Annotated in this window: 65 protein-coding genes, 1 tRNA gene and 1 pseudogene (2 of these 67 running past the window's edge); 36 read left to right on the top strand and 31 right to left on the bottom strand. The window is 67.6% G+C overall.

The window, feature by feature from the left end:
• Positions 1–139, top strand: partial view of a dolichyl-phosphate-mannose--protein mannosyltransferase gene (locus GSI01S_RS02485; RefSeq protein WP_006894771.1) — the 3' portion only. It extends 1,436 nt beyond the left edge of the window; the window shows 139 of its 1,575 coding nt (coding positions 1,437–1,575); the start codon falls outside the window, past its left edge; it ends in the stop codon at positions 137–139.
• Here the strand turns inward: GSI01S_RS02485 and GSI01S_RS02480 are convergent.
• Both GSI01S_RS02480 and GSI01S_RS02475 read right to left on the bottom strand, forming a co-directional pair.
• Positions 93–1,307, bottom strand: coding sequence for an MFS transporter (locus GSI01S_RS02480; protein WP_006894770.1), 1,215 nt, complete (start codon positions 1,305–1,307; stop codon positions 93–95). The genes GSI01S_RS02485 and GSI01S_RS02480 overlap by 47 nt on opposite strands.
• A 140-nt stretch (positions 1,308–1,447) precedes the next feature.
• A complete protein-coding gene (locus GSI01S_RS02475) occupies positions 1,448–2,314 on the bottom strand; it encodes a universal stress protein (RefSeq protein ID WP_006894768.1) in 867 nt (288 codons plus the stop codon).
• 176 nt (positions 2,315–2,490) lie between these two features.
• Between GSI01S_RS02475 and GSI01S_RS02470 the strand changes: the two genes are divergently transcribed.
• Positions 2,491–2,790 carry a hypothetical protein gene (locus GSI01S_RS02470; RefSeq protein WP_006894767.1) on the top strand — a complete coding sequence of 100 codons (300 nt, stop codon included), beginning with the start codon at positions 2,491–2,493 and terminating at the stop codon, positions 2,788–2,790.
• 15 nt (positions 2,791–2,805) lie between these two features.
• Here GSI01S_RS02470 and GSI01S_RS02465 read toward each other — a convergent pair whose 3' ends face one another.
• Positions 2,806–4,494 carry a cation:proton antiporter gene (locus tag GSI01S_RS02465; RefSeq protein ID WP_006894765.1) on the bottom strand — a complete coding sequence of 563 codons (1,689 nt, stop codon included), beginning with the start codon at positions 4,492–4,494 and terminating at the stop codon, positions 2,806–2,808.
• Positions 4,495–4,655: 161 nt separating this feature from the next.
• Between GSI01S_RS02465 and GSI01S_RS02460 the strand changes: the two genes are divergently transcribed.
• The 4 genes from GSI01S_RS02460 to GSI01S_RS02445 all read left to right on the top strand — a co-directional run bounded on the left by GSI01S_RS02460 (position 4,656) and on the right by GSI01S_RS02445 (position 9,199).
• Positions 4,656–5,666: an AurF N-oxygenase family protein gene (locus GSI01S_RS02460; protein ID WP_006894764.1), complete on the top strand. Its 1,011-nt coding sequence runs from the start codon at positions 4,656–4,658 to the stop codon at positions 5,664–5,666.
• A 10-nt stretch (positions 5,667–5,676) separates the two neighbouring features.
• Entirely contained in the window at positions 5,677–7,170 is a 1,494-nt protein-coding gene (locus GSI01S_RS02455; RefSeq protein WP_006894763.1) for an FAD-dependent oxidoreductase, read from the top strand.
• A gap of 107 nt (positions 7,171–7,277) precedes the next feature.
• A complete protein-coding gene (locus GSI01S_RS02450; RefSeq protein ID WP_006894762.1) occupies positions 7,278–7,565 on the top strand; it encodes a hypothetical protein in 288 nt (95 codons plus the stop codon).
• Positions 7,562–9,199, top strand: a complete 1,638-nt coding sequence (locus tag GSI01S_RS02445) for an alpha/beta hydrolase (RefSeq protein WP_006894761.1) — start codon at positions 7,562–7,564, stop codon at positions 9,197–9,199. Before GSI01S_RS02450 ends, GSI01S_RS02445 begins: the two co-directional genes overlap by 4 nt.
• Before the next feature lie 33 nt (positions 9,200–9,232).
• On the opposite strand, the gene GSI01S_RS02440 is transcribed toward GSI01S_RS02445, so the two are convergent.
• Positions 9,233–10,693: a carboxylesterase/lipase family protein gene (locus GSI01S_RS02440; protein ID WP_051999585.1), complete on the bottom strand. Its 1,461-nt coding sequence runs from the start codon at positions 10,691–10,693 to the stop codon at positions 9,233–9,235.
• A 137-nt stretch (positions 10,694–10,830) separates the two neighbouring features.
• On the opposite strand from GSI01S_RS02440, the gene GSI01S_RS02435 reads away from it, so the two are divergent.
• Complete coding sequence (locus GSI01S_RS02435; protein WP_006894759.1) at positions 10,831–11,274, top strand: FluC/FEX family fluoride channel; 444 nt, start codon at positions 10,831–10,833, stop codon at positions 11,272–11,274.
• Positions 11,271–11,624: a fluoride efflux transporter FluC gene (locus GSI01S_RS02430; RefSeq protein WP_006894758.1), complete on the top strand. Its 354-nt coding sequence runs from the start codon at positions 11,271–11,273 to the stop codon at positions 11,622–11,624. Before GSI01S_RS02435 ends, GSI01S_RS02430 begins: the two co-directional genes overlap by 4 nt.
• Here GSI01S_RS02430 and GSI01S_RS02425 read toward each other — a convergent pair.
• Positions 11,561–12,019: an ArsR/SmtB family transcription factor gene (locus GSI01S_RS02425; RefSeq protein ID WP_006894757.1), complete on the bottom strand. Its 459-nt coding sequence runs from the start codon at positions 12,017–12,019 to the stop codon at positions 11,561–11,563. The two genes, GSI01S_RS02430 and GSI01S_RS02425, sit on opposite strands and share 64 nt — an antisense overlap.
• Before the next feature lie 178 nt (positions 12,020–12,197).
• Between GSI01S_RS02425 and GSI01S_RS02420 the strand changes: the two genes are divergently transcribed.
• The 5 genes and pseudogenes from GSI01S_RS02420 (at position 12,198) to GSI01S_RS02400 (ending at position 17,171) form a co-directional block, all read left to right on the top strand.
• Positions 12,198–13,787, top strand: coding sequence for an ABC transporter substrate-binding protein (locus GSI01S_RS02420; protein ID WP_039866726.1), 1,590 nt, complete (start codon positions 12,198–12,200; stop codon positions 13,785–13,787).
• A gap of 4 nt (positions 13,788–13,791) precedes the next feature.
• A pseudogene (locus GSI01S_RS02415) lies at positions 13,792–14,846 on the top strand (ABC transporter permease).
• Positions 14,843–15,667, top strand: a complete 825-nt coding sequence (locus tag GSI01S_RS02410; protein ID WP_006894754.1) for an ABC transporter permease — start codon at positions 14,843–14,845, stop codon at positions 15,665–15,667. Before GSI01S_RS02415 ends, GSI01S_RS02410 begins: the two are co-directional and overlap by 4 nt.
• Entirely contained in the window at positions 15,664–16,494 is an 831-nt protein-coding gene (locus GSI01S_RS02405) for an ATP-binding cassette domain-containing protein (protein ID WP_006894753.1), read from the top strand. The genes GSI01S_RS02410 and GSI01S_RS02405 overlap by 4 nt, the downstream gene beginning before the upstream one ends.
• Entirely contained in the window at positions 16,491–17,171 is a 681-nt protein-coding gene (locus GSI01S_RS02400; RefSeq protein WP_006894752.1) for an ABC transporter ATP-binding protein, read from the top strand. The genes GSI01S_RS02405 and GSI01S_RS02400 overlap by 4 nt, the downstream gene beginning before the upstream one ends.
• On the opposite strand, the gene GSI01S_RS02395 is transcribed toward GSI01S_RS02400, so the two are convergent.
• The 10 genes from GSI01S_RS02395 to GSI01S_RS02355 all read right to left on the bottom strand — a co-directional run bounded on the left by GSI01S_RS02395 (position 17,111) and on the right by GSI01S_RS02355 (position 25,071).
• A complete protein-coding gene (locus GSI01S_RS02395; RefSeq protein WP_006894751.1) occupies positions 17,111–18,448 on the bottom strand; it encodes an ammonium transporter in 1,338 nt (445 codons plus the stop codon). The two genes, GSI01S_RS02400 and GSI01S_RS02395, sit on opposite strands and share 61 nt — an antisense overlap.
• An 87-nt stretch (positions 18,449–18,535) precedes the next feature.
• Complete coding sequence (locus GSI01S_RS02390; RefSeq protein WP_006894750.1) at positions 18,536–19,450, bottom strand: urease accessory protein UreD; 915 nt, start codon at positions 19,448–19,450, stop codon at positions 18,536–18,538.
• 8 nt (positions 19,451–19,458) lie between these two features.
• Complete coding sequence (ureG, locus tag GSI01S_RS02385) at positions 19,459–20,085, bottom strand: urease accessory protein UreG (protein WP_006894749.1); 627 nt, start codon at positions 20,083–20,085, stop codon at positions 19,459–19,461.
• 7 nt (positions 20,086–20,092) lie between these two features.
• A complete protein-coding gene (locus tag GSI01S_RS02380) occupies positions 20,093–20,818 on the bottom strand; it encodes an urease accessory protein UreF (protein WP_233500102.1) in 726 nt (241 codons plus the stop codon).
• The gene (locus tag GSI01S_RS02375; RefSeq protein ID WP_006894747.1) at positions 20,805–21,413 is read right to left on the bottom strand and encodes an urease accessory protein UreE; all 609 of its coding nucleotides are present in this window, start codon (positions 21,411–21,413) and stop codon (positions 20,805–20,807) included. The genes GSI01S_RS02380 and GSI01S_RS02375 overlap by 14 nt, the downstream gene beginning before the upstream one ends.
• A 53-nt stretch (positions 21,414–21,466) precedes the next feature.
• Complete coding sequence (locus tag GSI01S_RS20755; RefSeq protein ID WP_006894746.1) at positions 21,467–22,312, bottom strand: urease subunit alpha; 846 nt, start codon at positions 22,310–22,312, stop codon at positions 21,467–21,469.
• Positions 22,309–23,187, bottom strand: a complete 879-nt coding sequence (locus GSI01S_RS20750; protein ID WP_006894745.1) for an urease subunit alpha — start codon at positions 23,185–23,187, stop codon at positions 22,309–22,311. The genes GSI01S_RS20755 and GSI01S_RS20750 overlap by 4 nt, the downstream gene beginning before the upstream one ends.
• A complete protein-coding gene (locus GSI01S_RS02365; protein ID WP_006894744.1) occupies positions 23,187–23,654 on the bottom strand; it encodes an urease subunit beta in 468 nt (155 codons plus the stop codon). Before GSI01S_RS02365 ends, GSI01S_RS20750 begins: the two co-directional genes overlap by 1 nt.
• 35 nt (positions 23,655–23,689) lie before the next feature.
• On the bottom strand, positions 23,690–23,992 hold the full coding sequence (locus tag GSI01S_RS02360) for an urease subunit gamma (protein ID WP_006894743.1): 303 nt from the start codon (positions 23,990–23,992) through the stop codon (positions 23,690–23,692).
• A 251-nt stretch (positions 23,993–24,243) separates the two neighbouring features.
• Positions 24,244–25,071, bottom strand: a complete 828-nt coding sequence (locus GSI01S_RS02355; RefSeq protein WP_081598052.1) for an HNH endonuclease family protein — start codon at positions 25,069–25,071, stop codon at positions 24,244–24,246.
• A 528-nt stretch (positions 25,072–25,599) separates the two neighbouring features.
• Between GSI01S_RS02355 and GSI01S_RS02350 the strand changes: the two genes are divergently transcribed.
• Positions 25,600–25,672: transfer RNA gene (locus tag GSI01S_RS02350), tRNA-Ala, on the top strand.
• Positions 25,673–25,741: 69 nt separating this feature from the next.
• On the opposite strand, the gene GSI01S_RS02345 is transcribed toward GSI01S_RS02350, so the two are convergent.
• Positions 25,742–26,881 carry a tyrosine-type recombinase/integrase gene (locus tag GSI01S_RS02345; protein ID WP_006894741.1) on the bottom strand — a complete coding sequence of 380 codons (1,140 nt, stop codon included), beginning with the start codon at positions 26,879–26,881 and terminating at the stop codon, positions 25,742–25,744.
• A complete protein-coding gene (locus tag GSI01S_RS02340; protein ID WP_006894740.1) occupies positions 26,865–27,476 on the bottom strand; it encodes a helix-turn-helix domain-containing protein in 612 nt (203 codons plus the stop codon). Before GSI01S_RS02340 ends, GSI01S_RS02345 begins: the two co-directional genes overlap by 17 nt.
• A gap of 103 nt (positions 27,477–27,579) precedes the next feature.
• Between GSI01S_RS02340 and GSI01S_RS02335 the strand changes: the two genes are divergently transcribed.
• From GSI01S_RS02335 to GSI01S_RS20020, 4 genes are read left to right on the top strand one after another with little or no spacing between them, the layout of a single operon-like run.
• The gene (locus tag GSI01S_RS02335; protein WP_006894739.1) at positions 27,580–27,780 is read left to right on the top strand and encodes a helix-turn-helix transcriptional regulator; all 201 of its coding nucleotides are present in this window, start codon (positions 27,580–27,582) and stop codon (positions 27,778–27,780) included.
• Positions 27,781–27,782: 2 nt separating this feature from the next.
• On the top strand, positions 27,783–27,935 hold the full coding sequence (locus GSI01S_RS20030) for a hypothetical protein (RefSeq protein WP_006894738.1): 153 nt from the start codon (positions 27,783–27,785) through the stop codon (positions 27,933–27,935).
• Positions 27,928–28,218, top strand: a complete 291-nt coding sequence (locus tag GSI01S_RS20025; RefSeq protein ID WP_006894737.1) for a hypothetical protein — start codon at positions 27,928–27,930, stop codon at positions 28,216–28,218. Before GSI01S_RS20030 ends, GSI01S_RS20025 begins: the two co-directional genes overlap by 8 nt.
• Positions 28,215–28,541 carry a DUF2742 domain-containing protein gene (locus GSI01S_RS20020; protein WP_006894735.1) on the top strand — a complete coding sequence of 109 codons (327 nt, stop codon included), beginning with the start codon at positions 28,215–28,217 and terminating at the stop codon, positions 28,539–28,541. Before GSI01S_RS20025 ends, GSI01S_RS20020 begins: the two co-directional genes overlap by 4 nt.
• A 20-nt stretch (positions 28,542–28,561) precedes the next feature.
• Here the strand turns inward: GSI01S_RS20020 and GSI01S_RS20745 are convergent, their stop codons facing one another.
• Entirely contained in the window at positions 28,562–28,972 is a 411-nt protein-coding gene (locus tag GSI01S_RS20745; RefSeq protein ID WP_439644228.1) for a hypothetical protein, read from the bottom strand.
• On the opposite strand from GSI01S_RS20745, the gene GSI01S_RS20740 reads away from it, so the two are divergent.
• From GSI01S_RS20740 to GSI01S_RS02275, 11 genes are all read left to right on the top strand, one after another.
• Entirely contained in the window at positions 28,973–29,551 is a 579-nt protein-coding gene (locus GSI01S_RS20740; protein WP_439644227.1) for an AAA family ATPase, read from the top strand.
• On the top strand, positions 29,551–29,796 hold the full coding sequence (locus GSI01S_RS02320; RefSeq protein ID WP_006894733.1) for a hypothetical protein: 246 nt from the start codon (positions 29,551–29,553) through the stop codon (positions 29,794–29,796). Before GSI01S_RS20740 ends, GSI01S_RS02320 begins: the two co-directional genes overlap by 1 nt.
• Entirely contained in the window at positions 29,793–30,008 is a 216-nt protein-coding gene (locus GSI01S_RS02315) for a hypothetical protein (RefSeq protein ID WP_006894732.1), read from the top strand. The genes GSI01S_RS02320 and GSI01S_RS02315 overlap by 4 nt, the downstream gene beginning before the upstream one ends.
• Positions 30,005–30,241 (top strand): hypothetical protein, encoded by a 237-nt coding sequence (locus tag GSI01S_RS02310; RefSeq protein WP_006894730.1) that lies wholly within the window; start codon positions 30,005–30,007, stop codon positions 30,239–30,241. Before GSI01S_RS02315 ends, GSI01S_RS02310 begins: the two co-directional genes overlap by 4 nt.
• A 400-nt stretch (positions 30,242–30,641) precedes the next feature.
• On the top strand, positions 30,642–32,108 hold the full coding sequence (locus GSI01S_RS02305; protein ID WP_006894727.1) for a terminase large subunit domain-containing protein: 1,467 nt from the start codon (positions 30,642–30,644) through the stop codon (positions 32,106–32,108).
• Entirely contained in the window at positions 32,105–33,385 is a 1,281-nt protein-coding gene (locus GSI01S_RS02300; RefSeq protein ID WP_006894726.1) for a phage portal protein, read from the top strand. The genes GSI01S_RS02305 and GSI01S_RS02300 overlap by 4 nt, the downstream gene beginning before the upstream one ends.
• A complete protein-coding gene (locus GSI01S_RS02295; RefSeq protein ID WP_006894725.1) occupies positions 33,385–33,966 on the top strand; it encodes a hypothetical protein in 582 nt (193 codons plus the stop codon). Before GSI01S_RS02300 ends, GSI01S_RS02295 begins: the two co-directional genes overlap by 1 nt.
• Positions 33,963–34,430, top strand: a complete 468-nt coding sequence (locus GSI01S_RS02290) for a hypothetical protein (RefSeq protein ID WP_006894724.1) — start codon at positions 33,963–33,965, stop codon at positions 34,428–34,430. Before GSI01S_RS02295 ends, GSI01S_RS02290 begins: the two co-directional genes overlap by 4 nt.
• A gap of 116 nt (positions 34,431–34,546) precedes the next feature.
• Positions 34,547–35,392, top strand: a complete 846-nt coding sequence (locus tag GSI01S_RS02285; protein ID WP_006894722.1) for a phage major capsid protein — start codon at positions 34,547–34,549, stop codon at positions 35,390–35,392.
• Positions 35,392–35,709: a hypothetical protein gene (locus tag GSI01S_RS02280; protein ID WP_006894720.1), complete on the top strand. Its 318-nt coding sequence runs from the start codon at positions 35,392–35,394 to the stop codon at positions 35,707–35,709. Before GSI01S_RS02285 ends, GSI01S_RS02280 begins: the two co-directional genes overlap by 1 nt.
• On the top strand, positions 35,706–36,044 hold the full coding sequence (locus GSI01S_RS02275) for a hypothetical protein (protein WP_006894719.1): 339 nt from the start codon (positions 35,706–35,708) through the stop codon (positions 36,042–36,044). Before GSI01S_RS02280 ends, GSI01S_RS02275 begins: the two co-directional genes overlap by 4 nt.
• 223 nt (positions 36,045–36,267) lie before the next feature.
• On the opposite strand, the gene GSI01S_RS02270 is transcribed toward GSI01S_RS02275, so the two are convergent.
• Positions 36,268–36,996: a hypothetical protein gene (locus tag GSI01S_RS02270; RefSeq protein ID WP_006894718.1), complete on the bottom strand. Its 729-nt coding sequence runs from the start codon at positions 36,994–36,996 to the stop codon at positions 36,268–36,270.
• Positions 36,997–37,428: 432 nt separating this feature from the next.
• Here GSI01S_RS02270 and GSI01S_RS02265 point away from each other — a divergent pair, with 432 nt between their 5' ends.
• From GSI01S_RS02265 to GSI01S_RS02255, 3 genes are all read left to right on the top strand, one after another.
• A complete protein-coding gene (locus GSI01S_RS02265; protein WP_006894717.1) occupies positions 37,429–38,193 on the top strand; it encodes a lytic transglycosylase domain-containing protein in 765 nt (254 codons plus the stop codon).
• A 153-nt stretch (positions 38,194–38,346) separates the two neighbouring features.
• Positions 38,347–38,877 (top strand): MmpS family transport accessory protein, encoded by a 531-nt coding sequence (locus tag GSI01S_RS02260; protein WP_006894716.1) that lies wholly within the window; start codon positions 38,347–38,349, stop codon positions 38,875–38,877.
• Positions 38,878–38,953: 76 nt separating this feature from the next.
• Positions 38,954–39,700 carry a hypothetical protein gene (locus tag GSI01S_RS02255; protein WP_006894715.1) on the top strand — a complete coding sequence of 249 codons (747 nt, stop codon included), beginning with the start codon at positions 38,954–38,956 and terminating at the stop codon, positions 39,698–39,700.
• 24 nt (positions 39,701–39,724) lie between these two features.
• Here GSI01S_RS02255 and GSI01S_RS02250 read toward each other — a convergent pair whose 3' ends face one another.
• The 5 genes from GSI01S_RS02250 to GSI01S_RS02230 form a co-directional block, all read right to left on the bottom strand.
• The gene (locus GSI01S_RS02250) at positions 39,725–39,904 is read right to left on the bottom strand and encodes a hypothetical protein (RefSeq protein WP_006894714.1); all 180 of its coding nucleotides are present in this window, start codon (positions 39,902–39,904) and stop codon (positions 39,725–39,727) included.
• A 37-nt stretch (positions 39,905–39,941) separates the two neighbouring features.
• Positions 39,942–41,297, bottom strand: coding sequence for a SepX/GlpR family protein (locus tag GSI01S_RS02245; RefSeq protein ID WP_006894713.1), 1,356 nt, complete (start codon positions 41,295–41,297; stop codon positions 39,942–39,944).
• Positions 41,298–41,417: 120 nt separating this feature from the next.
• On the bottom strand, positions 41,418–42,074 hold the full coding sequence (locus GSI01S_RS02240; RefSeq protein WP_039866720.1) for a GNAT family N-acetyltransferase: 657 nt from the start codon (positions 42,072–42,074) through the stop codon (positions 41,418–41,420).
• 30 nt (positions 42,075–42,104) lie between these two features.
• A complete protein-coding gene (gene glp, locus GSI01S_RS02235; protein ID WP_006894711.1) occupies positions 42,105–43,409 on the bottom strand; it encodes a molybdotransferase-like divisome protein Glp in 1,305 nt (434 codons plus the stop codon).
• A 134-nt stretch (positions 43,410–43,543) separates the two neighbouring features.
• Positions 43,544–44,479: a UTP--glucose-1-phosphate uridylyltransferase gene (locus tag GSI01S_RS02230; protein WP_039866719.1), complete on the bottom strand. Its 936-nt coding sequence runs from the start codon at positions 44,477–44,479 to the stop codon at positions 43,544–43,546.
• Positions 44,480–44,538: 59 nt separating this feature from the next.
• On the opposite strand from GSI01S_RS02230, the gene GSI01S_RS02225 reads away from it, so the two are divergent.
• Entirely contained in the window at positions 44,539–45,126 is a 588-nt protein-coding gene (locus GSI01S_RS02225) for a 5-formyltetrahydrofolate cyclo-ligase (protein WP_006894709.1), read from the top strand.
• A gap of 37 nt (positions 45,127–45,163) precedes the next feature.
• Here GSI01S_RS02225 and GSI01S_RS02220 read toward each other — a convergent pair whose 3' ends face one another.
• Together GSI01S_RS02220 and nhaA are read right to left on the bottom strand one after the other, a co-directional pair.
• A complete protein-coding gene (locus GSI01S_RS02220) occupies positions 45,164–45,469 on the bottom strand; it encodes an FmdB family zinc ribbon protein (protein WP_006894708.1) in 306 nt (101 codons plus the stop codon).
• Between the two features lie 100 nt (positions 45,470–45,569).
• The gene (gene nhaA / locus GSI01S_RS02215; RefSeq protein WP_006894707.1) at positions 45,570–46,838 is read right to left on the bottom strand and encodes a Na+/H+ antiporter NhaA; all 1,269 of its coding nucleotides are present in this window, start codon (positions 46,836–46,838) and stop codon (positions 45,570–45,572) included.
• A gap of 113 nt (positions 46,839–46,951) precedes the next feature.
• On the opposite strand from nhaA, the gene GSI01S_RS02210 reads away from it, so the two are divergent.
• The 3 genes from GSI01S_RS02210 (at position 46,952) to GSI01S_RS02200 (ending at position 49,337) form a co-directional block, all read left to right on the top strand.
• A complete protein-coding gene (locus GSI01S_RS02210) occupies positions 46,952–47,605 on the top strand; it encodes an SAF domain-containing protein (RefSeq protein WP_006894706.1) in 654 nt (217 codons plus the stop codon).
• A 95-nt stretch (positions 47,606–47,700) separates the two neighbouring features.
• Entirely contained in the window at positions 47,701–48,504 is an 804-nt protein-coding gene (mscL, locus tag GSI01S_RS02205; protein WP_006894705.1) for a large conductance mechanosensitive channel protein MscL, read from the top strand.
• A gap of 149 nt (positions 48,505–48,653) precedes the next feature.
• The gene (locus tag GSI01S_RS02200) at positions 48,654–49,337 is read left to right on the top strand and encodes a biliverdin-producing heme oxygenase (RefSeq protein ID WP_006894704.1); all 684 of its coding nucleotides are present in this window, start codon (positions 48,654–48,656) and stop codon (positions 49,335–49,337) included.
• Between the two features lie 84 nt (positions 49,338–49,421).
• On the opposite strand, the gene GSI01S_RS02195 is transcribed toward GSI01S_RS02200, so the two are convergent.
• From GSI01S_RS02195 to GSI01S_RS02175, 5 genes are all read right to left on the bottom strand, one after another.
• Positions 49,422–50,057, bottom strand: a complete 636-nt coding sequence (locus GSI01S_RS02195; protein ID WP_006894703.1) for an MspA family porin — start codon at positions 50,055–50,057, stop codon at positions 49,422–49,424.
• Between the two features lie 30 nt (positions 50,058–50,087).
• Complete coding sequence (locus GSI01S_RS02190) at positions 50,088–50,717, bottom strand: MspA family porin (protein ID WP_006894702.1); 630 nt, start codon at positions 50,715–50,717, stop codon at positions 50,088–50,090.
• Positions 50,718–51,043: 326 nt separating this feature from the next.
• Complete coding sequence (locus GSI01S_RS02185; RefSeq protein WP_006894701.1) at positions 51,044–51,565, bottom strand: MogA/MoaB family molybdenum cofactor biosynthesis protein; 522 nt, start codon at positions 51,563–51,565, stop codon at positions 51,044–51,046.
• A gap of 73 nt (positions 51,566–51,638) precedes the next feature.
• Positions 51,639–53,045, bottom strand: coding sequence for a trypsin-like peptidase domain-containing protein (locus tag GSI01S_RS02180; protein ID WP_006894699.1), 1,407 nt, complete (start codon positions 53,043–53,045; stop codon positions 51,639–51,641).
• Positions 53,046–53,136: 91 nt separating this feature from the next.
• Positions 53,137–54,377 carry the 3' portion of a HAMP domain-containing sensor histidine kinase gene (locus GSI01S_RS02175; RefSeq protein WP_006894696.1) on the bottom strand. Its footprint extends 178 nt past the window's final position, so the window shows 1,241 of its 1,419 coding nt (coding positions 179–1,419); its start codon lies off the right edge, out of view — the gene reads right to left on this strand; its stop codon occupies positions 53,137–53,139.

Below are 54,377 nucleotides of genomic sequence, written 5' to 3'. Positions count from 1 at the left end.
GCTGATCAGCGTCCTGGTGGTCTCGCTGTACATCGCGCTGGTGATCGCGAACTTCGTGTGGCTCTGGCCGGTTCTGACCGGCGCGCCGATCTCTAACGTCGAATGGGGTCAGCAGATCTGGTTGCCGAGCTGGTCGTGAGCTGACGCGGTGTGACCAGCCACATCGCCAGGGCCAGCAGCACCACACAGCCCGTCACGATGAAGGCCGGGCCGAAACCGAAGACGTCTGCGACGAGACCGGTGAGGATCGGGCCCGACACCGCGCCGAGGTCGGAGGCCATGCCGTAGGCCGCGAGCGCGGATCCGCCACGCCGCTTGCCCGCCAGCATGTCGCCGAGCGCGGCCTGGTGCGTGGGTGCGAACAGGCCTGAGCCGACGCCGGCGACGGCGGTCAGCGCCAGCGCGATCCAGATGTCGGGCGAATAGCCCAGCAGCAGCGTCCCCGCAGCGGCCACGATCAGTCCGGGGATCATCACCGCTCGTCGCCCGTATCGATCCGACAACCGGCCCGACAGCAGGATCGCAATCATGTTGCCCGCGGCGTAGCACGCCAGAATGATGCCCGCCCAGGCCGTCCCGTAACCGAGCCCGTCTTGGACGAAGATCGGCACCAGTGCCACGCGGACCCCCATCGACGCCCAGCCCTGCGCGAAGTTCGAAGTCAGGATCGCGCGGTATTCGCGCTGTCGCAGCGACGCGAAGAACGCCGGCGCAGCGGGCAGGACCGCGTCGGCCGCGTCGGCGCGCTGCGGCTCGGGCGGAGGGGGCATGAACGTCGCCACCACAGCGGTCGCGACCAGCAACGCGATCGCGTACACCACGAACGGCAGACGGAGACCGAAGTCCACCAGCGCCGCACCGATCAGCGGTCCGGTGAGGTTGCCGACGAGAAAGCCCGCCGAGAAGTATCCGGAGGCCCGTCCCCGAACCTCCTGGGGCGAGAGCCGGATCAGCAATGCCATCGCCGAGACGGTGAACATCGTCGAACCGATGCCGCCCGCCGCCCGGAACACCAGCAGTTGCCAGTAGCTCTGCGCGAACGCGCAGGCCGCGGTGCTCAGCGCGACGATCAGCAATCCGGTCAGGTAGATCTTGCGTTCCCCGAGGATCGTCACCAGACGGCCGCCTGCGGGCGCGAACAGCAGCCGCATCAGCGCGAACGCCGAGACCACGAACCCGGCCGCCGCCGACGACACGTCGAAGGTCTTGGCGAAGATCGGCAGCGCCGGGGCGATGAGACCGAAGCCGAGCGCGATCACGGCGTTCGCGATCAGCAGGATCCACAGTCCGCGAGGCAGGTTCTTCATTGTGGACTCAGATTATCGGGTGCGCGCGACCGGCCCGCTCATCCGGTCGGCGACGGTCGGCGGCCGCCGCGAACGTGCAGGAGCCGGGCGCTTCCGCGCCCGGCTCCTGTCGAAACCCTGTCTCGCTACCGACGCTGCCGTCAGCGGCGGACGATCATCACCGGCACCTGCGCGTGATGGAGCACCTTCTGACTGCGCGATCCCAGCAGCAGTCCGGTGAAGCCGCCGCGGCCACGGCTGCCCATGACGATCAGCGAGGCCTTGTCGCCCGCGGCGTCGAGGATCGCCTTCGCCGGCTCCTCCGGAACCACCACGCGCTCCACCTCCACATCTGGGTAGTCCTGGCCGTATCCGGCCATGCGCTCGGCGACGGCCTCGACCGCCTGCTGCGACATCTCGTCGATCTCCTGCTCGTCGAGACCGAAACCGTGCAGGGCGTCGGCATCGAGCGGAGTCCAGGTGTGCACGGCGACCAGCTTCTTCTTCCGCAGATCGGCCTGGCGGTACGCCTCGGCCACCGCCGGGTCGCTGATCTTGGAGTCGTCGACGCCCACCACGACCGGTCCGTCACCGCCGAGGGCCCCGCCGGGTACGATCACGACGCGGCCCTTCGAGTGCGCGGCGACGCTGGTGCTCACCGAACCGAGGAACAGACCCTTCACACTGCTCAGACCGCGCGTGCCGAGCACGGTGATCTGGGCGTGTTCGCCGAGTTCGAGGAGCACGCGAGCGGCGTCTCCCTCGACGATCGAGCCGTTCAGCTTCACGTCCGGAGCCACCTCGCGAGCGGTGGCGGCGGCCTCCTGCACGAACCCGGTTGCTTCGCTGCGGATCGCGTCGATCACATCCTGCGGGATCACGAGGCCGGGGGCGTAGTCACTGGTGGTGGAGCTGTATGCGGCGACGATCTTCAGATCGAGGTCCTCGAGGGCAGCCGCGGCAGCTGCCCACCGAACCGCATTGGTCGATTCGGGCGATCCGTCTACGCCGACCAGAATCAAGCTCATTTGCGACTGCTCTCCTTCACACCGGCCCGGAGCCCTTGTGTCGGCTTCCGTACTAAGCCTCGGCTCCCATTGTTCACCAAGAGCCCGGCCGCCGCATCGGTACTAGGTCCGGGTGTGTCGATCCGTACAATAGAGGTCAAACGTCCCCAACCCGACGCAATCGAGGTGTCCTGACGATGTCGACCACCACCGCCCCGCGCGAGATCCGCGACGCGGCGACGCATGTCTGCGTCACCGTCGCACTCGGAGTCGTGGTGCTGATCGCGGCGATGTCGACCAGCGGCGGACTCAACGAGTTCTTCATCCTCGCCGCCCCGAGCGTCGTGATCCTCGGGACCCTGGCGGCGATGGTCCGGACCTACCTGAACTGGAAATCGGGCGGCCGGTGGCAGATCTGGCAGGGTGCGACGTGGTTCCTGCTGGCGCTCTCGCTTCTCTGGTTCACCGGCGCACTGCCCAGCGTCATCGTGGACTGACCGGGCCGCAGCCGCTCACCGGTTCGCCTGCGCGTCGAGGCTGATCTCCTCCGCGTCGAGGCGCGCGAGCGCGGAGGTCAGGGCCTCCGAGCTGTAGGCCCCGCGGTCGCGGAGATCGATGAGTTCGGCACGCTGGCGGTCGATGATGACGCGTCGGACGCGCCGCATCTCGACCGCGTTGCGCAGACGCCGGTCCAGGACGTCGCCGGTGGGGTCGCCGTCGTCGGAGGCCTCCAGCGAGCGCACCTGTTCCACATTGCGGGCGAGCATGCTGTCGGAACAGACAGCGGGGTCGGTGAGCACTTCGACGCTGATGGAGGCCATCTCCCGGTTCAGCCGCTGCAGTTCACGCGCCGCGTCGGCACGGTGGTCGGGCAGCCTCATCCATTTGATGAACGCACCCAGCGTGCTGCCCTGGATCATCAGCGACCCGGTCGCGACGACGAAGGCGACGAGTACCAACAGCGAACGGTACGGCGTGTCGGCGGGGAGGGTCTGCGCCGCGGCCAGCGTGACGACACCGCGCATCCCCGCCCAGACCACCACGTGTCCTTCGCGGAAGCCGATCGACTCGGTCCGGTAGTACTCGATGTCCGCGAGCCGCCGGTCGATCCGGCGCTGGAACCGCCGCGTCAGCCGGTCGGCGGCCGCGTCGGGATCTCCCAGTCGGTCCTGCATCTGCTCGAGAATCGGCTCCCGGGCGATCACCCTGCGCGACCGCCGGGAGATGGCCGCGACCAGGGTCATCACGAATCCCCACCGGATCACCATCAACAGCACGAACGCGATCGCCGCGGGCCAGAAGGCGTGGATGACGCTTTCGTGGCTCGCCGTCACATCCATCACCAGGGCCTTCAGTTCGAGTCCCATGAGCAGGAAGACGCCGCCCTCCAAGAGCAACTCGACGGTTCGCCACGTCTGCTGGTCCGACTGCCGGTGCGCCGCGGTGAGCCTGCGCACCGACCCTCGGCCCGTCACCAGTCCGGCGGCCACCGCGGCCACCAGTCCGGAGGCGCCCATGATCTCGGTCGGCACGTACGCGATGTAGGGCGCGGTGAACGAGACCGCCGTCGCCACCGCGGCGTTCGAGATGCGCGCGCGGGCGACGATGAAGACCCAGCCCACTGCGCCGCCGACGATGACGGCGCCGATGATCGCCCAGACGAACGAGAGGGCCACGCCCACCATCGACAGTCCGCCCGCCATCGCGGCGATCGCGGCGCGGAGCACCACCAGCGCGCTCGCGTCGTTGAACAGACTCTCCCCCGAGAGCACCGTGATGAGCCGCTGCGGCGCACCGACCCGTTTGACGGTGGTGGTCGCGACCGCGTCGGTGGGACTGAGAATCGCACCGAGCGCCACGCCGGTGGCGTAATCCGCGTCCGGCAGTATCAGCATGAAGAGCAGTCCCAGCAGGAGCGCGCTGATCACGACCAGCACGATCGACAGTCCGCTGATCGCCTGGAAGTCGCGCTTGAAGTCCATCGCGGGCAGCGCCACGGCCGCGGCGTACAGCAGCGGCGGAAGCACGCCGATCAACACGACCTCCGGATCCACCCAGATAGGCGGGACTCCCGGCAGGTAGCTCACGGCGACCCCGAAACCGACCAGCAGCAACGGCGCGGCGATCCGCACACGGGGGGCGAGTTGGTTGGCGCCGGCGACCGCCAGCACGCACACGACGACGATTCCCACGATCTCCACGCGGTCATTCTCCCTTGCCGGCGGTGTGACCCGCGACACCGCCATATGTCCACGCTGACTGTGCCATCGAACATTGACAAGATCGGGCTGCGGTGCGACGCTTGGGACAACAAGTTCTACTTCGGCGGCCTTCGTCCACCGACGCAAGTCAGGAGAAGACAATGACGTCCACGCAGCCCCGGCCCACCACGTACACACCGCCTGCCAAGCAGGACACCGGGACCGACTACCAGCAGGTCCTCGAGGACCTCTCGACCGCGTCGGTCCGGCGCAACTTCGACCCCTACATCGACATCGACTGGGACGCGCCGCACATGGCCGTGATCCCGAACGATCCGCGGTGGATCCTCTCGTACAAGGTGGACCCGATCGGCCGGCATCCCTGGTACCAGAGCCTCCCCAAGGAGAAGCAGATCAAGATCGGCATGTGGCGCCAGGCCAATGTCGCGAAGGTCGGTCTTCAGTTCGAGTCGATCCTGATCCGCGGCCTCATGCAGTACGCCGACCGCCTCCCGAACGGTGACAAGCGGTTCCGTTACACCACTCACGAGGCCAAGGAGGAGTGCAACCACACCCTCATGTTCCAGGAGCTGGTGAACCGCATCGGCATGGACACCAAGGGAATGCGCTGGTGGCTGCGCCGTGCATCGCCGATCATCCCGCTGTTCTCCACCTTCTGGCCGACGATCTTCTACTTCGGCGTCCTGGCGGGCGAAGAGCCGATCGACCACATCCAGAAGGACTTCCTGCGCGCACGCGAGGAACTGCACCCCGCGATGTCCGCGGTGATGGAACTCCACGTGGCCGAGGAGGCCCGGCACATCTCGTTCGCGCACAACCACCTGCGCAACACGGTCCCCCGCAAGGGCCCGATCACCAAGTTCGCACTGTCGATCGCGATGCCGATCGTCATGCGCGTGCTGTGCAGCGCGATCGTGGTTCCGCCGAAGGACTTCGAGCGCGAGTTCGACGTGCCGAAGAGCGTCATGAAGGACATCTTCTGGAAGTCGGAGCAGTCGCAGATCTTCCTGTCCGGCGTGTTCGGCGACGTCCGCATGCTCGCCGAGCAGTGTGGCCTGATGAACCCGGCCTCCCGCCAGGTGTGGCGCGCGATGGGCATCGACGGCCGTTCCTCTCGCTACCGCAGCGAGCCCACCTACAACGCGAGCTGAACAGACAACAGTGCCTCACGTCATCACGCAGGCCTGCTGCGGCGACGCCTCGTGCGTCTACGCATGCCCGGTCAACTGCATTCATCCCACTCCAGACGAGCCTGACTTCGGCATCTCGGAGATGCTCTACATCGATCCGTCGACGTGTGTCGACTGCGGTGCGTGCGTCAGCGCGTGCCCGGTCGGCGCGATCGTCCCGGGGCACCGACTTCCCGAGGAGGCCGCGCGCTTCGCCGACGTGAACGCCGGTCACTACCCGGATCCGGCGCCGACCGAGACGCGCTTCCCGGTCCGCACCGACTGGCGGCTGCCGATGGCGCCCATCGTCAAGCCCGCGGCGCTGGGCGGCGCGACACCCGACGAACTGCGCATCGCGATCGTCGGCTCGGGACCGTCGGCCATGTACGCCGCCGACGAGCTTCTGAAGCATCGCCAGGTCAGGGTCACGGTGTACGAGCGTCTGCCGGAACCCTTCGGTCTGGTCCGCTTCGGCGTCGCGCCCGATCACCTGTCCACCAAGACGGTGACCGACCTCTTCAACGAGATCGCGCGTCATCCGAACATCCAGATCCTGCTCAACACCGAGATCGGCCGCGACGTCTCGCTCGACGAGCTCCGCAGTGCTCACCACGCAGTGCTGTGGGCGGGCGGAGCACCCACCGACCGGCCGTTGCAGATCCCCGGTGTGGATCGCGAAGGCGTGCAGAGCGCCACCTCGGTGGTCGGCTGGTACAACGGCCACCCCGATTTCGCGTACGCCGCACCGGATCTCTCGGCCGAGCGAGCGGTCGTTATCGGCAACGGCAACGTGGCCCTCGACGTCGCGCGGATCTTCACCGCCGACACCGATCGGCTCGCACCGACGACGATCGATCCCACCGCCTTGGCGGCACTGCGCGCATCCAATCTGCGCGAAGTGGTTGTGGTGGCGCGCCGCGGTCCCGAGCACGCGGCGTTCACGCTCCCGGAGCTGATCGGCCTCGCCGACGGTCCCGCGCGAGTGTGGGTCGATCCCGCCGAGTTGTCCGGTGTCGACGCGACGAACATCGACGACCCGACGGTGGCGGCCAAGGTGAATCTACTGCGGGAGATCTCGCAGCGGAGCAAGCCCGCCGAGCCCTTCATCCGGCTGTCGTTCGGGCTCACCCCGGTGGAGATCCTGGGCGACGGGCATGCCTCCGGAGTCCGGTTCGTCAAGACCGGCGGCGACGAGGAGTCGGTGATCGACGCGGGTCTGGTGCTCACGGCCATCGGTTACCGCGGTCGCCCCGTTCCGGGTCTGCCCTTCGACGACGAGAAGGGCACGGTCGCGAACGTCGCCGGCCGCGTGGTGGAGAACGGCGAGGCGATTCCGGGCCTGTACGTGACCGGATGGATCAAGCGCGGCCCGACCGGATTCATCGGCACCAACAAGACCGACTCCGGCGAAACCGTGGCGAATCTGCTCGCGGACGCCGAGGCCGGCGCCCTCCCCCGGCCCGGAACCGCACCGGTCCCGGCCTGACCCGAGAGGAGACGGGCCACGCCGGCCTGTGGATGAACGATGGAGCCGAACAAGCTCCGCGTGCGTCTAACGAATGAAGAGTTCATCTCGATCATTCGGAGGCGTCCATGGGATTCGGCATCACTCCCGATCAACTGAACAGCATCGTCGCCCTCTGGCGACGGTCCAGCGATGAGATCGCCGGCCTCGACTGCGAGGCCGGCGATCTGTCTCTGGCGGGCAGCCGGTCGGCGGAATCACTGCGAGCGTGCGCCGCAGCGGTGCACGACGCCGCCGCAGCCCTCTCACGGCACCTCGCCGGCTCGGCCGCGGCGCTCGAGAAGTTCAACACGACGACGGTGGAGTCGGACCGGGCCTGCGCCGCCGACCTCGCCGCCCTCCGGAGGCCGCGGTGACCGGCGTCGCCCAGGTTCTCCGATGGCGTCCGGAGACCCTGCTGGCCACGGCCACCGCTTTCGACGTCGGCGGTGAGAGCGTCGCCAACACCGCCGATGCCGTCCGCCGGTCCTTCGACCTCGATCCGACCTGGTCGGGAGTGACCCGAACCAGTGCCGGGCACCGCGTCGACGCCGAAGTCACGGCGCTGCATCGATTCGAGCGGACGCTCGTCGACCTCTCCGACGCCACGCGAGAGGGACACGGACGGCTGTCCGCGGTGCGCGACCGCATCGTCGGCCAGATCCGCACGGCGCGGAGCTCGGGCTTCAACATCGGCGACGACGGCGCCGTCGCCCACCCGGATCCTCGACGTCGCGCGGACGCCGACTATCTCACCGAGCGGATCACCGCCCTCCTCACTGAGGCCGACGCCGCCGACACCGCGCTGAGCGGCAGGCTCACGATGCTGATGCGGCACCTCGACGGGTCGGGGAACGTGGTGCCCCTCCCGATCGGCGGATACGCTGAGGCCACCGAAGCGGGCCGACTGCTGGACCTGATGCCGCCGGACGTGGTGGAACGGTACTGGGAATCACTCGCTCCGGCGCAGCGACGCAATCTCATCGATTCCGTGCCGGAGGTTGTCGGGAACCTCAACGGCATCGACTTCGCCGACCGCGCGGAGGCCAACACCATCTCGATTCAGCGGACGCTCGACGCCGAAGTCGCGGCCGGCCGGCGCGACGGTGCGAAAGCCCGACAGCTGCGCGCCCTCCTGCGTCCCGCACCCGACCCGCTGCATCCCGGCAGGTCGGTTCCGCGGACCTTTCTGGGTTTCCGCGACGTGGGAGACGGCCGGTTCATCGAACTCGTCGGAGATCTGACAGCGGACGCCACCGGCGCGGCGGTGCTGGTCCCCGGCACCGGAACCGGGTTACACAGCGTCGACGTCTATCGGCGGCGCGCAGCCAACCTGTCGCACGCCAGCGGCGCACCGGTGATCGTCTACGCCGACGGCCCGCTGCCGCAGAAATTGATCGACGCCGATCTCAGCCCGATCGCGGGCACCGCCTCCGACGCCGAGCCCGCACGCCGGATGGCGCCGGGCCTGGTGGAGTTCGCCGCGGCGCTCGACCGGCAGATCGACGCGTCGGGGCTCGACCTGAAGACCACCGTCATCGGACATTCGTACGGCGGAGCCGTGGTCGGCACGGCGGAACAGTCGGGGCTGCGATCCGATCGCGTGGTGTACGCCTCGTCGGCGGGCACCGGTGTGGAGGACCGGCCTTGGAACAACGCCGAGCCGCACGTCCAGCGGTACTCGCTCACCCCGCCCGGTGACCCGATCCAGTACTGGCAGCAGATGGGCTCATCGGTCCACGGCGGCGATCCGGACACCGCGCCGGGTGTGACACGGCTCGACACCGGGAACTACAGCGACGGCACGCCGGTAGCGGGACGCTCCGCGCACTCGGGCTATCTCGACGACGAGGGTTCCGGGGCGATGCGGGCGATGGCCGCCGTGGTGGCCGGGCGCTGTCCGCCCCCGTACATCGAACGCGCCCCGGATATCGACGCCGCGCAGGACGCCCTCGACGTCGTCGGCGGATGGATCGAGGAGGGGCTGAGCCTGGTGACGCCCGGAAGATGACTCCGCCGAGGCCCATGGAGGCCCATCGGGATCTCAGCCGAATACGTGGGGATCGGCGGCTTCGGTGTGCCGCGCCCATCCGGGATCTCCGGTCTTCGCGAACCGCACCCACGCCGCGTGCATCGCGTCGGCGACCGACTGGTCCGGGTCCGGTCCGGTGAGCGCGTGAGCCGCTTCCAGGTGATCGAAGACGAAGGGCAGCTCGACGGCGTGTCCGGCCCGGATGTCGCACACGGGGCTCTCCCAGGCGAACTCGTAGAGGTATGTCGGCGACTCGGGACGCAGTTCGGCGAGTGCTCTGGTGGGGTCGGCGAAGGCGATCGCCGTGATCGCCTCGCATAACGCATCCCCGGCGCTCACCCCGTCGGCGAGCCGTTCGTCCAGCAGTGCGGTCGGCATTCCGGCACGTGAGAGCATCGCCCGCGCCATCTCGGGAGTCGCCGCCTCGAGCACTCCGGTCGGAGCGAAGAAGAACCGGAACTCGGTGGCGTTCCAGCCGGCGAGCAGCCCGATCCCCGCGCCCGCGCCGTCGGCTATCCGATTCTGCGGAATGTCGGGCAAGATCTCGCCGTCGAGGACCGGGAAAATGTTCATGATGCCCATGCCGATGTCGGTGACGGTCTTGCCCCAGATCTCCGGGTCGGGGTTCATCGTGAACTCGAGGACCGCCTGAGTCTGCGCCTTCAGCAGATCCGCCGTCGGTATCTCGCCGAACGCGGCTGCGGCATGGGGGACTCCGAGCCGCTCGGCGAGTCGCGCGGTCACCTTCCGGGCGTCGTCGACGTCGGCCACCGTGATGCCGTTGCCGCTCTGCATCGCGGCCCGCCCGAACAGGCCGGTGACCCGTGGTGACGACAGCAGCGACGCGACACTCATCGCCCCCGCAGACTCACCGAAGATCGTCACGTTCGCCGGATCGCCGCCGAAGGCGGCGATGTTGTCGCGCACCCACTCCAGCGCCGCGATCTGATCGAGCAGTCCCCGGTCGTCCGGCGCGTCCGGGAAGGCGCCGAATCCCGGAACTCCCAGACGGTAGTTGACGCCGACGCACACCACACCGTCACGCGCGAACGTGTCGCCGGCATAGATCGCGATCCGGTTCGATCCTCGGGCGAAGGCACCGCCGTGGATCCAGACCATCACCGGCAGTCGACCTTCGGACGAAGGATCCGGAGTCCACACGTTCAGGTTCAGATAGTCGTCGCCGAGTTCGACGACGTTGTCGAGGATCGCGGCTATCGGTGCCGGATACCCGACCTGTGGTGCGGTGGGACCGTAGGAGGTGGCGTCGCGGACGCCGTCCCACGGCTCGTGCGGACGCGGTTCCTGAAAGGCGGCGGCCCCGACGGGCGGTGCGGCGTAAGGGATTCCGAGGAACGCGGCGACGCCGCCGCGGATCCTTCCGCGGACACGCCCGGTGGTGGTCGAGACCACCGGGGAACCGTCGCTCGGAAGTCCGGACGCACCGCCGCGTGCAGATGAGGTGTGGGTCACATGTCCACGCTACCCGGCGCGGCGGTCGGTCACCCGTTGCGCGCGAGCCGGATTCGAGGTCGGCGGCTTCGGCCGAAACCGGCCTCACGTCTTATAGGATTCGCTTGTTCACGACAGCTACGGGGTGAGGGACCGACATGTCAGAGCGCATGCACGTACCGGACGCCTTGCGCGGCACCGGCGTGATCTGGGTGTTCCTCGGCGGAATGGCCGGCACCTTCGTCCGCTGGCTCGCCGAGGAGAATCTGCCGTCGGGCAAGGGGCGGTGGCCGTGGGACATCTTCACCGTCAACATCGCCGGCGCACTGATTCTCGGTTTCCTGCTGCAGTTGCTGCTGCGACTGGGGCCGGACGCGGGTCTTCGCAAGAAGATCCGGCTCGGGGTCGGCACCGGCTTCTGCGGCAGCCTCACCACCTACAGTTCCTTCGCCCTGGACCTCTCCGACCTCGGTCGTGACGGTTTCCCGTATCTGGCTGCCGGGTACGCCGCGGCGAGCGTCTTCATCGGACTGATCGCGGTGGCGGTGGGGGTCGCCGCCGCGCGCCGGTGCGTCCCGCAGCCCGCGGAGGCGACACCGTGATCGTCCTCGCCATGATGGTCGGCGGCGGGCTCGGCGCCGTGACCCGCTTCGTCCTCGACGCGCTGATGCGCACACGCAAGCTGACCACCGCGATCGGTCCGACCGCCATCATCAACATCCTGGGTTCACTGCTCATCGGTCTGATCGCCGGGTGGGCGACCACCGGTTCGCTCGACTCGAACTGGAACGTCATCATCGCCACCGGCTTCTGCGGCGGGTTCACCACGTTCTCCACCTCGATGTACGAGACCCTGTTCTTCGGTCTGACACCCCGCGCGGTGATCTATCAGGCGTCGACTCTCGCCGGGTCGGTGGTCGCGTGCCTGCTGGGGCTGGCCCTGACCCTGTGAGCGACCGGCGGGTGTCGGGGACCTCGCGACGTCAGTCGCCGCCCGCGCCCGGATGTCGCGCGCTGCGGATGGCCGTGTACGTGGGCGATCCCGACTACGTCGTGCAGGATCTGGTGCACCACGGCGTCGTCGATCATCGAGTAGCGCACGCGGCGCCCGGCCCGGGCGGTCCGCACCCACCCGCTGTCGCGGAGGGCACGGAGCGACTGCGATGCCGCGTTCTCGGTGATCCCCACGCGCTCGGCGAGTTCGGCCACCGCCAGATCGGGCTTGCGATGCATCTCCACCAGGAGCGCGAGGCGGGTGGGATCACCGAGAAGAGCGAAACGGGTCGACCAGATCTCGATCTGTCTCGGCGTCAGCCGCTCCCGCGACTGCGCAGACCGTTCCGCCATGCGCATTTCCTCTCGAACTCGTGTGGTCATTCCATCACGGTCGGGGCCGCGCCCGCGACGGGTCCGTCGATCGTTTCCGCGAATCCGGCCGCGCCGCCGAATCTCTGATACACGTTCAATTCGACATATGTCAGTTCACACACATGTCCCGTCCTCCTTCGACGTCAGGCACAGCTCCATGCGCACCAGCCGCCTCCTGTGTCCCGCCCTCGTCCTCGTTCCGGCTCTCGTCCTCGGCCTCGCCGGGTGCACGTCGTCCGACGCCGGAGGCACCGGCCAGATCGTCCTCGCCGACGCCGTCGAGCTCGGCGGCTACAACCCCCTCGACGGCTACGGGACACTCGGCGTCTCGCCCCTCTACGAGGGTCTCCTCCGGCCGTCGGCAGCGGACAGCTCCCGGGTACCAGACCTGGTGCCGGCGCTCGCGAGTGAGCCCCCGCGCGCGGTGAGCCCGGGGGTCTGGCGGCTGCCGCTGCGCGAGGACGTCCGATTCTCCGACGGCTCGGCACTCGACTCCGCCGACGTGGTCGCCACCTACCGCGCGCTCACCGACCCCGCGGTCGCCTCGTCGGTGAGCGCGGCGATCGGCCCTATCTCCGAAGTCGCGGCCGAAGGTCCGCACGCGGTGACCGTCCACGTGACCGGCGAGGCCGATCCGTCACCGTATCTGCTGCTGGGCATCGTTCCCTCGGAGAAGGTCGAGAACCGTCCGGCCGCGGATTGGGACATCGGCAGGCATCCGGTGGGCACCGGCCCGTACCGACTCGAATCCCTGCAGCCCGATCAAGCGGTCTTCGTCGCGCGCGAGGACTACTGGGGGTCGGCGCCCGCCCTGAAGAAGGTGGTCTACACCTACACGCCCGACGACAACGCCCGGGCGCAACGGATCGTCAGCGGCGAGGTGTCGGGAGCGAACCTGCCGCCCAAACTCGCGAACAGTCTGGCGGACCGATCCGGCGTCACGGTGGTCGACGCCGACTCCGCCGACTGGCGCAGCGTGAGTCTGCCCTCGCAGAACGCGTTCACGGCGGACGTCGCCGCCCGGCTCGCGATGAATCTCGCGGTCGATCGCCGTGCGCTGGTCGACGATGTGCTCGGCGGTCGAGGCGCCCCTGCCGCCACCCCGATCTCGGCGGTCTACGGCGAGAACTACGAGCCCGCCGCCCAGTTCACGGTCGACGTCGCTCGCGCGGGCACGATCCTCGACCGCGCCGGGTGGGTCCGCGGGCCGTCGGGCGTCCGCCGGCGCGGCGGCGACAAGGCCGAGTTCACACTGCTCTACCCCGCCGACGACACCCTCCGTCGCGACCTGGCGGTCGCGTTCGCCGCCGCGGTGAAACGCGTCGGGATCTCCGTGGATCCGCACGGCGCCAGCTGGGACGAGACCGAATCCCGGCTCGCCGACGACGCGGTGCTCCTGGCCGGCGGCGAGTTCCTGTACAGAATCGATTCCCAGGTCTACTCCGCACTGCACACCCGGACGCCCGGTGCGTCGCCGTTCTCCAATCCAGGCGACTTCGGCTCTCCGGAGATGGACCGCCTGCTCGAACAGGCGCGCGCGAGCGCTCCGGGGCCGGCGAACGAAGCCCGCTACCGCGAGATCCAGCGGCTGTACCGGGAGGTGCCGTCCTCGGTGTTCCTCGCCTTCGTCCATCACACCTACGCCGTTCGCGACGACGGCTGGCGCTACGATCCCCCGGTGCTGGAACCGCATGCTCACGGGGTGGTGTGGGGGCCGTGGTGGAACCTGCCGTCCTGGCGGCGGTGAGACGATGACCATCGCGCCGAACCGGCCCGCCGTACGGCGACCGGCCCCGATCGACGAACCGCCCGAACCGCGCGCCGGCCGATCCCGGACGCGCCGCGCGGGCCGACTGCTCGTGCGCCGCGCCCTCATCGGGGTCCCGACCGTCGGCCTCATCTCGCTCGGCATCTTCGCGCTGGCCGCGGCATCACCGTTCGATCCCCTCACCGCGTATCTGGGCAGCAGGTATCAGAGCGCGACGCAGGCTCAGCGTGAGGCCACCGTCGCCGCCTATCACGTCGATCAGAGCTGGTGGTCGGCGTGGTGGCAGTGGTGCGCGATGTACTCAGCGGCGACCTCGGCTGGTCCTCGACGCTGTCCCAGCCGGTCGCGACGGCGCTCACCGAACGCCTGCCCTTCACCTTCGGCATGGCCGCGGTGAGCTTGACGCTGGCGACCGTGATCTCACTGTCGGTCGGGACCGTGGCGGGCATGCGGAGGGGCGGACTGCTCGACCGATGCTGCACCGCGGGCGCCACCGTTCTCGCCGCCGTCCCGCCGTTCGTGGTTTCGCTGGTGCTGGTCACCGTCTTCGCCGTCGGTCTGAGCTGGTTCGCGTCCTCGGGTGCGCGAACCCCGGGCAACCGCTACTCGCCGTCGGATCTGCTCGCGCACGGCGTGCTGCCGACGGTGGCGCTGACCGTGTCGATGATCCCGTGGCTGCTGTTGACCACCCGGGCCTCGGTGGTCGAGGCGACGGGCTCGGATGCCGTCCTCGCGGCGCGTGCGCGCGGGATCAGCGGGATGCGGCTGCTGCGCGGCCACGTGCTCCCGGTGTCGGTGCTGCCGACGCTCGCACTGATCGGGACCCGGCTGCCCGAACTGATCGCGGGCGCCGCGATCGTCGAGACCGTCTTCGGCTGGCCCGGACTGGCGAAGGCACTCGTCGATTCGGCCGTCGCACTCGACTTCCCGCTGCTCGCCGCGCTCACCCTGGGATCGGCGGTGCTGGTCATCGTCGGCTCGGCGCTGTCGGATGCGGCCGCCGCCTGGATCGACCCGAGGATCGGGCTCACCGCATGATCGGGCGAGTGAAGCTGCGCCCCGGCCGGACCGGATGGCTGGCGGCGGGCCTGGCGGCCGTCGCCGTCGTGGTGATCGCGCCGCTCGTCGCGGGCCCGCAGCAGCCCGACTTCGCGCGAGCGCTGACCGCGCCCGGACACGATTTCCTGCTCGGATCCGATCATTCGGGCCACGATCTGGCGATCCGGACCGCTCAGGGCCTGCAGATCTCCCTGCTCATCGCCGCGATCTGCGCCCTGGTGTCGACCGCCATCGGCATCGCCGTCGGCGTGGGAGCGGCCGCTTTCGGCGGCTGGTTCGACGCGTTGACCATGCGGTTGGTCGACGGTGTCAACGCCCTTCCCCATCTGGTGCTCGGGGTGGTCATCGCCGCGATGTGGCGGGGCGCCCCGCTCGCGATCATCGCGTCCATCGCGCTGACCCACTGGCCCGCGGTGGCTCGTGTGGTCCGCGCCGAACTCCTGAGTCTGCAGACCGCGGGATGGATCGAGTCGGCGCGGCTCGCGGGCGCGGGCCGCACTTTCATCGCCACCCGGCACATGGTGCCCGCGGTGACCGGGCAGGCCCTGGTCGCGATGGTGGTGCTTCTGCCCCACGCGGTCTGGCACGAGACCACACTGTCGTTCCTCGGCGTGGGTCTGTCGCCGGATCGGGCGAGCCTGGGCACCCTGCTCGACGACGCCCGCGGCGACGTGCTCACCGGTGCGTGGTGGACGCTGGTGGTGCCGGGGCTGGCGCTGATCGCCACCGCGCTCGCGGTGACGCGCCTGGGAACACTGGTGGCGCGGCGTCACCGACCGCCGGCCGGGAGCGTCTGGTGACGGCCGCGGTCGCCTCCCTGGCCGGCGTCACGGTGGACGTATCCGCGGACCGGGGCCGGCGGCGCACTGCGGTGCGCGTGCTCGACGACGTCTCGCTCGAACTCGCACCCGGCACGGTCACGGCGCTGATCGGCGAATCCGGCTGCGGCAAGTCGATGGTCGCCTCGGCTCTGTGCGAACTGCTCCCCGTCGGCTCGGTCGCCACCGGACGCGTGCGGATCGGCGACCGCACGCTGGACCCTCGCGACTCGGCGTGGCATCGGGTACGCGGACGAGAGGTGGGCCTGGTCCCGCAGTCGCCGGCCACGAGCTTCACGCCGGTGCGGACCATCGGAAGCCACTTGTCCGAGACGGTGACGGTACTGGGCGCGGACCGCTCGGTCCGTGAACTGGCCGACGCGGTCGCGTATCCGGCGTGGGCGCTGGACCGGTATCCGCACGAGGTGTCCGGCGGGATGGCGCAGCGTGCGGCGATAGCCGCGGCCGTCGCGGGCCGGCCGCGAGTCCTCGTCGCCGACGAGCCGACCTCGGCGCTCGACCCCGAGTTGGCCGCGGCGACCTGGCGGTTGCTCGCCGGAGCCGCGGCCGACGGCGCGGGCGTCCTCGTCGTCACCCACGACATCGAGACCCTCCGGCAGGTCGGCGTCTGCGATGCGATCGCCGTGATGCGCGAGGGCCGACTGCTCGCCCGGTTCTCAGCCGGCGAGTTCGACGGCCTCGCCTCCACGTCGGCGTCGGACGCGGCGGACGCTGCGTACTCTGCGGACGCGACGACGCGACTGACCGACGACGAGTACATCGCGCAGTTCCTGCAGGAGGTCCGGTGATCGAGGCGAAGGGTGTGACCGTCTGCTACGACGGTGTCGAGGTGGTGAGCGACGTGGACGTCGACGTCCGTCCCGGCTCGATCACCGGTGTCCTCGGGCGGTCGGGCAGCGGCAAGACCACGCTGCTGCGGGCTCTCGCCGGCCTGGTCCGGCCCGCTCGCGGATCGGTCACGTACGACGGATCGGCCCGTCCGAGGCCGGGATCGATCGCCATGCTCGCGCAGCATCCGCGACAGGTGGCCGATCCCCGATGGACCCTCGCCCAGACCATCACCGAACCGGCGCGGATCGCCGGCAGGCGCGCCGAGCGCGACACCGCCGCCGTCGCGGCGCAACGCGCCGGGCTCGCCCTCGATCTTCTCGACCGGTTCCCGTCACAAGTGAGCGACGGTCAGCTCCAGCGCGCCTGCCTGGCACGAGTGGTCGTGCAGCGTCCGGGATATCTGCTGTGCGACGAGCCGACGGCGATGCTCGACCCGATCTCGGCACGCGCCGTCGTCGAGGTGATCAGCGCGCTGGCGCGCGACGGGGTCGGCGTCGCACTCGTGAGCCACAGCCGCGCGCTCGTGCGAGCGCGCAGCCGGTGTGTGCTGGACCTGTCGGACGACGCTGCGGGTCAGCTGCCGGCCGTCGGCCGGACCGACGTGGAACCCGTCACCGACTCGTCGTCGTTGTAGGCGCAGGCCCCCTGTTCCACCTCGTCCATGCGGTCCTCGTCGGCCGGGTCCACCCGCAGCCCGACCGTCCACTTGATGAGAAGCGCGATGATCAGTGTCAGGACGAACGAGTAGCCGATGACCGCCAGCAGTGCCACCACCTGGTGTCCGAGGAGTGTCCCGCCGCCGCCGAAGAACAGCCCGTCGTGGCCCGAGTCGTTGATCTCACGGCTGCCGAAGAAACCGACGGCGAGGGTGCCGAGCACGCCGCCGACGAAGTGGACGGCGATCACGTCGAGCGCGTCGTCGTACTTGAAGACGTCCTTGAGCCGCAGCGCCAGGTGGCAGACGGCGCCCGCCAGCACGCCGATGACCAACGCGCTGACGGTGCTGACGTATCCGGCCGCGGGAGTGATCGTCGCCAGTCCGGCCACGCCGCCGGTCACCGCGCCGAGCACGGTGGCCTTGCGGGTCAGGACCCATTCGATGAACAGCCAGACCACCAGGGCCGCCGCACCGGCGACGTGCGTGTTCAGCAGGGCCTGCGCGGCGAGCCCGTCGGCGCGCAGGCCGTCGCCCGCGTTGAACCCGAACCAGCCGAACCACAGGATTCCGGCGCCGACGATCACGAACGGGATCGAGTGCGGCAGCGGAGCGCGGTTCCCGAACACCTTCCGCTTGCCGAGCACCAGCAGCAACGCGACCACAGCCGCTCCCGCCGACGCGTGCACCACCATTCCGCCCGCCCAGTCCTGTGCTCCGAGCTTCACCAGCCAGCCGTCCGGGTTCCACAGCCAGTGCGCGATCGGCGGGTACACCACCACCGACCAGGCGATCAGGAACACCACCCACCCGAAGGCCTTCAACCGGCCGACCACCGCGCCGGTGATCAGCGCGGGTGTGATGATCGCGAACATCATCTGGTAGGCGACGAAGGCGAGCGTCGGAATCGCCAGATGCGTCGCGGCGTCGACCACGTGACGCGGGTTGGTGGGCACCGACCCCAGATCCGAGAGCCCGAACAGTTCGAGATCGCCGGTGACACCGCCCTTCGACGGCCCGAACGCCAGGGTGTATCCGATGACGACCCACGTGAGAGTGACGATTCCGATCGGCACGATGTTCTGCTGCATCATCGTCAGCACGTTCCGCTTGCTGACCATGCCCGCATAGAACAGCGCCAGACCCGGCGTCATGAACAGCACCAGGGCCGCGCAGATCAGCACCCAGCCGGTGTCACCCGGACTCACTTCCAGGGACGCTCCGGCGGCCAGCACGCTCGCTGAAGGTTCAGACATTCACTCGTCTCCTCGGCTTGTCGGAGTCTGCAGGCTCCTCCTGCAGGGGGTTGGCGAAACCGCGGGCGGGGTGAGCCGCGGCCGTCGTCACTGCTGGCCCCGCCACGGTTGTGCGGGGCCGATCGGTGCACCGAGCACTTCCTCGCGCACGATCGACCAGAAGGCCCGGACCCGTTCGGTGACGGGCTGGCGCTCCACGCCGAGCACCTTGAAGATGAGTCCGCAGTCGCCGGGGAGCCGGCTCGCGCCGCTGTAGGCGCCGTCGATGAGGCCGGTCGGCACTCGGGCCAGGATGGCCTCGGCGTGCTCGGGCGGGGTCAGCACGACAACGTTGCCGAACACGTCGTAGCGCCCCATGGCGCCGGGGTGGCGGATGGGGCTGCGCTGCGGTTCGATCAGGATCTTCTCGGTGAACAACCGCGTCCCGTCGGGGCGCCGCGCCTTCATCAGCGAGGAGAAGACGTCGTACCCGAAGACCTCGTCGGCGCGGTGGTGCTTGCGGCCGGACAGCACGATCTCCGAGGACAGCAGGGTCGCCGACTCGGCGATCTCGATGTCGCTCGTCACCACGTACCGCGAGTTGCGGTGCGGGATCGTCGAACCCGGGAGGTACTCGACGTAGGCCCCATCGCCGAGCACGAAGGTCTGCGCGTGCACGGCGTAGTTGGCGTCCATCTGCTGCACCTTGGTGGCCGACTGGGTGGTGATGTGGACGCGCGTATCGGTCTCGGCCACGACGTCGACCGACAGGCGGTCGCCCTGCACCACTCCGCCGGAGGTGGAGACGATGCAGACGCACGCCATGTCGGGGACGGCCTCGTCCCAGTACAGGGCCTGCTGCACCAGCAGCGGCGTCTGGCGGTACAGGTCGGCGAGAACGGTTCTGCCACGCCGTTGTTCGAATCGCATTCGCAACGCACCGATCTTTCCGGGGGTGCCCACCCGGGCCTGTCTGGGCTGATCCTGGTAGATCGCCAGCTCGGGCAGGTCCACGGCGCCCACGGCCTCGGTCAGCCGCCGACGGAGTCGAAGAGGACTCCGTGGGCGATCAGGTCGACGACCTCTTCGACACCCTCTCCGGTCTTGCAGTTGGTGAACACGAAGGGCTTACCGTTGCGCTGCGCGGCCGAATCGCGTTCCATCACCGACAGATCCGCGCCGACGTACGGCGCCAGATCGGTCTTGTTGATGACGAGGATGTCCGACTGCGCGATGCCCGGACCGTTCTTGCGCGGGATCTTGTCGCCGGCGGCCACGTCGATCACGTAGATGAAGAAGTCGACGAGGGCCGGGCTGAAGGTGAGCGTCAGGTTGTCGCCGCCGCTCTCGATGAACACGATGTCGGCGTCGGGGAAGGTCGCCTCCATCTCCTCGACCGCGGCCAGGTTCATGCTCGGGTCCTCCCGCACCGCGGTGTGCGGGCACGCGCCGGTCTCGACGCCGACGATCCGCTCCTCGATGAGCACCCCTTTGAGCGCCTTCTGCACGTGCTTGGCGTCCTCGGTGGTGACGACGTCGTTGGTGATGATCAGCACGCTGGTGCCGCGCTCCACGAAGTGCGGCGTGATCGCCTCCAGCAGTGCCGTCTTGCCCGAGCCGACGGGTCCGCCGACGCCGATGCGAGTGGTCTTCTTCATTGGGTCCTCAATTCATGAACATGCGTACGTGCGATCGGACGTGGATCGACGCGAAGATGTCGAGCATGGGAGCGAACGTGGACATGTCGTCCAAGCTCAGGTCTTTCACCGCGTGGTAGTCCTCGTCGGCGGTCGCGCCGACATCGAAGAGGATCTGCTGGGTGTCCATGTGGTCCACGCGAACCACCCGCAGCGCCGCTCCCACCACGGTCGCGGCGACGCCGTACTGGTGGATGCCGAACGACTCCTGTTCGCCGGCACCGATTTCGGCGAGCACCAGGGCCCGGGTGGCGGGATAGGTGCCGGGCACCTCGCCCGATTTGATCCGCTCGAGCCAGTCGGCGATCGGCGCCGACTCCGGCGCCAGACGGAGTCCCAGTTCGGCGAGCTTGCGGCCCATCCGCGTCACCATGACGCGGCCCTCCTCGTTGAGCTTGCGCTCGATCACCGCGAAGTCGGCATCCGCGAGCCCCGCGTCGTCGCAGGCGAGCGCGGCGCGGTGCGCGTGCAGCACGGCGATGCCGTCGCAGGACGCTCCCTGCTTCACGCACACCTGCACGAACTGCCGCAGGCTCTCGGCGTCGGTGACCAGGCCTTCGGCGACGGCCGTCTCCAGGCCGTTGGAGAAGGAGAACGAGCCGACCGGCAGCATCGTGTCGGAGAACTGCATCGCCCGCATGAAGCGGGTGATGTCGGGGACGGCGCCGGTCTCGGTCACGTCAGTGGTCGTCACCGGCGTGGCCGTGCGGATGCGTGTGGGTGTGGCCCCCGCCCTCGCGGGCCGCACCGCCGAACAGCCGTCGAGCCTCGTGCGGCGCGATGTACGGGATCACCTCGGCGCCGGGGATGAACCGGTGCACCACGCCCTCGAGTGCGTGCGTGCGCATCACCGAGTTCATCACCGGCTGCGCGACGGTGAGCGGCACGTACACCTTGACGCCCTTGACCACGGCGGGCCAGTGCGGGTTGCCGATCGCATGCCCCAGCTCCAGACAGGTCTGGATCACGGTGTTCTCGTCGCGTCCAGCCACCTGGCTCAGGTCCACCTCCATCACGTCCTGAAGGGTGATCCGGGCGATGATCGCGGTCTTTGCGTCCTCGTCGTATTCGAGCACGTCGCCGTCGCGGAGCTGCACGCCGCGGTCCAGCGACACGGCCACCTCGTCGCCGTTGGCGGTGGTCCGCCACAGCCGCGACTTCTGCGCCTCCCACTGGTCGAGGAAGACGTAGTCGCAGTCGGCGTCGGCCAACCGCGCCTTCCATTCGTCGTCGTGCTCGTTGCCGAGAATCGACTCCACGACGTTGAGCCCGGTCGCCGGACTTTTCATGAAGAGTTGCCTCCGTAATGCGGTCGGTAGCGGGTGCGGTCAGCTGATGAAGTTCAGCTGAAGAAGTACAGCTGGTTGAGACTGATGTGGGTGGCCGGTTCGACGTACGCGTGCTCGCCGTCGACGGTGACCGCGAAGGTCTCGGGATTCACCTCGATGTCGGGTATGTAGTCGTTGCGGACCATGTTGTCCTTGCTGATCTCACGGGTGTCCTGGACGGGGATCACCTGGCGTTCGAGTCCGTACCGTTCGGCGATCCCCGACTCGTACGCCGCCTTGGAGACGAAGGTCGCGGACGTCTCCTGCAGGGTCTTCCCGTAGGCGCCGTACATCGGGCGGTACATCACCGGCTGCGGGGTCGGCAGGGACGCGTTCGGATCACCCATCGCATGCCAGTTGATCACTCCGCCCTTGATGACGGTGCGGGGCTTGGCGCCGAAGAAGGCCGGCTCCCACAGCACCAGGTCGGCCATCTTGCCCGGGGCGATCGAACCGACCGAGTGGGCCAGACCGAAGGTGATCGCCGGATTGATCGTCACCTTGGCGACGTAGCGGAGCACGCGGAAGTTGTCGTTGCCCGGCGCGTCCTCGGGCAGCTTGCCGCGGGACCGCTTCATCGCGTCAGCCATCTGAACGGTGCGCAGCCAGTTCTCGCCGATCCGGCCCATCGCCTGCGAGTCGCTCGACACGATCGAGATGACGCCCATGTCGTGCAGCACGTTCTCTGCGCCGATCGTCTCGGCGCGGACGCGGCTCTCGGCGAAGGCGACGTCGGACGGCACCAGCGGATTCAGGTTGTGGCAGACCATGATCATGTCGAACAGCTCCGCCTGCGAGTTGATCCCGTAGGGCAGCGTCGGGTTGGTGGACGCGGGCAGCACATTGCGTTCCGCGGTCACGCGGAGCAGGTCGGGCGCGTGACCGCCGCCCGCGCCCTCCTAGTGATAGGTGTGAATCGTCCGGCCGTCGAATGCGGCGATGGTGTGTCCTCGACGTAGCCGGCCTCGTTCAGCGTGTCGGTGTGGATCGCCACCTGGATGTCGTAATCGTCGGCGACGGCCAGCGCCGTCTTGATCGCCTCCGGTGTGGAACCCCAGTCCTCGTGGATCTTGAGACCGCCCGCCCCGGCGAGCAGCTGCTCCTCGATCGGCGGACGCCGCGACGAGTTGCCCTTGCCGCAGTGCAGGACATTCACCGGCAGACCTTCGTTGGCCTTGAGCATCATCTCCAGATTCCATGCGCCGGAGGTGATCGTGGTGCCGTTGGTTCCGTCGGTGGGACCGACGCCGCCGCCGATCAGCGTGGTGATGCCGCCGGACAGTGCGGTGTACGACTGCTGCGGCGAGATCATGTGGACGTGCGAGTCGAGGCCCGCCGCGGTGAGGATCAACTGCTCGCCGGAGATCGCATCGGTGGCCGGCCCGGTGATCAGGCCCGGCGTGACTCCGTGCATGGTGGACGCGTTGCCCGCCTTGCCGATACCGGCGATCTTGCCGTCCTTGATACCGACGTCGGCCTTCACCACGCCCAGTTCGGCGTCGATGATGACGACGTTGGTGATGACGATGTCGAGGGCGCCGGTGTCGCTCGTCGACGACGGGTCCTGGCCCATACCGTCGCGCAGCGTCTTGCCTCCGCCGTAGATGGCTTCGTCTCCGATGACCCGGAGGTCCTTCTCCACCTCGACGTACAGATCGGTGTTGCCGAGGCGGATCTTGTCGCCGGCGACCGGACCGAAGAGTCCCGAGTAATCCTTCCGAGAAATGCTGGTCATCACTTGTCCTCAATTTCTGACGTACGGGCTTGTGCGGGCTGTGGCGCGGACTTGAAGCCTCGCTGCTCGAGCAGGTCCACCACGTGCTGATAGCGCGGCCGGTAGACGTCGCGCACCGGAGCCCAGCCGTTGACGATGCCGTTGAACCCGTACACCCGGCTCTTGCCGGCGAACGGAACCAGCGTCACGTCCTGTTCGTCGCCCGGCTCGAATCGCACCGCGGTGCCCGCCGGAATGTCCAGGCGCCATCCGAAGGTGGCGGGCCGATCGAACTCGAGTGCCCGGTTCGCCTCCGTGAAGTGGAAGTGTGATCCGACCTGGACCGGCCGGTCACCGGTGTTGCGCACGGTGATCTTCTGTCGGGGCCGCCCGACGTTGAGCTCGATCGGCTCGTCCCGCAGGACGTACCCGCCCACCGGGACTCCCGAGGGCACCCCATCGTCGTTCGTCGAATTCTCCGAGGCCATGCTGCGCTACCCTTCGTAAGCTCGCCGAGTGGTGGTCAACGAATCGGATTGTGGACCGTCACGAGACGGGTGCCGTCGGTGAACACGGCTTCCACTCGGACCTTGGTGATCATGTCGCCGACGCCTTCCATCACGTCGTCGACGGTGAGGACGTTGGCGGCCTCGCTCATGACCTGTTCGACGGTCTTGCCGTCGCGAGCGCCCTCGAGTGCGGCGGCGGTGATGATCGCGACGGACTCGGGGTGGTTCAGTTTGAGCCCGCGGGCTTTTCGACGTTCGGCCACCATCGCGAGATTCAGAATCGTCAGCTTGTCGAGCTCACGCGGCGTCAAATGCATGCCATCCCCTTGAAAGACATCGAGCGGTGATCCCGCCGCCGTCTCCGCACGGAAGACCGCGGTGTGACTCATGTGATTTGAACTAGCACCGGCTCCGACTCGCCGCTGAGTTCTGGACAACTCGCCCGAAGACCGGCGCACGGTAGCACCCGATGGCGCGGAATGTGTTCCAGATCAGTGGATTTCGGCCGTCCGAATGGTCACGCCACTTTCCGGCGTCGACGACCCCACTCGGCGATAAGACCTCGCCGTCAACCGTAGGTGCGGCGCACGGCGTCCGACTCGGTCGGCAGCGGCTGATCAGGGCACTTCTCGAGAACCCGGGAGATCGCGTCCTTCTCGGCGCCGGTGACCCACAGGCGGTACTTGAGTTTGACCGCCACCTGCCGCGCCACGTATGCGCAGCGAAAGCTCTTGTTCGGCACGAGCCAGGACGCCGCGTCCGAGTCGGACTTGGCGGAGTTGGGGGCGCGCGTCGAGGCGATCAGGTTCAGCGGATCGTTCGAGAAGGCGATCCGCTCGGCCCGGCTCAACTGCTGTGCGCCCTTCTGCCACCCGTCGCCCAGGCTCACGACGTGGTCGATCGGCACCAATGCCGATGTCTTGTTCCCGCGCACGAATTCGACCACCGAGCCGGTGTACGGGTCGTGCAGAGTCCCTGACTGCACCACGCACGGCGGCACGCGGGGCGAGGTGCCGCGGACCTTGCACGTCACATCGGTCAGATCGCGGGAGAGGATGTCCTCCCGCGTACTCAGCCCGTTGCGACCCCAGGCGGCGGTTTGGTCGTCGGTCCATGCCGGACCGAACTCGGCGCGCGCGTACCCCGTCTTCGGCGCCCGCCCCTTGACCGCGAGTCGCGCCAGCCCGGCCCGCGCCGTCCCCACGGGAGCGGGCGCCTGCGTCTCCGGCTCGACGGCCCCGGACGGGGACACCGGTACGGGAACGTGCGAGCGCGTCACCGAGGGAGTTGCCGGAGCCTGCGCGGCGGGCGCGGGCAGCGAGCATCCGGACACCAGGCCGGCGACGAGCGCTCCGGAGGCGACTGCCAGAGCTGTCCGTCGCGGCCTCCTCGTCATTCCCACATGCGCGAGAGTAGACGGCGCCTCGGACACCGGAACCAGCGAGTCTCGACTGCCACTCAAGACTTCCCCGGCGCCCCGTGCGTTAACCAGAAGTGAGGTCAGGTTAACTTCGGGTGTCCGGATCTCCGCGGAGCGCGGCGCGCACCAGATATTCACAGCAAACCCGCAGGTAAAACGCACTTTCTTTCATGCACGAACGGCACTGTGTTCGTAGCCACCACCGCAGGTGAATGTGATTCGGGTCTGCATAGAGATACCGATTCGACCGGTTGTGTAACGATTTTCTGGCATCGCCCGATGCGGCCAACTCCTACCGAAAGGCGAACACATGTTCCCCGCTCTGACCCAGTTCTTCAACGACTTCACCGTCTTCGGCGGCGACCTCCTGCACGTCGCCATCACCATCGGTTTCGGCGGATAGGCCACCGTTGGACGCCGGTACGCGGCCCCTCGACGCAGGGGCTTTGCGTACCGGCGTTCGCGTCCTGTTAGACTGATCTCCGGTCGTCGGCAAGACGCTCAGGGGCTATGGCGCAGTTGGTAGCGCGACTCGTTCGCATCGAGTAGGTCAGGGGTTCGATTCCCCTTAGCTCCACAGAGAAAGGCCAGGTCAGAGGATGTTTTCCTCGGCCTGGCCTTTCGTCGTATCAGAGACAGCCCGCAGTCAGCCCGCAGTAGACCTGATCGCCTCGTCCAACGCCTCCGCAACACCATCGAGGTCGTCATCGAACAGGTCCGCGTACACGTCGAGCGTCATCGACGCCTTCGCGTGTCCAAGCATCCGCTGCAACGCCTTCACGTTCGCGCCGGCCTGAACCGCCAGCGACGCCGCAGTGTGCCGCAGATCGTGCGGCGTGATCGTTGGAAACCCAGAGTCGACGACCTGACACGCCGCCACCGCCGGCCGGAACGTCCTCGACCTGTAGTTCGAGTTCCGTAGAACACTGCCCCGCGAATCAGTGAACACCAGATCGTCCCGCCGCTTCCCGACCATCAGCGCCGCCAGCTCATCAGCCAAAGCCTTCGGGAACGGCACCGAACGCCGCTCGTGATCCTTCGGAGTGCCCCAGTCGAGTCCGTTGGCCTCAGTGACAGATCGAGCGACGTCGACACGGCGACGAAGCATGTCGAAGTCCTGAATACGCAGTGCAGCCATCTCACCCCACCGAAGTCCTGTGTAGGCGAGGAACCGGACAACCTCAGGACGGAAGTCGACCGTCTCGGCGAGTAGTGACACCTGCCCGTGTGTCAGATATCCACGGTCCGCGTGCAGCCGCTTAGGCAACTTCACCCCATCGCACGGATTCTTGACGATCCGGCGATCCTCGACTGCTTGCCCGAGCACCTGACGCAGTATCCCGAAACAGTTCTCGATCGTCGGCACACCGACATCACTGGCGACCATCTGCGCGACCCACGACCGGACGTGCGACGAACGAATATCGCCGACCCTCCTACTCCCCCAGTGTGGTTGCACGCGACTCTGCCACGCCGAGGCCGACGTCTTCGCTGTCTTCGCCGCGACGTGCCCTCGGGCCGCGCTCCACTGCTCGTAGACGACATCGACAGTCAGGACACCTGCTGCTGGATCGACGTAAGAACCGGTCACCTGCGCGCTGGTCACCTCGTCAATGAACGCCTTCGCGTCGACCCTGCGGTCGAACAGCTTCTCCCGCTCCTGGCCATCATCGTCGACGTACCGAGCGCGCCACCGCTTGCCCTTGCCGTCGTTCGCCGAGGGTGTGCCGTCCTGCTTCCGCCACCGGTCCTCGACACCAGCACGACGATTACGCCTCTGAGTCATCGCCGACGTCCCCCCTGATCGACCTCGGATATGTCCGCTCTAGCGCAGCACATGCCGCCGCCGCCTTCTTCAGTTCTTGCCGGTACACGACCCGTCCAACCCTCGCCACCTTGTCTAGCTCGACAATTGCCTCAGCCACGCGTAGGAGGTTCTCGTCGGCCTGCGCGCCCGAAGTGGCAGCCACCGCCGCCTTGTACTGGTCGATAAGTTCAGAGACGATCCGGCCCGGACCGTGCAGCATCTCAGCGCGTTCGAGCTCGTGGTCGAACGCGTCCGGCCCGATGTGGCTGACGAGTTCTTCGTAAGCAAATTCGATGCTGTAACCGTTGATCATCTCGTGCACCGACGAGTTCAACAGCGCGGCAATCCACACGGCCTCGAACAGTTTCACTGGTCTCTCGCCGCTTTCGATGCGCTGGATCGTTGCCTGGTAGAACTTCGTTCCCGTGTTATCGGGATAGTCGGTCAGCATCTTCGCAAACTCGGTCTGCGACAACCCCATAGCTTCCCGACGCACTCGCATCTCGTGGAAGAAGTTCTCCTCCCAGTATCCGAGGTCTCGCGGCAGATATTCGGTGTCCTTGTCGTCGCCCATGCCAACAGCCTAAACACGTGACGATGCGCCCACAACTTCACGTGTGATACAACTTGAGTGCATCATGGCGATGCACCCACAACGACACGATGGAGTACGAAACATGACCGATCCGATCCTCACCACCAAGCAGGTGAGCGAGCAGTATCCATTCCTCCCTGCCGCGACTCTCCGCTACTGGCGCCACGCCAACCGCGGACCCGCGTCGTTCGTCCTCGGCACGAAAGTGCTCTACCGGAAGTCCGAGATCGAGCGATGGATCGCCGAGCAGGAGGCCGCCACCACCCGCGGAGGCGCAGCTTGATCTTGACCTGGCCGCAGGCCGAGCACGCCGACCTCGGCCTCATCGAGGACGACCACACCCCCGACATGCGAAAAGCCCCGATGCTGCATCCCACCAAGAACGCCAGCACCGAGGCCACCGCCAACGATCACGAAGGAATCGAAAGCTATGTCTGATCCTACCTTGAACACCGAGCCCACACCCGCAGAGACCGCGGCCCGGCCAAGCAGGCCGACCGTCCTCCACTGGGCGATCCGTGGCCGCGACATCACGTACTGCGGTATCTACGCACCTGCACCGGATTGGGAGACCCGTGGCAGCGATATCGACGCACCGGAACCGGACTGGAAAACCAAACTCCCACCCACCGGCCCAAAGGTGGTCTGGTGCGACACCTGCACGTTCATCGCCGACCTCGAGGACGAACTCGACGACATGTACTTCAAGGGTCGCCAGTGACATATGGGGTCGACTGGGACGCGGTGCACCCGTACGTGCGCCGCGTCCTCAGGGGGAAGTACGGATACCTGCCGATCCTCGGCACCGCCGAATGGCAAGCACTCGCAGACAGCGACCCCGCCAAGGTCGCGTCGATCATCGTGGCCGGCGACCGCTGGGCACTCGAAACCGACCTCCTCGAAAGGTCAGAGCGGCGTGCCGCTCTGAAGGACGCCTCGATCGAAGCCTCACAGGAACTCGATTGGGCGCGCGTCGCCAAGCACATCGCAGACCGCGACGCCTTCTACCGACAGCATCCCGACCTCAGGAGGAAGACAGCGTGAACAACACCCAGAGTTGCAACTCACCTATGGGTACGGTTGCAACTCTCCACACCGAGAGTGTCAACCGAGTTGCAACCGAGTTGTGCGGCTACGTCGATGTGGGCTCGATTCTCGACGGTAGTGCAATCGAACCTCCGGTCCCTTCCGTCTGCCTCCGCTCGGACGGCATCGGCCTGTTCTACGAAGGCCAGTTCAACGTCGTGTTCGGCGACCCGGAGAGCGGCAAGACTCTCCTGTGCGACTTCGCTTCCGTGGAAGCCCTCGCCGCTGGTGGCCGCGTCCTCCGGCTCGACCTCGATCACAACGGTCCTCAGAGCACCCTGTCCCGTCTCATCGACTTCGGTGCCGACGAGGAAGTCCTTCGCGACGCCGAACGCTTCCTCTACGTCGAACCTGCCGAGCGCGTCCAGATGCTCCACATCATCGAACACATGGAGGTCTGGAAGCCAACCCTGGTGATCCTCGACTCCATCGGCGAACTCCTGCCGTTGTACGGCAGTAATTCCAACTCGGCCGATGAGTTCACCGACGTCCACACGCGGGTGATCAAGCCCCTCACTCGAACTGGCGCTGCAGTCGTCGGCATCGACCATCTCGCCAAGGGTGCCGACAGCCGCGCCTACGGTCCGACCGGCACCGCGGCCAAGCGACGAGCGATCGGAGGCACCAGCATCCGCGTCAAGGTCGACCAAGCGTTCACCCCAGACGCCGGCGGGTCCGCCTACCTGTCGATCCACAAGGACCGGCACGGAGGACTTCGGCGCCATTCACCCTCGGGCGATCGGGAACCGCTCGCCGGGAAGTTTTGCATCCTAGGCGACACGATCAACGTTCAGGCCCCGCTGAGCACTGATCGGAATCCCGAGGAGACCGCACCAGAGGCCGACGTCGCCGCGATCGCCAATCTCGACCCGGCACCGACATCGGCACGCGAGACCCGGGAACGACTCAAGTGGAGTGACAAACGCGCCCGCACCGCGTTCAAGTCCTGGCAGAAGGAGTCCGCCTGATGGCACTCACCGCAGACGAGTTCGAGCAGATGAGCCGCATCACCGAGCAGTACACCGGCCGTCCCTGGGACGGCAGCGACACCCACCTCGACCAGACACTCCAACTACAGGAACTCGACTCCAACATCACAGACGCGCACATCGCCTGGCTCGAACGCGCCCGCCGACGAGCCCACCGAGCAGGACGCGAATGGAACGCCGCCGAGGTCGCACGGCAAGCACGTATCCGGGAGGCCGGCGAATGACCCGCAAACGATCCTCCAAGCCCTGCCTCGGATGCAGCCGCCACACCAAGTCCGTCACCCGCTACTGCGCCGACTGCCGCCCAGCAGCACACCATCCCTACGTCCAGAAGGTCGACGGACTCATCACCTTCGCCGGCCTCACCCTCACCACCGATCAAGCACGGCACCTCGCCGACGCCATCCACGACACCATCGAAGAGGAAACACCATGATCGACCACGACGACGACCTCATCCGCCTCAGTCCCATCGGACACCTCAAGCTCACAGTCTTCGACGCGAACACATCAATCGGACCAGTCGAATGTCCAGTCCTCTCATTCACCGATCAACGACTCGGAGACTTCGCACTCCTCCTCGATCCCGTCATCGAGCAAGCCCAACACCTCCATGCCGTCCTCGGCGACTACCTCCAAGGCCACCTCCACCGGCAGGAGGAGGGATGACAGCCCGCCCCTGCCACCGCTGCGGTGAGCCCATCCCCACCGGCACCTACTGCCCGGACTGCCACCCCGGAGACACCAAGCCGACCGCCCACTCCCGTGGCTACGACGCCGCATGGACCCGGCTGTCCCGACGAGCCCGCAAGCTCCAACCCTTCTGCTCGGACTGTGGTGCCACCAACGACCTGCAGACCGACCACTCCCCCGAAGCCTGGGCACGCAAGGCCCGGGGCAAGCCCATCCGCCTCACCGACATCGACGTCGTCTGCGGCCCCTGCAACCGAGCCCGAGGCCAAGCACGACCGGGGAGGGAAGGTAAAAGACCAGGTCAGAGACCCGAAGGCAAGGCACAGAAGGCGTTACACTTGGAAATGATTACCATCAAGGGCGGGGGTGGTGTGGCGTGAAGGCGGGTCCGAAGGCTGCGGTGAGCGATCAGCCGCTCCCGTTTAAGCCCAGGTCAGAGGTGGAGTCGGAACGGTTTCTGGCGTTCGCTGACAAGTTTTTGCGGGTGCCGAAGGGTACGAACAGCCGAGGGAAGCTGCACTTGCGGGACTGGCAGGTGGAGATCGCGCAGGACGTGTTGGATTCGGGTGCTCGCACGGTCGGCCTGATGCTTCCGCGTGGCTCGGGCAAGACGACGCTGAACGCCGCGATCGGCTTGTATGCCTTCTTCTGCTGGGGCGACGGCGCGAACGTGGTGGTCTTCGCTGTCGATGAGCGTCAGGCGGGTCTGGCGTTCTCCGCGGCCCGCCGCATGGTGGAGCTGTCCCCGGAACTCGCCGAGCGTTGTCAGGTGTTCAAGGAACGCCTGTACATTCCGGCGACCGACTCCAGCTTCGCGGTCTATCCGGCATCGCCTGCCGCGGCCGAGGGTTTGGACTATGTGTTGGCGATCGTCGACGAGGCCGGCGTGGTGAACCGTGACTTGTTCGAGGTGGTGCAGCTCGCTCAGGGCAAGCGCGCCAAGTCGGTCCTGGTGGCGATCGGCACGCCGGGTCCGAACGTCGAGGATCAGGTGCTGTTGTCGTTGCGGGAGTACGCCCTCGCTCATCCTGATGATCGGTCGATACGGTGGCGGGAGTTCTCCGCGGTCGGCTTCGAGGACCATCCTGTCGACTGTGAGCACTGCTGGAGCCTGGCGAATCCGGCGTTGGATGACTTCCTGCACCGTGATGCTTTGGTGGCTCTCCTGCCGCCGAAGACGCGGGAGGCGACGTTCCGCCGAGCGAGGTTGTGCCAGTTCGCCACAGACGTCGACGGCGCGTTCCTGCCGCCCGGCGTGTGGGACTCCCTCGCCAACGGTGAGCCGGTCCCGGACGGCCTCGACGTGGTGGTGGCTCTCGACGGCAGCTTCTCCGATGACACGACGGCCCTGCTCGTCGGCACCGTGTCGACCGAGCCGCACTTCGACAAGATCAAAGTGTGGGAACGCCCACCGGGCGATGAGTCGTGGCGTGTCCCGGTCGCCGAGGTCGAGGACGAGATCCGCAAGGCGTGCCAACGCTGGAACGTGGTGGAGATCGTCGCCGACCCGTTCCGCTGGACCAGGACGCTGCAGGTGCTCGAGTCCGAACGCCTGCCGATCCTCGAGTTCCCTCATTCCCCGTCGCGGCTGACCGCTGCGACCGGCGACCTCTACTCAGCCGCCCTGAACGGCAAGATGTCGCACTCGGGAGATTCCACTCTCGCCGCCCACGTTGGTGCCGCGGTGATCGTGGAGGACTCCCGGGGTATCCGCCTCGCCAAACAGTCGAGGTCGAGGAAAGCACGAAAGATCGACCTGGCCGCGTGCCTGGTCATGGCGCATTCACGAGCGACGTGGCGCGCTACCCGCAATACCCGCAAGAAGGCGAGGAGCTTTCGATGACCGATACCCTGACGACTCTGCTGCAGCGCTTGGATGAGCCCGCGGCCCGCTACGCCGAGAACGAGCGCTACTACAACGGCACCCAGCCGCTCGCGTTCCTGGCCCCCGAATCCCGCGAAGCTCTCGGCGACCGCTTCGGCCGGATGGCCTCGAACATTCCCCGACTGGCGATCACGTCCCTGACCGAACGCCTTCGCGTCACCGGGTTCGCCGGCGTCGAGGTGTGGGATGACTGGCTCCGCAACGACCTCGATCAGACTTCGACGATCGCGCACCGTGAGGCACTGCTGCTCGGCGCCTCGTATGCGATCGTGTGGGCCGACCACCTCGGCCGGCCGAAGGTGACGATCGAGTCAGCGAAGCAGGTCACGGTCCTCACCGATCCCGGCAGCCGTGAGGTGATCGCCGCCCTGAAGCGTTGGGAGACCGCGACGACGACCGAGGCTGTCCTGTACGGCCGCGACGAGATCGTGCGGCTGCGGGCCGAGCAGACCGGTGCGACGACGGCAGGGTTCAAGGTCATCGAGACCTTGGCGAATCCGCTCGGGATGGTCCCGGTCGTCCGGCTCACGAACTCTGATCGCCTCCTCGACGAGGGAGTCTCGGAGATCGAGGACTTGAAGCCGTTGGTCGACGCCTTGAACAAGACGCTGACCGACATGCTGACGACCTCGGAGTACGTTGGCCGGCCGCGCCGCTGGGCGACCGGCATCGAGTTGGAGGAGGACGAGGAAGGCAAAGCCATCAACCCGATCCCGGAAGGCAATCGGGCGATGGTGTCGGAGAACCCGGACTCCAAGTTCGGGCAGCTCGACTCGGCGAACTTGGGAGGCTACGAGGCCGCGGTCCGCATCCTCCTCGGGCAGATCATGGCGGTCTCGGCACTCCCCTCCCACTACATCGGGCAACTGACGGCGACACCACCGTCCGCTGATGCTCTCCGCGCTGCGGAAGCCTCACTGACCGCCAGGGCGCAGGCCCGCCAGCAGGTATTCGGCCGAGCCTGGGAGCAGGTCGCCCGCCTGATCGTCGCGGTCCGCGACGGTGCCGACCCGCACCGCGTCGAGCCTCGGATCGTGTGGGCCGACCCCGCGACCCGCTCGATCGGGCAGGAAGCCGACGCCATCGTGAAACTGTTCTCCTCGGGTCTGTTGCCGGCCGATTACGCACTGCAGCGTCTCGGATACGGCGACGACGAGATCACCGCGATCCGGCAGGCCCGCCGTACCGCCGCGGTCGACGCCGCCGCCATCGACCTGTCGAAGCTGGTGAACTGATGGCCTACCGAGACACCCTCGCCCAGTTGGCGACGGACTCCGAGCAGACCGTCCTAGCCGCCTATCACTCGTACCTGGAAGGTCTCCTCGACCGGGAAGAGACAGTCCAGATCATCGCGCAGTTGATCGCCGAAGCCAACGGCCGGGCACGGTCTCTCGCCGATATGGCGATGGCGACGCAGATGATGATCGAGCTCGGCGAACCGCTCCCCGTCTCGGGCGTCGACTTCCCCGACGAGAGCCCGCGACTACGGAAGGCCGCCGACACCACCCTGACTGTCGCCGAAGCGTCACCGGTGCCCGATGCGATCGTCGGTCGCCTCGCCCGGTCCGAACCCCTCGAAGCTGCTGCGGAGGCGGCGCAGGACTCGATGGTCCGGTCCGGGCTCACTCGAGGATGGATCAGGCACAAGTCAGCAAACGCCTGCCAACTGTGCGAATGGTGGTGGCGCGAAGGCCGAGTCTGGCCTGCCGAGCACCCGTTCCAGCATCACAAGGGATGCACCTGCAGCCCCAAACCAGTCCTGAAGAAGGGAATCAAGGAGACATGGAAGACAGCCCGAGCGAAGGGAATCCGATGACCGACACCGACCAGACGACAGACGTTCAGCCCGAACCTGCCATCGACGAGAATCCCGGTTTGGAACCGGAAAACGACGAGGAGGCTTTTACGCGGCCCCGCGAAGAAGTTGGGGATGACCCCGAAAAGCCTGATGACGACGCTGACACGTTCTCCCGCGAGTACGTGGAGAAGCTACGGCAGGAGAACGGCAAGTACCGTCAGCGCGCCCAGCGGGCCGACGAACTCGCCCACCGCCTGCACCGTGCCCTCGTCGCCGCCGATGGCCGCCTGCAGGACCCGACCGATCTGGACTACGCCGACGACCACCTCGACGAGGATGGTTCCCGGCTCCGGGAAGCGATCGACGACCTCCTGCAGCGCAAGCCTCACCTGGCTGCTCGCCGGCCGATCGGCGACGTCGGTCAGGGAGCCACTTCCCAGAGCCGGGAAGTCGACCTCCTCGGCATCCTCGGAGGCAGGTAGAAGGCATTCTCACTATGTGAGACGATGAAGGGGACGTTCCTGGTGGACGTCCCCTTCTTCTCGTCCTGGTGGCGTGAACTTCCGAATCTGGAACTACCGCCTTCAGGAGGCTCCTCATGGTCGAATCGACCACCACCAACCCGTCCCTGCTCGCCGAACAGGTCTCGTCGCTGCTCGTCCAGCCCCTCGAAGCCGCCAGCGTCGTCCTCGGCTCCGGCCCCCGCATCTTCGACACCGCCAGCGAACTCCGCATCCCCAAGCTCGTCTCCGGCTCCACCCCCGGCTTCGTCGGCGAAGGCGGACTCATCCCCGACACCGCCGACATCGCCTTCGACGAGGTCCGGCTCATGCCCAACGAACGCAAGTCGATCAAGACGATCATGCGATTCACCAGCGAACTCGTCCGTCAGTCCGTCATCGGCATCGACGCCGTGATGAAGGCACGCCTGGTCAAGGACGTCAGCGACCTCCTCGACGACGCCCTCCTGCAGGGAGCCGGCACCGGCGACTCGATCACCGGCATCACCAAGCAGACCGGCGTCACCACCGGCGAACTCGACGTCACCGACCCCGACAGCCTGCTCGACGCCATCGCCGCCCTGAACGCCATCGAGGTCACCCCGAACCGGTGGTTCCTGTCCGGCGCCGACTTTGCGGCACTCCGCAAAGTGAAGGAAGGCACCGCCTCCAAGCGATACCTGCTCGAACCCGATCCGTCGAAGCAGTCCGGCACCACCTTGTTCGGCATCCCCGCGACCGTCACCAACAAGCTCCCCGCCGGCACCGCAGTCCTCGCCGACATGAGCACCGTGGCGATCGCCCGCGACACCAGCCCCTCGGTCACCGTCCTCAACGAGCGGTACGCCGAATACGACCAGGTCGGCCTGCGCGTCACGTGTCGTTACGACCTCGGCCTCCTGCACCCCGAAGCCGTGTCGGTCCTGACCGCCGAGACCCCGTAATGAGTGCGCCGACCGGCGCAGACGTTGCTGCATTCCTCGGCCAGGGCGACGACACCACACTCGCCGCCCTGGCCGGACAGCACGTCACCATCATCACCGCGATGGCACGCGCATACACCCGCGGTGCAGGCTTCAACAACGACGAACCCTCAGAGGACATCGCGGCCGTCATCACGACCGCCACAGCACGCCTGGTCACCAACCCCGAGCAGTCCGAAGACCTCGCCATCGGTTCCTACCGCACCAAGGGAGGATTCCAAGGCTGGACGTTGGCGGAACTGTTCGTCCTGAACCGCTACCGGAAGAAGGCGCAGTGATCTACCGGGACCGCGTGAAGGTCGCCTACCGCATCGACACCGGCGAGGAAGACGCCCACGGTAACCCGATCGAGACGATCGTCGAGAAGAACGTCCTGGCGAACGTGTGGCCGCTGGGAACCGAGCAGAAGCTGGACGGCGACCGACAGTACGTTCGGACCCGCTATCAGATGATCCTGGCACCCACGGTCGACATTCCCGCGTACATCGGCGACGCCCTCACGATCACCTGGCGTGACTACGTGACCCTGTACGTCGACGGCAGCGTGGAACGGCACTACATGGGGTCGAAGCTGCACCACTACGAACTCATCACCAAAGCCATCGTCGGGTAGTCAGGAAACCGTCTACAGCCCGCAGTGCGCCCGCAGTAGATCCACAACGGCTCATACGGCACCAACGACGACAACGCACTGACCTGCACAAACTCGATGCGGCCAACGAAGGCAAGAGCAGCAAACTCCCAGTTTCACCCGTTCGCATCGAGTAGGTCAGGGGTTCGATTCCCCTTAGCTCCACAGAAGTGAGGCCAGGTCAGAGGAAATCCTCGACCTGGCCTCACTCGTTCTCACGGCCGCATCCCCGGAAGCGCTTCCGCCAACAGACGAGCGATGAGAAGACGGCGCACGCCATCGCCACGCTGATCGGCACCGCCCACGCGATCACGCCGAGACCAGCCAAGATCAGCAGCATCACCAGGGGCACGAACAGCGGGAGGAGCGAGCCCGCACCGGGCCACGAGCTCATGAGCCGTCGCCGGCGGCGGCGTCGGGTAGGTGGACGCGCCGCGCGTGATCGACGAACTCCGCCAACGCACGCCACGGGTCCGCTACCTGTGCGGCCCCCCGACATGCCCGCAGGATCATCCCGCCACGCGCCGCGCACTGCGGCGCTGATCTCAGCGTCATCACCCGTGACCTGTACGGAGAGTTCTTCCATCCGGCTCACGAGCTTCTGCACGCGCGGGTCGTCGGCGGTCGCACCGGACAGGCGCAATTCCTCGACTCGTCGGTACAGATGAGGCCATTCGATCTCGGTCCGGTAGGCCAGGCCCGGACCGGTCTCCGCCGCTGCGGCAGCGAGGCGCTCGCGTTGCTCCCCGTTCAAGTGGCGGTCGAGCACCTCGCCCGCGCCGGTGCGAGCCGCTCGCATGAGCCGCAGCATCTCCGCAGGGTCGACGCACTCGACACTGGCGTCCCCGGCGGCGACCACTGCGGCCAGTCGTTCCCGCAACCGGCCCAGAGCGATCAGTTCCGCATCGACGCGCCGGAGTTGATCAGACAGCACCCGTAGCGGGGCGAGCCATCTCGTCCCAGTGATGCAGGGTCCGCACCGTCAGTCCGCTCGTCTCCGCGACCTGACCGGCGCTCCACCGCTTCGACACGTTCGCCATGTCTCCACCATGCAACCTCACGTCGCGTGAGGTGCAAGCCGCGCGAGACACACCGCGCGTGAGCTCCACCCCGAACTCCGGAAATCGGACGCTACCTGCGGTTTCGTGTCTCACCTCACAAACTGGGCGAGGCGCCGTCGTTGACCTGCAATATCACCGAACTACTACAAAGCACCATAGGAGCTTGGTAACGACCTAATAACGGTATCGCGACGAACTCATGTACGTTCGTCCGCAGTCCTCGAACAGCCGCCGTTCGCGGCCCGAATCGCCTGCGTGGCCGGCTGTCGAGAGGAAGCCACCCTCCCCGACACCAAGGTCTGACCATGCATCCGAATCGCAAACCGCTGAAGTCCGCCCTGCTCGTCGCGGCCGGCCTGGTTCCGGTCACCGGAGCCCTGATGGGCGTGACGTCGAGTTCCCCGGACCGCGTGGCATCCTCCGACCACGCCGCGGCCTCGACGCCCATCCGTGCCGAGGCCGACCCCCGTCCGGCACCGTCGACCACCCAGACCCCAGTCCGGCCGGTCGCCGCCACACGGCACGCCACCCCTCCCGCACCCGCGCTGCCCGCCTCGGTGACGACCGGCGTGATCCCGCGCATCAACTTCGAGGCCTACCGCTCGGCTGCGGCCACGATGGCCAAGACCACGCCCCGATGCCATATCGATTGGAAGCTGATCGCAGGCATCGGCCGGGTGGAGTCGCAGCACGCCAACTTCGGTGACGCCGACTCGCGCGGCCAGTTGCGGCATCCGATATACGGCCCCGTCCTCGACGGCTCGCTCGCCGGCAACCAGGTCATCGCAGACACCGATGGCGGACGCCTCGACGGCAACGCACAGTACGACCGCGCCGTCGGACCGACCCAGTTCCTCCCCGCGACGTGGGAACACTATGCGGCCGACGGCAACGGCGACGGCAAAGCCGACCCGCAGAACCTCTTCGACGCGGCACTGACGACGGCGCGCTACCTCTGCGACGAGAACCTGGACCTGGCCGATCCGGCCGGGCAGAGCCGCGCCGTCCTGCGATACAACAACTCCGCCGAGTACGTCAGCAACGTCCTCGGATTCGCGCGGAGTTACTGAGCGCGCCATTCCACCGCGCGCGTCCGTTCACGCGACGCCGTTCTGTCGTCCGACTAGACGACTTAAGCCGGTTTGTCCGACCCTTCGCATACCATCCCGGATGTCCGACTGAGGGTTTCATCCCTCAGGCAACACCTTTCACAGGAGTCCGAGATGACAAACCCCGAGTCGCAGCCTCAGCAGCCGAATCCGTACGGTCAGCAGCCGAATCCTTACGGTCAGCCGTACCCGTACGCCCCGCAGCCGCCGGCGAAGAAGCGAAAGAAGTGGCCGTGGATCGTCGGCGGACTGGTGGTGCTGTTCATCGCCGTGATCGCGGGCTGCTCAGCCATGGTCGGCGGCGTCGCGAACGAGATCGACAAGGCCGCGAACAGCACCGCCACCGTCACCTACCGGGTCACCGGCGGGGGCACCGCGTCGGTGACCTACAGCGACAAGGACTTCAACATGGCCCAGGACACCGCAGCGCAGCTGCCCTGGACCAAGGACGTGACCCTGCAGGGGTTCGGCAAGATCGCCAGCCTCACCGCCACGAACGACTTCGAGGCCGACGCGAGCCAGACGATCACCTGCGAGATCCTGGTGAACGGCCAGGTGAAGAACACCCAGACCAGCAAGGGTCCGGCGGCCACCGCGAACTGCACCTACAGCGTTCCCACCGAGGAGAGCCAGCCGAGCAGCTAATCGCCCGGGTTGTCCGCAGGTCCCGTCGCCATGACGGGACCTGCACGCCCCGGCCCACGACGATAAGCTCAGCGGCATGGCGCTCAGTGATACAGAGGTCGCGACGGTCCTCGACCGTGCGATCGCGACGATCGACCCGATGCTCGACGTGCTCATCACCGCCGATCCGCTGGACCTGAAGCCTCGGACGCACGCCTTCCAGAATCCGCGGAACTGCCTCGACCGCAGTGCCGTCGCAGCGTCCGGCGTTCTCAACGTCCTCGACTGGCCGGGTACCGCCGGATGGGACGACCTGCCACTGCGCGACCACGCCGACTGGTGGGTCTCCCGCATCGGTCTGGTGACGACCGGCGGCGTCGCGTTCCCCAGCATCTTCGGTCCCTGGACCAAGAAGCTGCCGATGTCCGATTACCTGGGATTCGCCAGCCAGGCGCTGGTGCTGCGTGCGGTGAGCCGTGAGTACGGCGTGGTGTCACGCGACGCCGCGGTCACGATGCTCGCATCGATCCTGTTCGGCCGGAACCTCGATGTCCGACTCGAATCCCCTGCCGACGCCGAACCCTTCGACGACGGTTCGACCCGCCGAGAGAAGGCGTTCGTGTCCCGGCTGTGGAGCGTTGGCCGCACCCTTCACGACCTGTCCCGGTCGCTCGGCGATCGACCGGGCTCTCCACGCCTGTTGAGCTGGCTGGGCTGGATCCCGTTCGTCGGCGGCGCCGCGAGCTATCTCGGTGAACTCATCGCACTTCGCCGCGCTGCCAAACTGTGCAGGGAATGGGTAGTCGCCCACCCCGACACGATCAGCACCGGCGAGCAGCCCTGACAGCGTGCATCTCGCGGAAGACGCCTACGACTCCTCGTCGTCCTGAGAATCGGCCGCCGCGTTGCGCGCGGCGGCGATCTCCAGCGCACGACGCGCCGTCGCCTCATCCGGATAGGGTCCCATCCGATTGAATACGTTGCCGATCTTGCCCTGCGTCACGTTGCCCGTGGAGAGATCGAAGTACCACTGGTCGTCGTCGCTCATGTCTCCAGCCTAGGGCGAATCATGCCGCACGGCAGCGTTACACAGCCGTTCGACGGAACTGCAGGCTGTCGTGATCATCGTCGGCGCTGTCGTCGTACTCGGACTGGTAGGCGAAGTCGTAAGCCGGGAGATGGTCGAAGGCCGGGTCCTCGTCGTCGATCTCGAGGACGATCGCTCCGCCGGGCCGGCGGAGGCGTGCGGGCGGCTCCATGTAGGTGGGTTCGGCTCGACGAGACTGCAGCCGCTCGTCCTCCAACCGCTGACGTCGGCGGCGAGCCGCGCGCTGAGCAGCTCGCGCGTGCTCCTCACGCACCGTTCTGCGCAGGAACACCAGATACAGCGAGAACACCGTGACCATCGCGACCGCGGCGATGATCCCCCACGGCCGGAAGACGAATGCGCCGACGATAGATCCGATCGTGAGCACCGCCAGGATGAGGACCATCCGCTGCCGTTCGCGGTACTGCATCCGCTCGCGTTCGGCCACATGGTCCGGTCCGCGCCCGCCGCGACCGCGCAGTTCGCGCGCCGTCGGAGCAGACCCCGCGTCGTCGTCCAGGACGGAGCCGAACTCGCCCGCCGCCGCTGCATCGTCGTCATCGTCCTGCGCGTACTCGTCCTGCGCGTACTCGCTCTCGTCGTCCTCGGCGTCGTACTCGTCGTACTCGTACGCGTCCTGGTCGTCCTCGGCGTGCTCCTCGTACTGGTCTTCCTCGAACACCTCGCCGTCGTTCGCCTCGTCGTATGCCTCGTCCACCGGGATCTGATCCGCGTCACGCGCGGCCTGTGCCTCGTCGAGGTCGACCACGTCCGCTACAACCACCGGGATCTGGTCGGTCATCTCGACCGCCGACAGGACGTCCACATCCGGCCCCGCCTCAGACTCCGCCTCAGGCTCCTCGGCAGACTCTTCGGCGTCGACCATCTCGGCGTCGTCCAGTCCATCCAGGTCGGCGTCGTCGAGTTCGACATCGACCACATCGTCGTCCTCGGTCTCCGCCGGTGTCTGGTCTCCGGCTTCGTCGACGAGCTCCGCGTCGACGGTCTCGATGACCCCCGAATCGGCCTCCAGACGGTCGACGTCGTCATCCCGATCGTCGACTGCCGCATCCGCTTCGTCCGCCGCTTGCGTCGCGGAAACGGCCGTGACGTCGGCCTTGCGCTGCGCGGCCTTCGCCTGTTCGGCGGCCTTCGCGGCTGCGCGCTGGGCGGCGCGCGCCCGAGCCGCGGTCCTGCTCGACGTCCGCCGACTCGAGCCGCCACGGTGCACCAGGCGGGTGTTCGCAGCCGCTTCGGTTGTCTTGCGGGCCTGAGGCCGACCGCGCAGCACCATGGGGACCAGCACGAACAGCCAAACTGCGATCAGGGTCACCCACAGCACAGAAGTCGGCATGACCGGCAGCTCCTTTCCGGGTCGAGCGACGAGTATCCACTCCACAGGGTAGGAACCGTCCGACGGCGTGCGGCTCAGGCGCGCCGGGGAACTTCCATTTCTCAGCGAACGATCAGCACCTCAGACGGCGTGGGCGCGACCGGCGCGGATCAGTGTGTCGACCGCGCTCCCCGACACCTCGTCGACGGTAAGCCCGAACAGCAGATGGTCGCGCCACCGCGCGTTCACATCCATGTACCGCTTCAACAATCCCTCGCGACGGAAGCCGATCTTGGTCAGCACCGCCTGCGACGCCGCGTTCTCCGGCTGCACGGTGGCTTCCAGCCGGTGCAGTCCGACCGGCCCGAAGGCGTGATCGACACCCAGCGCCACGGCGGCCGAGGCCACGCCACCGCCCGCCACGTCGGAATCGACCCAGTACCCGATCCACGCGCTGCGCACCGCCCCGCGCTGAACGTTGCCGATGGTCAGCTGCCCGGCGTACCGTCCGTCCACCTCGATCACGAAGGGCAGCACCGTTCCGCGCTTGGCCTCGGACTTCAGGAGCGAGAACAGCGGCGCCCAGGACGACGGCTGGTGGCGCGCGTCCCACGGCCCCTGGCCGGTCGGTTCCCACGGAAGCAGGTCGTTCTGGTTTTTGATCCGCAGTCGACTCCACTCGCCCGCATCACGCATCCGGATCGGGCGCACGCGAACCACACCGGACTTGACCCGGACGGGTCCCAGCTCCGCCGGCCAACCCGGGCTCCGCGGCGAATCGACCAACCACCTCAGCACAGGGCGATTGTAGTCAGGCGGCCCGGCCCGCTATCCGCGCTGCGCCAAGAACATGACATCGACGTGATCACCGGTCCGCAGTTCTTCGACGTCCTCGTCCACCACGATCAGGCAGTTGGCCTCGGCCAACTCCGCCAGCAGATGGGAGGCGCCGCTCTCCGACTCGCCGATCACCTGGACGAGATACTCCCCGGACCGCTCGTCGCGCATCAGCTGGCCGCGCAGGAATCCGCGCCGGCCCTCCACCGACAGAATCGGGCCGATCGTCCGTGCCGTCACCATGCGCCGCATCGGCTGCCGTTTGCCGAGGGCGATGCGGATGAGGGGCCGGACCATCACTTCGAAGGTGACGAGCGCGCTGACCGGGTTGGCGGGCAGCAGGAAGGTGGGGATCTCGTCCCGCCCGAGCCGTCCGAAGCCCTGCACCGATCCCGGATGCATTGCCACACGCCCGATCTCGAGGTCGCCGAGATCGGCGAGCGCCTCGCCCACGGCGCGCGACGCGGCCCCGCCGATCGATCCGCAGATCACCACGATCTCCGACCGGATCAGCTGGGCCTCCACGGCTTCGCGCAGGCGGGCGGGGTCGCGCTCGGCGATCCCGAGGCGGTGCACGTCGGCGCCGGCGTCGCGCGCGGCGGCCGCGAGGGAATAGCTGTTGATGTCGAAGACCTGCCCGGCACCGGGTTTCCGATCGATGTCGACCAGTTCGTTGCCGACGGCGATCACCGAGACCCGCGGTCGCGGATGCACCAGGACCCGCGACCGTCCGACCGCGGCCAGCAGACCGACCTGCGCGGGGCCGATCACCGCGCCCGCGCTGACCGCGACGTCACCGGGACGGACGTCGTCGCCGGTGCGCCGGACGTAGTCGCCGCTGTCGACGGCGTGCCCGACCATCACCCGCGATTCGCCCCCGTCGGTCCATCTGACCGGCACGACCGCGTCGGCCAGCGTGGGCATCGGCGCTCCGGTCTCGACCCGGACCGCCTGTCCCGGCTGCAGCCGGGTCGGGGTGCGCGAACCCGCGGTCACGTCTCCGACCACCGGGAGATGCACCACGAGCCGGCCGCTGTCGTCGAGTTCCTCCACCTCGATCCCGTCCGCGTTCAGCTCGGTCACATCGTCGGGGGCGGGAGCGCCGGCCGGCGCCACATCCACCGCGCGCACCGCGTAACCGTCGACGGCGGCTTGATCGAAACCGGGCAGCGGGTCGGAGGTGACGACCTCCTCCGCGCACAGCAGGCCCTCGGCCTCGGAGATGGCCACCTGCACCGGTCGCGGTGCGACCACCGAAGCCGTCACGAGGCTCAAATGGTCCTCGACCGAGCGCATAGTTCTCCTCACGTCCCCCGAGTGGTCTCAGATCGGTGCGCGCCGACCGCTCGCACGACCGGGCAACGCGCAGTTCGAGGCTAACGGCCCGCTTCGCGCAGAGCCCGCAGGCGCGCTGAACACAGCGAGATCGGTCAGTCGTCGGCGAGCCGTCGAACCAGCCATTCCCGCAGCTCCGGACCGTAGTCGTCACGGTCGAGAGCGAAGTCGACGGCGGCCTTCAGATATCCGCCGGGATTCCCGAGATCGTGCCGGCTGCCCTCGTGGACCACGACATGGACGGGCTCGCCCCACTCGATCAACAACGCGATCGCATCCGTCAGCTGGAGTTCGCCGCCCGCGCCCGGCTCGATGGTGCGCAACGCGTCGAAGATCTTGCGGTCGAGGATGTACCGGCCCGCCGCCGCCAGATTCGAGGGAGCTTCCGCTGCGGGCGGCTTCTCGACCATGCCGCGCACCCGCTTGACCTCCGGATCGTCGGCGACCTCCTCGACGTCGAAGACGCCGTACGCGCTGATCTTCTCCCCGGGCACCTCGATCGCGCACAGGACGCTGCCGCCGTACCGAGCGTGTGCGGCCGCCATCCGGCCGAGGACTCCACCGGGCAGCACCAGATCGTCGGGCAGCAGCACCGCGATCGCATCCTCGTCGTCGGCCAGTTCCGGTTCCACGCAGCCGACGGCGTGGCCGAGGCCGAGCGGGCGGTCCTGCACCACCGAGTCCACCTCCAGCAGCGACGGGGCGTTCCGCACCTTGGCGAGCATCGCCTCCTTGCCGCGCTTGGCTAGGCGGCCCTCGAGGACCAGGTCTTCGACGAAGTGCGCGACCACACCGTCTTTACCCGGCGAGGTGACGATCAGCAGCCGCTCGGCACCCGCCGACTTCGCCTCTTCGGCCACCAACTCGATGCCGGGGGTGTCGACGATGGGCAGCAGTTCCTTCGGCACCGTCTTGGTGGCCGGCAGAAACCTGGTGCCGAGACCGGCCGCGGGAACGACGGCGGTGTACGGGATGGGCGGCGCATGCATCACGGCGCGCCGGCCTGACGGTCGAGCGGAGGTGTCGGACATGTGCCTCAGCGTAATGGCCGTTTCTGGCAGGATCGGACGTGAGTCTCTGAAAGGGAGCCATGAGCACCGAAAAGTCCGACATGCGGCGCCGCGTCCTCGATGCCAGGTCCCGGATGTCGCCCTTCGTTCTCGCCCAGTGCAATGCGGAACTCGCCGAATGGATGTATCGGTTGCCCGTCGAACTCGCCGCGGGCGACACGGTCGCGGCGTACGTCGCCACCCGCGCCGAACCCGGCGGGACCGCGATGCTCGACGCGCTGCTCGATCAGGGGCTGCGGGTGCTGCTGCCGATCGTCCCCGAGGGCGATCCGGCACGACTGCAGTGGGGCGAGTACCGCGGCGAGAGCTCACTGACTCAGGGCCGGTGGCGCCTGCTCGAACCTCAGGGCTACCGGCTCGATCCGGATGTGCTGCACGACGCCGCCCTCATCCTGGTCCCGGCGGTGGCCGCCGACCGCACCGGCGCGCGGCTCGGCCGGGGTGCCGGCTATTACGACCGCACCCTCGCCGCTGTGGAGGCGCCGGTGGTGGCCGTGGTGCACGATGCCGAGTTGTTCGACGACGGCGTCCCGCACGAGGCCAACGACGTCCCGATGGACTGGGTGCTGACCCCGGGCGGCGGATTCAGCCGCGTGTCACCGGGCTGATCGGACATTTGCGCGGAGCGACCCGCGCGAGCCCGTGTCAGGCGGAGGCTGCCGCCGGTGCCGCCGCGGCGCTCGTCCCGGAGGCCGAACCGCTCGTCGACGAGTCGGACGACGACGAGGTCGAGCCGGAGTCGCTGGAGGAGGAATTGGCCGCCACCGATCCGCCCGAGCGAGAGTCGGTGCGGTAGAAACCGCTGCCCTTGAAGACGATGCCGACCGAATTGAAGAGCTTGCGCAAGCGGCCGCTGCACTGCGGGCACTCGGTCAGCGAGTCGTCAGAGAACGCCTGCTGGATGTCGAACTTGTTGTCGCACTCAGTGCACGCGTAGCTGTAGGTGGGCACGGAAACCTCCGAAGGTCGAGAACTCGTTGTCTAGTGTAAACCGAATCTGGCACTCAATCATTCCGAGTGCCAGCGACGGTGCGGATCGAGTGCTTTCGGCCTAGTCGTCCAGCTCGACGGCGGCCTCGCCGTTCACGCGCGCATGCCGCACGTCCCACCGGAGCAACGCACCGCCGAGGACGGCCGCGACCAGCGAACCGAGCAGGATCCCCACCTTCGCCGCGGGTTGGTGATCCGCGGGGAGACCGGTGGCGTCGGAGAACGACAGTTCGGCGATCAGCAGTGCGACTGTGAAGCCGATACCTGTCAGCAGTCCCACGGGCACGAGGCTGCGCACAGAGATGCCCTCCGCGAGACGCAGCGGCGTCAGCCGTGTCACCAGGAAGGTGGTGACCACCACTCCGAGCACTTTGCCGACCACGAGACCGCAGAACACGCCGATGCTCACCGGCTGCACGATGTGCCCCACCCCGATGACCGTCACACCCGCAGAGGCGAACGCGAACAACGGCAGGGCGATGCCCGCCGAGATCGGCGCCACGGTCTCCGCGAACGATTCGGTGCGCGGGTGACGCTCGTCGAATACCAGAGCGGCGGGGACCGCGAAACCGAGGAGGACGCCGGCCACGGTGGAATGGACACCGGACGCGTGGACGAATCCCCACGCGGCCAGCCCCAGCGGCGCCAGAATCCACCAGTGCGTGCGACGCAATCTCACCGCGAACCCGAAGGCCACGACGCAGACCAGCCCGATCGCGAGCATCACGAAGTCGATGGTCTCGGTGTAGACCGTGGCGATCACGATGATTCCGAGCAGGTCGTCGACCACCGCGAGTGTCATCAGGAAGACGCGCAGCGCGCTGGGCAGTCCTGCGCCGAAGATCGCGAACACCGCCAGCGCGAAGGCGATGTCGGTAGCGGTCGGCGTCGCCCACCCGCGCAGCGCCTCGGGATCGTTGGTGGCGACGATCGCCACATAGATGAGTGCGGGAACCACCATCCCGCCCACCGCCGCCGCCACGGGCACACCGGCGCGGCGCGGGTCACGCAGACTGCCTGCGACGAATTCGTGCTTGAGTTCGAGCCCGACGACGAAGAAGAAGATCGCGAGCAGACCGTCGGCCGCCCACTCGGCCAGCGACAGGTCGAGATGAAGCGACGCCGGCCCCACCACGGTTTCCAGCATCGAGTGATACCCCTCGCGCCACGGCGAGTTCGCGAGGGCGAAGCCGAGCAGTGCGGCGACCAGAAGAACCGCGCCGCCCTGGATGTCACCGCTGATCCAGCCCTTCCACGCCTGTCGCCGCGACGATCCCTGATCGGTCCCCGAGTCGGTCGTCGATGGGCCGTAGACCCCGTGATCGCTCATGTACACATCTTTGCAGACACCGAATCTGTGGAAATCGTTGTCGAGCGAGCGTGCGCATCCACAATCGGCGAATTGCCCACGACCGGCGGCGCCACCCAGCGGACTGTTGAGGTATGACGATTTCGCATCGCCCCGGCCACCTCTCACCGAGCGCGTTGTCTCGGGTGCAGGCCATTCTCGGCACTGGACGATTTCGGTCAATTCGGATTCGACGAATCGCTGCGGCACTTCTCGTCATCGCCGCGCTCGGCGCATTCGCCGTATCGCGGCGGCACGTCGGTTCGCCGATCGTACTGACGGCTGCGACCGATCTTCGACCGGGCACTCTCCTCACCGCCGCGGATCTCGCCGCGCGTGCCGTACCGGCCGACCTGTCCCCTCCCGGTGCGCTCACCGATACCGGCTCCGCGATCGGCCGCAAGCTGACCGGACCGGTGCGCCGCGGCGAGATGATCACCGAGACACGGCTGCTCACGTCGCGGCTGCCCACCGCACTGACCGGCGATCCGGGAGCGCGGCTGGTGCCGATCCGCCCCGCCGACGAGTCGGTCGTCGCCCTGGTCCGCCAGGGCGACGTGGTGGACGTCCTCGATTCGGAGGCCACCGTTCTGGCCCGAGGCGCGATAGTCGCCGGCGAACCGTCGAATCCGTCGGGCAAACCGATGAACTCGGCGGCGACGCCGATTCTTCTGGCGATGAACGAGCAGGCGGCCCGCCGAGTGGCATCGACCGGATTAGACATGGCCTTGGCCGTCATACTCCACTGAATGACAGCCGAACGGTCCTGTTCCACCGCACGAAACCTTTATATGTGGTTTAGACTCAGCAACCAGCAATAGCACCAAGATCAGAGGGGACGCGCGTGCTCAAAGGTTTCAAAGACTTCATAATGCGGGGCAATGTGGTCGAACTGGCCACAGCGGTGATTATCGGTGCGGCGTTCACGGCGATTGTCACCGCATTCACCGAGAAGATCATCAATCCCCTCCTCGCCACGATTCCCAGCGGCGACTGCCCCACCGCGGACGGCGCCGCCAGTGGCCCCGCCCAGATCTGCGGGTTCGGATTCTCGATCAAGTCCGACGACCCCGCGACCTTCCTCGACTTCGGTGCCGTCATCTCCGCGGTCATCAACTTCATCATCGTCGCCGCGGTGGTCTACTTCCTGATCGTCGTTCCGTACAACAAGCTGCAGGAACTCCGGAAGCTCCAGGACAAGGAGGAGGATCCGGATCCCGAGATCGTCCTGCTGACGCAGATCCGCAATGCCCTCGACCCCGACGCCAAGGAGCGCGACGAAGCCGAGAAGGCCGCGAAGGAGGCGGAGATGGCTGCCGCCGATCGCGCGAACCGCGAGCCGGCACCGACGCCTGCGCCGATGGCGCCTCCCCCGTCACCCGGCTACGGCGATCGGACGCAGACCATGAACATCCCGCCTCAGGCGCAGCAGGCTCCGCCGCAGGCCCACCCGCAGCACGAGCAGCAGCCGGGGCACCAGGGTTTCACGCCGCCGTCCGGCCCGCCGACCGGAGGCTTTCCGACCCCGAATCCGGCGCCGGGCGAGTACCCGCCTCCGGGCAATCTGCCCCCGGGTCAGTACGCTCCGGGCCAGTACCCGCCGCCTCCGGGTCAGAATCCCGGTGACGCGCCGCGTCACTCACGCTGACTCATCGACGAGACCGAATTCTCGACGAGACGCACGGCACCCGCTGCGGGGCGGGTGCCGTGCGTCGTTTTCGGGCACTCCGACTCGCGTGTACGACGCGAAATTGTTACCTTAGCCTTGCCTTTAACTCGATCTCTGAAGGGGACGTTATGCCGACCACCGCATCTCCCGACCTCGCGGCAGACCTCCGCTTGTCGGAGCAGATGAAGCAGGGATCGTCCTCCGAGCACGAGCAGGCCGAGAACTCCGAGTTCATCTCTGAGCTGCTGGCCGGCCGGATCAACGAGGCTGGGTACATCGCTTACCTGCAGCGCCTGCGCATCGTGTACGACGCGCTCGAGCGCGCATCGCGTGCCCTCGCCGACGACCCCCAGGTGTCACTGGTCCACGACCCGGCGCTGGAGCGGGTCGCGACGATCGACGCCGATCTGGCTCACTGGAGCGCGCGCGGGGGCATCGTTCCCGAGCCGGTCGACTCTCCGGCCGCCGACGCCTATGCCGCGCGCATCACCGAATCCGCGTCGTGGGGTGGCCATCTGGTGGCTCACCACTACACGCGCTACCTCGGCGACCTGTCCGGCGGCCAGGCCATCGGCCGCCTCCTGGACCGGGAGTTCGAGCTCGGCGGCGAGGGCGTCTCGATGTACTCCTTCGAGCTCGCCACCGCGAACAAGCCCTACAAGGACGCGTACCGGGCCAAGCTCGACGCGATCGGCGATTCGCTCAGCGCCGCCGACCGCGAGCGCATCGTCGACGAGGTCCGGGTGGCCTTCCGACTCAACCAGCAACTCTTCGCCGAACTGGTCGGCCTGCTGGACGACTACCGCCGCTGACCGGCGCCCGGCTCGAAAGCCACCGGCACAGGAAAGGGCCGCGACCTCCTCGGAGGTCGCGGCCCTTTTTCGCCTGGTGCTCGGTCAGCCGATGCTGAACGGCTTGCCGTAGAGCGTCACGTTGCCGACGTAAGTGTCGGTGGAGACGCGGACGGTCACCTTGGCACGCGCCTGGGCGTAGCCCGCGCAGCCGTCGACGCCGAAGCGCTCGTTGCTGTAGGCGACGCCGCCCTGAGCGTTCTTGAAGGTGAACGCGTTGGTCTCGTAGTCGTCGACCACGGAATGGATGACCGGCGTGTAAGCAGCCTTGCCCGGGGAAAGCTCAATCGCTCCGCCGGCGTTCGCCGACGGGGCAGCCTTCTCCGACTCGAACGTGTACGTCTCGCCCACACCGCCGTTCGCACTTGCGCCGAAATTGACTTGGCAACCGACGATGTAACCGGCATTGACACTGCCGCCCTTGACGCCACCGGTGGTGGTGACGCGAACCTTGCCGGAGACCAGAACCTCGCGCGAGAGAGGGGTGCTGGTGACGGCGCGGCTGATCCTGGCCGACTCGCCGTACAGCTTGATGGAGACACTGCCCTCGGGCAGCGACTTGGTCTTCGAGACGCTCGGCAGTGCGACCGCATTGGCCGGAGCGGCGAGCGTGGCGCCGGCGGCGACGGCGCCGACGAGTGCTGCGGACGCGGTGAGACCGCGGACTACGCGCTTGTTCATTCTTCTACCTCGTGAGTCTGTGATCTCGGGTCAGCCGAGGCTGAACGGGGTGCCGAGCAGGTTGGCCTGCACGTAACCGCTGTTGCCGGACAGGGACTTCTCCTGGGCGTCGTAGCCGTCGGCCGCGACGACCCGAACCACCGAGCGTGCCGAGGCGTAGCCGCCGCACTGCTGCACGTCGATCGAGAAGCTGTCGACCATGACCGTGCCCTTACCCTTCTTGAGGGTGAGCTTGTCGGTCGTAGCGAATACGACCTGGCCCGGTGCCAGAGGCACAGACAGTCCAGCGCTCACGCTAGCTTTCGTTAGATCAATCGATCCGGAGAGAGTGCCCTTGAAGCCCGTCAGGTTCACCTGGCAACCGACCAGGTAACCGACGGTCATGACACCGGTGCCCTTGCTCAAGGTCGTCTTGTAGGTTCCCGACACGGCGGCCGCGCGGCCCGCACCGTTGGCGGCCAACGACGGCATGATCCGGCTGCTCTCGCCGCTGCGCGAGATCTCCACCACCTGGCCGTCGACACCGACGGCCTTGGTGTGGCCACCCGGCAGACGACCTGCGTCAGCCTGACCTGCTCCGACTACTGCTCCGGTTACTGCGGTGAGCGCGACTGCAGCCAGGGCTGCAGCGCGGCGCTTACCGACACCACTGAACTTCACACGTATCACCCTTCAACGTGACCGACACCATGGTCGGCTTAAGACTGTGCGGCAGATAATGGATTCTCAGCCGCGGCTTAGATTAACCCAGCCGCACAGTCGCCGCTCGGCGCCGGAGAGGATTGCCGGATTTCACGTGAGAAGGGTCACTTACCCGCTAGTTATGGTGTGGGGGCCGGTTCTCGTCGTACCAACGACGACCACGCCCGGAATGCGCGTCTTCGCCCGGGTCGGTCCTGACCTCGGGCAATTCATCGCCGAAGACGGCGTCGAGGCGCCGCTTGCGACGCCACGCCTCCTCCTCCGACCGGTCGGCCGAAGACGTCTCAGAACTCACTGATCGCGGCGATGACGTGATGCGCCAACGGGATCAGCGTCGCCATGCCGTCACGGACGGCCGCGCGGGAGTCGGCGAGATTGACCACGACCGTCTGCCCCGAGATGCCGGCGAGTCCGCGCGAGAGCCCCGCGTCGGTAGCGCCCGCGGACAGTCCCGAACTGCGAATGGCCTCCTCGATGCCGGCCAGCCGACGATCGAGCAGGGGCTCGGCCGCCTCGGGCGTCACGTCCCGCGGCCCCACCCCGACACCGCCGACCGAGACGACGAGATCGACGCCGCCGATCACGGCGGTGTTGATCGCGTTCCGGATCTCCACCTCGTCGCCGGAGACCGTGGTGGTCGCGTCGACGTGGAAGTCCGCCTCCTCGAGCAGTTCCACCACCAGCGGCCCCAGCAGATCGTGATCCTCCCCGCCGACGGCGCGGTCGTCGATCACCACCACCAGGGCCCGCGGCGTCACGATGCCCTGGACCACGGCTTCGGCTTCGGCTTCTGCGGCGTCAATCATGATTCGACCTTCCTCGAGTGCACCGCCGTCGCGGCGCTCGTGTGTGGCTTGTCCTCCGGGCGCCCGGTGCCGATCAGCTGGCGCCCAGCTTCACGTCGACGGTCTTGGTCTGCCCGTTGACGACGTACGTGATCTTCACGGTATCCCCCGGAGCATAGGAACGGATAGCGGCGACGAGCGCGTCCGACGAAGCGATCTTGCGGTCTTCGACCTGCGTGATGACCGCGCCCTTCGGGATTCCCGCCTGATCGGCGGCACCGCCGCCGACGACATTCACCACCTGGGCGCCCGGCTGCGTCACGTCGCTGCTGGGCCGGACGTTGACGCCGAGGCTCGCCTGCTGGACACGGCCGCCCGAGCGCAGCGCGTTCGCGATCCGCATCGCCTGGTCCACCGGAATCGCGAAACCCAGGCCGATGCTGCCGGACTGCTGCTCAGTGCCGCCGTTCACGGTCGCGATGGCGGTGTTGATGCCGATCAACGCACCGTTGGCGTTGACGAGTGCACCGCCGGAGTTGCCCGGGTTGATCGCCGCGTCGGTCTGGATGGCGTCCATCACCGATTCCACCGAACCGTCGGCGCCGGAGGTGGACACCGGCCGGTTCAGGGAACTGATGATGCCGGTCGTGACCGTCCCTTCGAGTCCGAGCGGCGACCCGACGGCGATCACCTCCTGGCCTACCGAGAGGTTGGCCGACGAGCCGATGGTGATCGGCCTCAGACCGGTCTTGTCGGCCTGGATGACCGCGATGTCGGATGTGGGATCGGTGCCGAGCACCTTCGCCATCGCTCGACTGCCGTCGTAGAAGCTGACCAGGATCTTGTCCGCGGGCTTACCGCCGCCGGCGCTGATGACATGGTTGTTGGTCAGGATCACGCCGTTGTCGCTGAGAATGACGCCCGAGCCCGATCCGACCTGATTCCCGACCTCGACGGTGATCGAGACGACCGACGGGAGGACCTGGGCCGCGGTGGCCTGGACCGAACCCGGCGCGGCACTGGGCTGCGCGGTGTTGGTGGGTCCGGAGGCGACGACGTTCGACGTCGACGATCCGTCTTTGTTTGAACCGCCCGCGACCGAGGCGCCGATCGCTCCTCCCGCGCCGCCCGCGAGGAGCGCGACGGCCACGGCGCCGATGAGAAGCTTGCGGCCCCCGTTCGACCGTGCCGGCGGAACGTCGGCCGACGACGATCCGGTCGCCTGCGGCATCTGCCCTAGCGGTGCGGTTCCGCCCGGCTGCTGCTGGTAGTACGGCGCATTCGGCTGATCGGGCCGCGGGTACTGACCGAGCGGGCCGGTCGCTCCCGGAGGCGGCGACGGGAACTGACCGCTGGGCGGGTTCGACGGCGAGCCCGGTGAATGGTTTCCAGCGTCCGCACTGCCGTAGGGATTCGTGGGAAGTCCGCCGGTCGGAGGTTGATTCGGATCTCCGGGGACCTGACGCCAATCGTCGTTGCCGGGGTGTTCGCCGTTGGTCATGGATTAAACCCTATTGCACCATTCTGTGAAGCCGCTCAGTCCCCGTTGCCGAGTTACTGCGAGGTTCCTGCCGAGTACCTGTGAACGATCGTCAGCGTCTCACGACGATCGGATCGGGCTCAGTATGGTGCGGCAGACCGGGTATCCGCATGCGAATCAGCGCACCTCCCTGGTCGGATCCCTCGGCCGCCACCGAGCCCCCGAGACGGGTGAGAACCTGCCGCACGATCGCCAGGCCGAGGCCCGAACCCGGCATCGATCGAGTCGCGTCGGCGCGGTAGAACCGTTCGAACACCATCTCGCGATCCTCCGGGGCGATGCCCGGTCCCGCGTCGGCCACCGTCAGCTCGGCACTGGCCGGTCCCACCTGACGGAGCCGCACGTGCACGGTGCGGCCAGGCGGACTCCACTTCGCTGCGTTGTCGAGCACGTTCAGCACCGCCCGCGCGAGGCCGTGCTCCTCACCGAAGACGAACCACGGAACGGTTTCCACGTCGAAGTCGATGTCGGCGCGCCGGCGCCGGACCCGCTCGAGTGCGGCGTCGATGACGTCTTCGAGGGCGACCTCCTGATGCACGGCCTCCAGCGCGTCGTCGCGCGCGAGGTCGACGAGATCGCCGACCAGGGTCGACAGTTCCTCGATCTGCGCCATCACATCCGAGCGCAGTTCCACCATGTCGGCCGCGGGTACAGGCGGTGCACCCGGTGCCGATGAGGCGATGAGCAGTTCGAGGTTGGTGCGCAGCGAGGTGAGCGGAGTCTTGAGTTCGTGTCCGGCGTCGGCGACGAGACGGGCCTGCTTGTCGCGCGACTCGGCGAGCGCGCGCAGCATCGTGTTGAAACTCTCGGTGAGCCGCGCGAGTTCGTCCTTGCCGGTCACCGGGATCGGCGTGAGGTCCTGAGTTCGTGCGACGCGTTCGGCCGCGGCCGTGAGACGGGTGACCGGGCGCAGTCCGGTGCGGGCCACCGCGGTTCCGGCGATCGCGGCGAAGGCCACCCCCGCTCCGCCGACGATGAACAGCACCGAGCCGAGCCGGCCGAGGACCGCGTCCGTCCGGTCCAGCGACTGCGCCAGCACCAGCGTGCTGCCGTCGGACAGTTTGCGCGCCAGCACCCGGTGGTTGGCGGTGGTTCGCAGACTCTGATTGAGCTTGCCCGGCGGATTGGTCGACTTCGCCACATCCTTCTCCGGATCCCCGAAGGGGACGTCGCCGACCATGATGGCGCGGCCGTCCTGCTCGATCAGTGCGATCGAGATGGACGTGGAGAACACGGTGCCCGCCACCAGCGCCTCGGGACCGTTGCTCAGCCGGCCGAGCTTGGCGAGGGCGG

The organism is Gordonia sihwensis NBRC 108236, assembly GCF_000333035.1.
Classification (GTDB): Bacteria; Actinomycetota; Actinomycetes; order Mycobacteriales; family Mycobacteriaceae; genus Gordonia; species Gordonia sihwensis.
Note: the sequence above shows the minus strand (reverse complement) of the source record. Positions and strands in the feature narration are given on the sequence as shown.

What these genes read in the sequence shown, in the direction of transcription:
- GSI01S_RS02480 (WP_006894770.1), bottom strand. Translation starts at nt 1,307, where the DNA reads ATGAAGAACCTGCCTCGCGGACTGTGGATCCTGCTGATCGCGAACGCC.
- GSI01S_RS02475 (WP_006894768.1), bottom strand. Translation starts at nt 2,314, where the DNA reads ATGAGCTTGATTCTGGTCGGCGTAGACGGATCGCCCGAATCGACCAAT.
- GSI01S_RS02470 (WP_006894767.1), top strand. Translation starts at nt 2,491, where the DNA reads ATGTCGACCACCACCGCCCCGCGCGAGATCCGCGACGCGGCGACGCAT.
- GSI01S_RS02460 (WP_006894764.1), top strand. Translation starts at nt 4,656, where the DNA reads ATGACGTCCACGCAGCCCCGGCCCACCACGTACACACCGCCTGCCAAG.
- GSI01S_RS02450 (WP_006894762.1), top strand. Translation starts at nt 7,278, where the DNA reads ATGGGATTCGGCATCACTCCCGATCAACTGAACAGCATCGTCGCCCTC.
- GSI01S_RS02435 (WP_006894759.1), top strand. Translation starts at nt 10,831, where the DNA reads ATGTCAGAGCGCATGCACGTACCGGACGCCTTGCGCGGCACCGGCGTG.
- GSI01S_RS02425 (WP_006894757.1), bottom strand. Translation starts at nt 12,019, where the DNA reads ATGGCGGAACGGTCTGCGCAGTCGCGGGAGCGGCTGACGCCGAGACAG.
- GSI01S_RS02420 (WP_039866726.1), top strand. Translation starts at nt 12,198, where the DNA reads ATGCGCACCAGCCGCCTCCTGTGTCCCGCCCTCGTCCTCGTTCCGGCT.
- GSI01S_RS02410 (WP_006894754.1), top strand. Translation starts at nt 14,843, where the DNA reads ATGATCGGGCGAGTGAAGCTGCGCCCCGGCCGGACCGGATGGCTGGCG.
- GSI01S_RS02395 (WP_006894751.1), bottom strand. Translation starts at nt 18,448, where the DNA reads ATGTCTGAACCTTCAGCGAGCGTGCTGGCCGCCGGAGCGTCCCTGGAA.
- ureG (WP_006894749.1), bottom strand. Translation starts at nt 20,085, where the DNA reads ATGAAGAAGACCACTCGCATCGGCGTCGGCGGACCCGTCGGCTCGGGC.
- GSI01S_RS02375 (WP_006894747.1), bottom strand. Translation starts at nt 21,413, where the DNA reads ATGAAAAGTCCGGCGACCGGGCTCAACGTCGTGGAGTCGATTCTCGGC.
- GSI01S_RS20750 (WP_006894745.1), bottom strand. Translation starts at nt 23,187, where the DNA reads ATGACCAGCATTTCTCGGAAGGATTACTCGGGACTCTTCGGTCCGGTC.
- GSI01S_RS02365 (WP_006894744.1), bottom strand. Translation starts at nt 23,654, where the DNA reads ATGGCCTCGGAGAATTCGACGAACGACGATGGGGTGCCCTCGGGAGTC.
- GSI01S_RS02360 (WP_006894743.1), bottom strand. Translation starts at nt 23,992, where the DNA reads ATGCATTTGACGCCGCGTGAGCTCGACAAGCTGACGATTCTGAATCTC.
- GSI01S_RS02355 (WP_081598052.1), bottom strand. Translation starts at nt 25,071, where the DNA reads ATGACGAGGAGGCCGCGACGGACAGCTCTGGCAGTCGCCTCCGGAGCG.
- GSI01S_RS02345 (WP_006894741.1), bottom strand. Translation starts at nt 26,881, where the DNA reads ATGACTCAGAGGCGTAATCGTCGTGCTGGTGTCGAGGACCGGTGGCGG.
- GSI01S_RS02340 (WP_006894740.1), bottom strand. Translation starts at nt 27,476, where the DNA reads ATGGGCGACGACAAGGACACCGAATATCTGCCGCGAGACCTCGGATAC.
- GSI01S_RS02335 (WP_006894739.1), top strand. Translation starts at nt 27,580, where the DNA reads ATGACCGATCCGATCCTCACCACCAAGCAGGTGAGCGAGCAGTATCCA.
- GSI01S_RS20025 (WP_006894737.1), top strand. Translation starts at nt 27,928, where the DNA reads ATGTCTGATCCTACCTTGAACACCGAGCCCACACCCGCAGAGACCGCG.
- GSI01S_RS20740 (WP_439644227.1), top strand. Translation starts at nt 28,973, where the DNA reads ATGGAGGTCTGGAAGCCAACCCTGGTGATCCTCGACTCCATCGGCGAA.
- GSI01S_RS02320 (WP_006894733.1), top strand. Translation starts at nt 29,551, where the DNA reads ATGGCACTCACCGCAGACGAGTTCGAGCAGATGAGCCGCATCACCGAG.
- GSI01S_RS02315 (WP_006894732.1), top strand. Translation starts at nt 29,793, where the DNA reads ATGACCCGCAAACGATCCTCCAAGCCCTGCCTCGGATGCAGCCGCCAC.
- GSI01S_RS02310 (WP_006894730.1), top strand. Translation starts at nt 30,005, where the DNA reads ATGATCGACCACGACGACGACCTCATCCGCCTCAGTCCCATCGGACAC.
- GSI01S_RS02300 (WP_006894726.1), top strand. Translation starts at nt 32,105, where the DNA reads ATGACCGATACCCTGACGACTCTGCTGCAGCGCTTGGATGAGCCCGCG.
- GSI01S_RS02295 (WP_006894725.1), top strand. Translation starts at nt 33,385, where the DNA reads ATGGCCTACCGAGACACCCTCGCCCAGTTGGCGACGGACTCCGAGCAG.
- GSI01S_RS02290 (WP_006894724.1), top strand. Translation starts at nt 33,963, where the DNA reads ATGACCGACACCGACCAGACGACAGACGTTCAGCCCGAACCTGCCATC.
- GSI01S_RS02285 (WP_006894722.1), top strand. Translation starts at nt 34,547, where the DNA reads ATGGTCGAATCGACCACCACCAACCCGTCCCTGCTCGCCGAACAGGTC.
- GSI01S_RS02280 (WP_006894720.1), top strand. Translation starts at nt 35,392, where the DNA reads ATGAGTGCGCCGACCGGCGCAGACGTTGCTGCATTCCTCGGCCAGGGC.
- GSI01S_RS02265 (WP_006894717.1), top strand. Translation starts at nt 37,429, where the DNA reads ATGCATCCGAATCGCAAACCGCTGAAGTCCGCCCTGCTCGTCGCGGCC.
- GSI01S_RS02260 (WP_006894716.1), top strand. Translation starts at nt 38,347, where the DNA reads ATGACAAACCCCGAGTCGCAGCCTCAGCAGCCGAATCCGTACGGTCAG.
- GSI01S_RS02255 (WP_006894715.1), top strand. Translation starts at nt 38,954, where the DNA reads ATGGCGCTCAGTGATACAGAGGTCGCGACGGTCCTCGACCGTGCGATC.
- GSI01S_RS02250 (WP_006894714.1), bottom strand. Translation starts at nt 39,904, where the DNA reads ATGAGCGACGACGACCAGTGGTACTTCGATCTCTCCACGGGCAACGTG.
- GSI01S_RS02245 (WP_006894713.1), bottom strand. Translation starts at nt 41,297, where the DNA reads ATGCCGACTTCTGTGCTGTGGGTGACCCTGATCGCAGTTTGGCTGTTC.
- glp (WP_006894711.1), bottom strand. Translation starts at nt 43,409, where the DNA reads ATGCGCTCGGTCGAGGACCATTTGAGCCTCGTGACGGCTTCGGTGGTC.
- GSI01S_RS02230 (WP_039866719.1), bottom strand. Translation starts at nt 44,479, where the DNA reads ATGTCCGACACCTCCGCTCGACCGTCAGGCCGGCGCGCCGTGATGCAT.
- GSI01S_RS02225 (WP_006894709.1), top strand. Translation starts at nt 44,539, where the DNA reads ATGAGCACCGAAAAGTCCGACATGCGGCGCCGCGTCCTCGATGCCAGG.
- nhaA (WP_006894707.1), bottom strand. Translation starts at nt 46,838, where the DNA reads ATGAGCGATCACGGGGTCTACGGCCCATCGACGACCGACTCGGGGACC.
- GSI01S_RS02210 (WP_006894706.1), top strand. Translation starts at nt 46,952, where the DNA reads ATGACGATTTCGCATCGCCCCGGCCACCTCTCACCGAGCGCGTTGTCT.
- GSI01S_RS02200 (WP_006894704.1), top strand. Translation starts at nt 48,654, where the DNA reads ATGCCGACCACCGCATCTCCCGACCTCGCGGCAGACCTCCGCTTGTCG.
- GSI01S_RS02195 (WP_006894703.1), bottom strand. Translation starts at nt 50,057, where the DNA reads ATGAACAAGCGCGTAGTCCGCGGTCTCACCGCGTCCGCAGCACTCGTC.
- GSI01S_RS02185 (WP_006894701.1), bottom strand. Translation starts at nt 51,565, where the DNA reads ATGATTGACGCCGCAGAAGCCGAAGCCGAAGCCGTGGTCCAGGGCATC.
- GSI01S_RS02180 (WP_006894699.1), bottom strand. Translation starts at nt 53,045, where the DNA reads ATGACCAACGGCGAACACCCCGGCAACGACGATTGGCGTCAGGTCCCC.